The 56,175-nt window shown below is 68.3% G+C and carries 54 protein-coding genes and 2 pseudogenes (2 of these 56 running past the window's edge); 23 read left to right on the forward strand and 33 right to left on the reverse strand.

What is annotated here, in order from left to right; genetic code table 11:
- Together ACZ9GM_RS14130 and ACZ9GM_RS14135 are read right to left on the reverse strand one after the other, a co-directional pair.
- Positions 1-594: pseudogene (locus tag ACZ9GM_RS14130) on the reverse strand (transposase) (its annotated part extends 208 nt beyond the left edge of the window); the annotation flags it as partial.
- A gap of 324 nt (positions 595-918) precedes the next feature.
- A complete protein-coding gene (locus tag ACZ9GM_RS14135) occupies positions 919-2,601 on the reverse strand; it encodes an FAD-dependent oxidoreductase (RefSeq protein WP_476038215.1) in 1,683 nt (560 codons plus the stop codon).
- A gap of 82 nt (positions 2,602-2,683) precedes the next feature.
- On the opposite strand from ACZ9GM_RS14135, the gene ACZ9GM_RS14140 reads away from it, so the two are divergent.
- Positions 2,684-3,235: a helix-turn-helix domain-containing protein gene (locus ACZ9GM_RS14140; protein ID WP_476038216.1), complete on the forward strand. Its 552-nt coding sequence runs from the start codon at positions 2,684-2,686 to the stop codon at positions 3,233-3,235.
- Positions 3,236-3,590: 355 nt separating this feature from the next.
- Positions 3,591-3,842 (forward strand): hypothetical protein, encoded by a 252-nt coding sequence (locus ACZ9GM_RS14145; RefSeq protein ID WP_476038217.1) that lies wholly within the window; start codon positions 3,591-3,593, stop codon positions 3,840-3,842.
- Positions 3,843-4,579: 737 nt separating this feature from the next.
- On the opposite strand, the gene ACZ9GM_RS14150 is transcribed toward ACZ9GM_RS14145, so the two are convergent.
- Entirely contained in the window at positions 4,580-7,243 is a 2,664-nt protein-coding gene (locus ACZ9GM_RS14150) for a hypothetical protein (RefSeq protein WP_476038218.1), read from the reverse strand.
- A gap of 4 nt (positions 7,244-7,247) precedes the next feature.
- Positions 7,248-8,264: a DUF1444 domain-containing protein gene (locus tag ACZ9GM_RS14155; protein WP_476038219.1), complete on the reverse strand. Its 1,017-nt coding sequence runs from the start codon at positions 8,262-8,264 to the stop codon at positions 7,248-7,250.
- 120 nt (positions 8,265-8,384) lie between these two features.
- On the opposite strand from ACZ9GM_RS14155, the gene dnaJ reads away from it, so the two are divergent.
- The gene (gene dnaJ, locus ACZ9GM_RS14160; RefSeq protein ID WP_291473760.1) at positions 8,385-9,539 is read left to right on the forward strand and encodes a molecular chaperone DnaJ; all 1,155 of its coding nucleotides are present in this window, start codon (positions 8,385-8,387) and stop codon (positions 9,537-9,539) included.
- Positions 9,540-9,558: 19 nt separating this feature from the next.
- The gene (locus tag ACZ9GM_RS14165; protein WP_476038220.1) at positions 9,559-9,951 is read left to right on the forward strand and encodes a heat shock protein transcriptional repressor HspR; all 393 of its coding nucleotides are present in this window, start codon (positions 9,559-9,561) and stop codon (positions 9,949-9,951) included.
- Here ACZ9GM_RS14165 and ACZ9GM_RS14170 read toward each other — a convergent pair.
- The 4 genes from ACZ9GM_RS14170 to ACZ9GM_RS14185 all read right to left on the reverse strand — a co-directional run bounded on the left by ACZ9GM_RS14170 (position 9,948) and on the right by ACZ9GM_RS14185 (position 11,621).
- Positions 9,948-10,310 (reverse strand): DoxX family protein, encoded by a 363-nt coding sequence (locus tag ACZ9GM_RS14170; RefSeq protein ID WP_476038221.1) that lies wholly within the window; start codon positions 10,308-10,310, stop codon positions 9,948-9,950. The genes ACZ9GM_RS14165 and ACZ9GM_RS14170 overlap by 4 nt on opposite strands.
- 20 nt (positions 10,311-10,330) lie before the next feature.
- Complete coding sequence (locus ACZ9GM_RS14175) at positions 10,331-10,705, reverse strand: DoxX family protein (protein ID WP_476038222.1); 375 nt, start codon at positions 10,703-10,705, stop codon at positions 10,331-10,333.
- 83 nt (positions 10,706-10,788) lie between these two features.
- Positions 10,789-11,394 carry a TetR/AcrR family transcriptional regulator gene (locus tag ACZ9GM_RS14180; protein ID WP_291473764.1) on the reverse strand — a complete coding sequence of 202 codons (606 nt, stop codon included), beginning with the start codon at positions 11,392-11,394 and terminating at the stop codon, positions 10,789-10,791.
- A complete protein-coding gene (locus tag ACZ9GM_RS14185) occupies positions 11,391-11,621 on the reverse strand; it encodes a TetR/AcrR family transcriptional regulator (RefSeq protein ID WP_476038223.1) in 231 nt (76 codons plus the stop codon). Before ACZ9GM_RS14185 ends, ACZ9GM_RS14180 begins: the two co-directional genes overlap by 4 nt.
- Here ACZ9GM_RS14185 and ACZ9GM_RS14190 point away from each other — a divergent pair.
- The gene (locus tag ACZ9GM_RS14190) at positions 11,614-12,318 is read left to right on the forward strand and encodes a hypothetical protein (protein ID WP_476038224.1); all 705 of its coding nucleotides are present in this window, start codon (positions 11,614-11,616) and stop codon (positions 12,316-12,318) included. The two genes, ACZ9GM_RS14185 and ACZ9GM_RS14190, sit on opposite strands and share 8 nt — an antisense overlap.
- Positions 12,319-12,542: 224 nt before the next feature.
- Here ACZ9GM_RS14190 and ACZ9GM_RS14195 read toward each other — a convergent pair.
- The 7 genes and pseudogenes from ACZ9GM_RS14195 to ACZ9GM_RS14225 all read right to left on the reverse strand — a co-directional run.
- A pseudogene (locus ACZ9GM_RS14195) lies at positions 12,543-12,779 on the reverse strand (lipase family protein); the annotation flags it as partial.
- Between the two features lie 107 nt (positions 12,780-12,886).
- Positions 12,887-14,311, reverse strand: a complete 1,425-nt coding sequence (locus ACZ9GM_RS14200) for an HNH endonuclease signature motif containing protein (protein ID WP_476038225.1) — start codon at positions 14,309-14,311, stop codon at positions 12,887-12,889.
- A 145-nt stretch (positions 14,312-14,456) separates the two neighbouring features.
- On the reverse strand, positions 14,457-15,296 hold the full coding sequence (locus ACZ9GM_RS14205) for a PhzF family phenazine biosynthesis protein (protein ID WP_291475989.1): 840 nt from the start codon (positions 15,294-15,296) through the stop codon (positions 14,457-14,459).
- Positions 15,297-15,306: 10 nt separating this feature from the next.
- Positions 15,307-16,809, reverse strand: a complete 1,503-nt coding sequence (locus tag ACZ9GM_RS14210) for a basic amino acid/polyamine antiporter (RefSeq protein ID WP_476038226.1) — start codon at positions 16,807-16,809, stop codon at positions 15,307-15,309.
- A 14-nt stretch (positions 16,810-16,823) separates the two neighbouring features.
- The gene (locus tag ACZ9GM_RS14215) at positions 16,824-18,113 is read right to left on the reverse strand and encodes an alpha/beta fold hydrolase (RefSeq protein ID WP_476038227.1); all 1,290 of its coding nucleotides are present in this window, start codon (positions 18,111-18,113) and stop codon (positions 16,824-16,826) included.
- 113 nt (positions 18,114-18,226) lie between these two features.
- Entirely contained in the window at positions 18,227-19,246 is a 1,020-nt protein-coding gene (locus ACZ9GM_RS14220; protein WP_476038370.1) for an SRPBCC family protein, read from the reverse strand.
- On the reverse strand, positions 19,168-19,539 hold the full coding sequence (locus ACZ9GM_RS14225; protein ID WP_476038228.1) for an ArsR/SmtB family transcription factor: 372 nt from the start codon (positions 19,537-19,539) through the stop codon (positions 19,168-19,170). The genes ACZ9GM_RS14220 and ACZ9GM_RS14225 overlap by 79 nt, the downstream gene beginning before the upstream one ends.
- A 243-nt stretch (positions 19,540-19,782) precedes the next feature.
- Here ACZ9GM_RS14225 and ACZ9GM_RS14230 point away from each other — a divergent pair, with 243 nt between their 5' ends.
- From ACZ9GM_RS14230 to ACZ9GM_RS14245, 4 genes are all read left to right on the forward strand, one after another.
- Positions 19,783-19,971, forward strand: a complete 189-nt coding sequence (locus ACZ9GM_RS14230; protein ID WP_291475994.1) for a hypothetical protein — start codon at positions 19,783-19,785, stop codon at positions 19,969-19,971.
- A gap of 120 nt (positions 19,972-20,091) precedes the next feature.
- On the forward strand, positions 20,092-20,370 hold the full coding sequence (locus ACZ9GM_RS14235; RefSeq protein WP_476038229.1) for a hypothetical protein: 279 nt from the start codon (positions 20,092-20,094) through the stop codon (positions 20,368-20,370).
- Between the two features lie 179 nt (positions 20,371-20,549).
- A complete protein-coding gene (locus ACZ9GM_RS14240) occupies positions 20,550-21,422 on the forward strand; it encodes an exodeoxyribonuclease III (protein WP_291475997.1) in 873 nt (290 codons plus the stop codon).
- Positions 21,423-21,424: 2 nt separating this feature from the next.
- Complete coding sequence (locus ACZ9GM_RS14245; RefSeq protein ID WP_476038230.1) at positions 21,425-22,096, forward strand: alpha/beta fold hydrolase; 672 nt, start codon at positions 21,425-21,427, stop codon at positions 22,094-22,096.
- On the opposite strand, the gene ACZ9GM_RS14250 is transcribed toward ACZ9GM_RS14245, so the two are convergent.
- Positions 22,081-23,151 carry an LLM class flavin-dependent oxidoreductase gene (locus ACZ9GM_RS14250; protein WP_291476001.1) on the reverse strand — a complete coding sequence of 357 codons (1,071 nt, stop codon included), beginning with the start codon at positions 23,149-23,151 and terminating at the stop codon, positions 22,081-22,083. The two genes, ACZ9GM_RS14245 and ACZ9GM_RS14250, sit on opposite strands and share 16 nt — an antisense overlap.
- Positions 23,152-23,304: 153 nt before the next feature.
- On the opposite strand from ACZ9GM_RS14250, the gene ACZ9GM_RS14255 reads away from it, so the two are divergent.
- Together ACZ9GM_RS14255 and ACZ9GM_RS14260 are read left to right on the forward strand one after the other, a co-directional pair.
- Positions 23,305-23,700: a VOC family protein gene (locus ACZ9GM_RS14255; RefSeq protein ID WP_476038371.1), complete on the forward strand. Its 396-nt coding sequence runs from the start codon at positions 23,305-23,307 to the stop codon at positions 23,698-23,700.
- 78 nt (positions 23,701-23,778) lie between these two features.
- Positions 23,779-24,063, forward strand: coding sequence for a hypothetical protein (locus tag ACZ9GM_RS14260; RefSeq protein ID WP_476038231.1), 285 nt, complete (start codon positions 23,779-23,781; stop codon positions 24,061-24,063).
- Between the two features lie 17 nt (positions 24,064-24,080).
- Here ACZ9GM_RS14260 and ACZ9GM_RS14265 read toward each other — a convergent pair whose 3' ends face one another.
- From ACZ9GM_RS14265 to ACZ9GM_RS14300, 8 genes are all read right to left on the reverse strand, one after another.
- Complete coding sequence (locus ACZ9GM_RS14265; protein WP_476038232.1) at positions 24,081-24,320, reverse strand: hypothetical protein; 240 nt, start codon at positions 24,318-24,320, stop codon at positions 24,081-24,083.
- Positions 24,320-25,393 (reverse strand): DNA polymerase III subunit beta family protein, encoded by a 1,074-nt coding sequence (locus ACZ9GM_RS14270; protein WP_476038233.1) that lies wholly within the window; start codon positions 25,391-25,393, stop codon positions 24,320-24,322. The genes ACZ9GM_RS14265 and ACZ9GM_RS14270 overlap by 1 nt, the downstream gene beginning before the upstream one ends.
- Positions 25,394-25,410: 17 nt before the next feature.
- The gene (locus ACZ9GM_RS14275; protein ID WP_476038234.1) at positions 25,411-26,535 is read right to left on the reverse strand and encodes a YdcF family protein; all 1,125 of its coding nucleotides are present in this window, start codon (positions 26,533-26,535) and stop codon (positions 25,411-25,413) included.
- Positions 26,536-26,593: 58 nt separating this feature from the next.
- Positions 26,594-27,163 carry a hypothetical protein gene (locus ACZ9GM_RS14280; protein WP_476038235.1) on the reverse strand — a complete coding sequence of 190 codons (570 nt, stop codon included), beginning with the start codon at positions 27,161-27,163 and terminating at the stop codon, positions 26,594-26,596.
- Positions 27,164-27,235: 72 nt separating this feature from the next.
- Entirely contained in the window at positions 27,236-28,453 is a 1,218-nt protein-coding gene (locus tag ACZ9GM_RS14285; protein WP_291476010.1) for an NAD(P)-binding domain-containing protein, read from the reverse strand.
- 10 nt (positions 28,454-28,463) lie between these two features.
- Positions 28,464-29,945, reverse strand: a complete 1,482-nt coding sequence (locus tag ACZ9GM_RS14290) for an alpha/beta hydrolase (protein ID WP_476038236.1) — start codon at positions 29,943-29,945, stop codon at positions 28,464-28,466.
- Entirely contained in the window at positions 29,942-30,271 is a 330-nt protein-coding gene (locus ACZ9GM_RS14295; protein WP_291476014.1) for a hypothetical protein, read from the reverse strand. Before ACZ9GM_RS14295 ends, ACZ9GM_RS14290 begins: the two co-directional genes overlap by 4 nt.
- Before the next feature lie 287 nt (positions 30,272-30,558).
- Positions 30,559-32,160, reverse strand: coding sequence for a SulP family inorganic anion transporter (locus tag ACZ9GM_RS14300; protein ID WP_476038237.1), 1,602 nt, complete (start codon positions 32,158-32,160; stop codon positions 30,559-30,561).
- A 7-nt stretch (positions 32,161-32,167) separates the two neighbouring features.
- Between ACZ9GM_RS14300 and ACZ9GM_RS14305 the strand changes: the two genes are divergently transcribed.
- Both ACZ9GM_RS14305 and ACZ9GM_RS14310 read left to right on the forward strand, forming a co-directional pair.
- On the forward strand, positions 32,168-33,610 hold the full coding sequence (locus tag ACZ9GM_RS14305; RefSeq protein WP_291476017.1) for a phosphatase PAP2 family protein: 1,443 nt from the start codon (positions 32,168-32,170) through the stop codon (positions 33,608-33,610).
- A 30-nt stretch (positions 33,611-33,640) separates the two neighbouring features.
- Entirely contained in the window at positions 33,641-34,570 is a 930-nt protein-coding gene (locus tag ACZ9GM_RS14310) for a carbon-nitrogen hydrolase family protein (RefSeq protein WP_476038238.1), read from the forward strand.
- Here ACZ9GM_RS14310 and ACZ9GM_RS14315 read toward each other — a convergent pair.
- From ACZ9GM_RS14315 to ACZ9GM_RS14335, 5 genes are all read right to left on the reverse strand, one after another.
- Positions 34,567-36,609 (reverse strand): iron ABC transporter permease, encoded by a 2,043-nt coding sequence (locus ACZ9GM_RS14315; RefSeq protein ID WP_476038239.1) that lies wholly within the window; start codon positions 36,607-36,609, stop codon positions 34,567-34,569. The genes ACZ9GM_RS14310 and ACZ9GM_RS14315 overlap by 4 nt on opposite strands.
- Positions 36,606-37,685 (reverse strand): ABC transporter substrate-binding protein, encoded by a 1,080-nt coding sequence (locus tag ACZ9GM_RS14320; protein ID WP_476038240.1) that lies wholly within the window; start codon positions 37,683-37,685, stop codon positions 36,606-36,608. The genes ACZ9GM_RS14315 and ACZ9GM_RS14320 overlap by 4 nt, the downstream gene beginning before the upstream one ends.
- On the reverse strand, positions 37,682-38,521 hold the full coding sequence (locus tag ACZ9GM_RS14325) for an ABC transporter ATP-binding protein (RefSeq protein WP_476038241.1): 840 nt from the start codon (positions 38,519-38,521) through the stop codon (positions 37,682-37,684). Before ACZ9GM_RS14325 ends, ACZ9GM_RS14320 begins: the two co-directional genes overlap by 4 nt.
- Before the next feature lie 117 nt (positions 38,522-38,638).
- Positions 38,639-39,403, reverse strand: a complete 765-nt coding sequence (locus tag ACZ9GM_RS14330; protein ID WP_141657091.1) for a helix-turn-helix transcriptional regulator — start codon at positions 39,401-39,403, stop codon at positions 38,639-38,641.
- Entirely contained in the window at positions 39,400-40,731 is a 1,332-nt protein-coding gene (locus ACZ9GM_RS14335) for a ferredoxin reductase domain-containing protein (protein WP_476038242.1), read from the reverse strand. The genes ACZ9GM_RS14330 and ACZ9GM_RS14335 overlap by 4 nt, the downstream gene beginning before the upstream one ends.
- Positions 40,732-40,816: 85 nt before the next feature.
- Between ACZ9GM_RS14335 and ACZ9GM_RS14340 the strand changes: the two genes are divergently transcribed.
- From ACZ9GM_RS14340 to ACZ9GM_RS14370, 7 genes are read left to right on the forward strand one after another with little or no spacing between them, the layout of a single operon-like run.
- Positions 40,817-42,433, forward strand: coding sequence for an ABC transporter substrate-binding protein (locus ACZ9GM_RS14340; RefSeq protein WP_476038243.1), 1,617 nt, complete (start codon positions 40,817-40,819; stop codon positions 42,431-42,433).
- Positions 42,434-43,435, forward strand: a complete 1,002-nt coding sequence (locus ACZ9GM_RS14345; protein WP_476038244.1) for an ABC transporter permease — start codon at positions 42,434-42,436, stop codon at positions 43,433-43,435. It abuts the gene before it with no gap.
- Entirely contained in the window at positions 43,432-44,298 is an 867-nt protein-coding gene (locus tag ACZ9GM_RS14350; protein ID WP_291476034.1) for an ABC transporter permease, read from the forward strand. The genes ACZ9GM_RS14345 and ACZ9GM_RS14350 overlap by 4 nt, the downstream gene beginning before the upstream one ends.
- The gene (locus ACZ9GM_RS14355; RefSeq protein ID WP_476038245.1) at positions 44,295-45,971 is read left to right on the forward strand and encodes an ATP-binding cassette domain-containing protein; all 1,677 of its coding nucleotides are present in this window, start codon (positions 44,295-44,297) and stop codon (positions 45,969-45,971) included. The genes ACZ9GM_RS14350 and ACZ9GM_RS14355 overlap by 4 nt, the downstream gene beginning before the upstream one ends.
- Positions 45,964-47,334: an NtaA/DmoA family FMN-dependent monooxygenase gene (locus ACZ9GM_RS14360; protein WP_476038246.1), complete on the forward strand. Its 1,371-nt coding sequence runs from the start codon at positions 45,964-45,966 to the stop codon at positions 47,332-47,334. Before ACZ9GM_RS14355 ends, ACZ9GM_RS14360 begins: the two co-directional genes overlap by 8 nt.
- The gene (locus ACZ9GM_RS14365) at positions 47,331-48,086 is read left to right on the forward strand and encodes an LLM class flavin-dependent oxidoreductase (RefSeq protein ID WP_476038247.1); all 756 of its coding nucleotides are present in this window, start codon (positions 47,331-47,333) and stop codon (positions 48,084-48,086) included. The genes ACZ9GM_RS14360 and ACZ9GM_RS14365 overlap by 4 nt, the downstream gene beginning before the upstream one ends.
- On the forward strand, positions 48,083-49,801 hold the full coding sequence (locus ACZ9GM_RS14370; protein WP_476038248.1) for an FAD/NAD(P)-binding protein: 1,719 nt from the start codon (positions 48,083-48,085) through the stop codon (positions 49,799-49,801). Before ACZ9GM_RS14365 ends, ACZ9GM_RS14370 begins: the two co-directional genes overlap by 4 nt.
- On the opposite strand, the gene ACZ9GM_RS14375 is transcribed toward ACZ9GM_RS14370, so the two are convergent.
- Together ACZ9GM_RS14375 and ACZ9GM_RS14380 are read right to left on the reverse strand one after the other, a co-directional pair.
- A complete protein-coding gene (locus tag ACZ9GM_RS14375) occupies positions 49,785-50,369 on the reverse strand; it encodes an O-methyltransferase (RefSeq protein WP_476038249.1) in 585 nt (194 codons plus the stop codon). The genes ACZ9GM_RS14370 and ACZ9GM_RS14375 overlap by 17 nt on opposite strands.
- A gap of 67 nt (positions 50,370-50,436) precedes the next feature.
- A complete protein-coding gene (locus ACZ9GM_RS14380) occupies positions 50,437-51,549 on the reverse strand; it encodes an LLM class flavin-dependent oxidoreductase (protein ID WP_476038250.1) in 1,113 nt (370 codons plus the stop codon).
- A 215-nt stretch (positions 51,550-51,764) separates the two neighbouring features.
- Between ACZ9GM_RS14380 and ACZ9GM_RS14385 the strand changes: the two genes are divergently transcribed.
- Both ACZ9GM_RS14385 and ACZ9GM_RS14390 read left to right on the forward strand, forming a co-directional pair.
- Positions 51,765-52,958, forward strand: coding sequence for an MFS transporter (locus tag ACZ9GM_RS14385; RefSeq protein ID WP_476038251.1), 1,194 nt, complete (start codon positions 51,765-51,767; stop codon positions 52,956-52,958).
- Positions 52,959-53,032: 74 nt separating this feature from the next.
- Complete coding sequence (locus ACZ9GM_RS14390; protein WP_414120395.1) at positions 53,033-53,620, forward strand: CGNR zinc finger domain-containing protein; 588 nt, start codon at positions 53,033-53,035, stop codon at positions 53,618-53,620.
- A gap of 154 nt (positions 53,621-53,774) precedes the next feature.
- Here ACZ9GM_RS14390 and ACZ9GM_RS14395 read toward each other — a convergent pair whose 3' ends face one another.
- Together ACZ9GM_RS14395 and ACZ9GM_RS14400 are read right to left on the reverse strand one after the other, a co-directional pair.
- Positions 53,775-53,939 (reverse strand): hypothetical protein, encoded by a 165-nt coding sequence (locus ACZ9GM_RS14395; protein ID WP_476038252.1) that lies wholly within the window; start codon positions 53,937-53,939, stop codon positions 53,775-53,777.
- A complete protein-coding gene (locus ACZ9GM_RS14400) occupies positions 53,936-54,262 on the reverse strand; it encodes a hypothetical protein (RefSeq protein WP_476038253.1) in 327 nt (108 codons plus the stop codon). The genes ACZ9GM_RS14395 and ACZ9GM_RS14400 overlap by 4 nt, the downstream gene beginning before the upstream one ends.
- Positions 54,263-54,436: 174 nt before the next feature.
- On the opposite strand from ACZ9GM_RS14400, the gene clpB reads away from it, so the two are divergent.
- Positions 54,437-56,175 carry the 5' portion of an ATP-dependent chaperone ClpB gene (gene clpB, locus ACZ9GM_RS14405; RefSeq protein ID WP_476038254.1) on the forward strand. It continues 844 nt past the right edge of the window, so only the first 1,739 of its 2,583 coding nucleotides appear in the window; it begins with the start codon at positions 54,437-54,439; its stop codon lies beyond the right edge, outside the window.

Genomic DNA, 56,175 nt, shown 5'->3' on the forward strand with positions numbered 1-56,175 from the left:
GCCCGGTGAACCCGTACCACCGGTCACGACCCCGACCGTGTCCCGGAACTGCGGATCCCGCTGGTTCAGCCAGGTCTTCAGAACGTCTGCGGACCGGCCCGGGCGCATGTCGATCAGACGTGCCGGCCCGCGCCTGTCGACCAGTGGGGTCAGGTCCACCAGTACGGTGACCATCGAAGACGGCTGCCCGGGTCGGTGGGTGTGTTTCCACACGTGTTCATCAACACCCCAGAATCGAAGCACAGCCCCCACCCCCCGGCCAGGTGGATGGGATCGGTGTAGACGAGGTTCCGTCCGGCGGTGACCGCAACCCGATTGACCAGTTCCCAACCCACCCCGAGGGCTTTGGCGGTCGCCGCCACACTCATCGGCGTCGATGGCGAGGCGTCGGAGAATCCGGCGGGTCCCCGCCGGGTCAGCTTCGCTGCGTCGTCGGCGCAGGTGAGGGAGGACCGGATGATTCTCCTGCTGCAGGAGGGGTTGGTGCAGGTGAAACGTGGAACCCTGACGTGCAGGCGGGGCCGCGTCGATGATGGTGATCGTCAATCCGAGTTCCGCGGTGCGGCGTGAAAAGTGTCGGCGACGAGGTCCGGGGCAGAGGTGGCAACAGCGGTAGGGTGAGACATGGATCCTGGAGCGGCTGGATGGATGCTTAAGGCACCATCATCCTGTCACTGCAGGGTCCTTCTACGGTCCCGGCCCAGCCCCTACATGTTGTGGTGGCCCGCTCCAAGGGCTTCACTACCGCTACACACTCCCTATCCGGAAGAGCTAATAAACGGGCCCCGGCGGCAACCGGGACCCGCTCCACGCCGCAAGACCAAGAAACACCGGGAAAGTAGGAGAGGTCTTGCGGCGAGCTCACCCCCAGATGTTTCTGCCTGCACTGCCACAGCGTGCGCCTGGATGCTGGTCAGCTCACCGGTGATCTGACCCGGATGACCTTCGTGCGCGAAGGACGAGATCGTTCGTATGATGAGTGGACGTCGCCCCCGTAGGCCGCTCTCGGCATTCGTTGACTTCAATGACCCACTCCGCCGAAGCGGACAGAATCTTCACGAAATCTTCGGTACTCACGAAGGCGTCATGATCGAAGGGAGAAGTGAACTGCGTATCACCGTGCACGTGAGTTCCAGGGATGCCGCTGACATCGTGGTTGATGATCAGTAGTTGTCCGCCGGGTGCCACCGCGTCAAGGAGGTTCGCGGTCCCATGCCTGTCCGGAGTGCGTGGGATCGAGGCATAGGACGCGGTGACCAGATCGTACCGATGGCCGGCAAAAGGATTCACCGCGTTAGCATCGGCATGCAGGGTTTCTACCGGTAGGTTCCGCCGCTGCGCTTCGGCGCGTACGCGTTCAAGGGCTCTGCCCGAGATGTCGCTGGCAGTGACTTTCCAGCCTCGTTCTGCTAGCCAGAAGGCGTCACCTCCTTCTCCGGAACCGATGTCTAAGGCGCTTCCCGGGGGTATGCCCGAAACTTCGGCTACGACCGACCCGTTGGGGTTGCCGCTCCACTGGAGATTGCCACTGTAACGAGTGTCCCAATCCGCAGCGTGCGCGACAGGTCGGATGCCGGTAGAAAGATCCTCTTTCGCCAGGTCCATGCTGACCATCGCACCAACCTGTGCTCCCGAGGCCGCAGCAGGCAGTACCTGGAGTGCGGGCGCCGTAAGTGTTCCGGTTGCATATAGGCCTGGTACAGCGGTTGAGCCGGTGACGGCGTCTGCCTCGATATAGCTTCCGATGCCGCTAGGATGCTCGCTAGTGGCCAGGCCGAGACGCTTAAAGGGCGCCACCTGAGCATGTAAGCGGGGTCCGACGAAGATAGTGTCGGCACTGATTTCTCTGCCGTCAGAGAGAAGCAGTCCACGCAACTGCCCTTCGTCGTCATTGAGGATACGTTCAGCTGATGACACGATCACCTGAACCCCCACTGTTCTGAAATCAGACAGGAGATCTTCGCCGCCCAGGACGCTTGCGTCAACCACAATGGTGAGCCTCTCGGTGAGCTGACGCAGGAGAGGAAGGGCGTGCAGTCCTGCTGGCGATGTCAGGAGGGCGACGATGCGCCGTCCCCTCGATTCATAGCCGTGGCAGAAAGGGCAGTGGATCACTGAGGCCCCCCAGTGTTCCGCCAGGCCGGGGATCGCAGGAAGCTCATCAGCCACGCCTGTCGCTGCGATGACACGGCGGGCGATGATGACGTGGCCACCTGACAGGCTAACGCGAAAACCATCGGAGTCGCGAGCGACATCAACAGCGGTTCCTTCCAGGATCTCTGCACCATAGGAGCGCACCTCGGTGCGGGCGATTGTCAGGAAATCTGACGGGGAGCGACCTTCGTGGCCGAGATAGCTGTGCATCGCGGAAGCAGGAGCGTTGCGCGGCCTGTACCCGTCGACCACGATGATGGAGCGACCTTGACGGGACAACTGCAGGGCGGCCGCTAGGCCCGCCGCGGATCCACCGATGACGGCGACATCGGCACGCCGGGAAACGCCAGGACCGGTGGCGCTTGAGAGAGAAGCCGGGTCAGCGCTGTGCTGGCGGGTTGGCTCAGAGCTGTACGGGATTCTGGACGACTGAAATGCTGAGGGCATGCGTCGACTGTAGTGCCTCTTGCCGCTATCGCATACAGTGTTGCACTATTAGCAATAGTGGCAGCTCGCAAATGAGGAACCCGTGACCGACTTTGAACTGATCGTGCGCACTCGGCTGCGCAGCCTGCGGCAGTCCCAGTCGCTGTCGTTAGCCGAACTTGCCAGTCTTGCCCACCTCAGCGCTTCGACCATCAGCAGGATCGAGACCGGTAAGCGAACGATCAGCCTGGACATACTTGTCCCGTTGGCCCGAGCCCTCGGTACCAACGTTGACACTCTGCTCACCCATGACATTGACGAAGACGTCGTAATCCGGGCTGAGCCGAGTCACGAAGACTCACGTACTACGTGGATGCTATCTAAGACGACAGGTAGCGTAAGGGCGCTCAAGGTTCGACTCGAGCCCAGCAGGAGGATCCCCGAACAGAAGGTTCACCCCGGCCATGACTGGTTCTTCGTGCTGGAGGGAAGAGTCTGTCTCTACCTCGGAGAGCGTGCGATCATCGTCGAGAAGGGCGAGGCTGCCGAGTTTCAGACGATGACTCCGCACATTTTCGCAGCTGAAGGAGGGCCTGCGGAGATGCTCATGGTGTTCGGTGAAGAAGGCCACATTGTGCATCGCTACGAGGAATGACGAAGCGACGATGAGCAATCCAGATCCGCGAACTCCGGGCCTGGCCCTACGTTCGTTGAGTGGGCACGCGATGTAGCGGGACCCGTCCCGCACGAGAGGAGGTCACCATGGCCGGGAAGATCCCCGGCAAACGACTCCGGAGACGCACCATCGCCGAGGTCGCCCGGGAGCTGGGTGTCGGTTCCCAGTCGTTGGGCAAGTGGGTCGCCGCCGTATGAGCCACCGGGGCCGGCGGACCGACCGGGGAACTGACCCTGGATGAACGCGCCGAGCTCAAGGCCCTGTGCTTTCAGGTCGCCGAGTTGCACAAGGACAACAGGTTCCTGGGAAGAGCAGCAGCCTTGTCGGCGAGCTTTTGCCAACGTCCGACGAGCGCTACGAACCGGGCACCAGGGTCGGGAAGGTCTTCGCCGGGTCCGATGACGTCTACGGGGTTTTCCGGGGCCGTGCGCAGCTCGCCCGGGAGGGCACTGAGGTCACCGTGAAGACCGTGGCGACATTGATGCTGCGCCAGGGCCTGGGGGGGGCATCAGCGAAGGAAAAGTCCACCCCGGTGACCACGATTCCCGGTGTGGGCACCTATGAGATCCGTGACCGGGTCACATGAGGTTGGGGCGCCAGCGGACTCAGCCGCGTCTGGGGTTGTCGACATCACGTATTTTCGCACCGGTGAGGGCTGGTTGTACCTCGCTGGGGTCGCCGATGTGCTGTGGCCCGGAGATGCTGCAGTCGGTCGGGAGGACCGGGGTGTGGCTTAGGACGATGTGATGGCCGAGAATGTGTGGGCGACGTCGAAGACTTCAGTTCTACGACCGGGGGGAAGTGGTCCACCGGGGGTTGGGGCGGGGTTGAAGGTCGGTGACTGCACTGGCGCGTTGGGGTACGTGCCGTCGGTGGAGTTCGAAATGAATCTGCTCAACAAATCTGCTGCTGAGGAACCTGACGCAGCGTAGTTACCTGTCCACGATCTGCGGGCACGGCCAGATGTTCCTGGCCCGGCGTCGATGCAACGTCCTGTTCGTGATGCTGACCGGTGGTGAGTTCTTCCGTGAGGTCCCGCCGCAGTCGGTGGACAGGGCCGTTGCCCAGCTTGTCGAGCTGACCTCCACCGCCGAAGATAAGGCGTTCCACCGTAACGACGGGTGCAACGGCCGCGCCTGCATGTTTGCAGACAGCTCACCGTACCCGCCCGGATGTCCCCATGGGTGAGATCGAAGCAGACCACTGTCACCCCTGGGAAGTGTCACCGATGTCCTGATACTCCACATACGCAGAGTGGGTGCCAGGCGTACCTGAGCAGGTGAGGATTTGAGGACGGAGAGGGGAGGGGAGAGCGGGCACCGTTCACACACAGCGGTAGTACTCCGCCCGCCACACCTGAGGTTGCGCAGCCTCCGGGGTCAGTTTCTCCTTCCGCTCCGCGAGGATCCTCACCTGCGGGGGTTGCCCGGGATTCACACCCACGGCGGAGCTGTCAGAGGGCATCGCCTCTCCGAGATCCACGGACTCCGAGAAGTCACCCTCCGACACCTTCAGCTCCGTCTCGGTCACCTCACCCCCGACCTGGCGTCCGGTGATGCGCAGGGTCAGCGTCCCACCGGTCGCGTTGTCGCCGTCGACGACCAGTGAGGTTCCTTCCTGACGCACGGACACCCCGGTCAGGGCGACGGACGCGTCGCCGTCGACGTTCTCCGGTCCAGCAGGAACGTCCGCAGACAGTCCACGGACCACCACGGGGGAACCGGTCACCGTCACCACTCCGCTGTCGACCGGCACCTCCCGACCGATGACATCGGCGCACTCTACCCCGTCCGGAACCGTGACCTGCAGGGACGCTGCCTCCGGGACCTCCCACGCCTCCGGGAACGGGAAGAAGCTGTCGGCGGTCCGGGTCGCGTTGGTCACGTACCCGTCCTGCCGGCTCCACAGCACCCAGATCGTCTCCCCGTCCCGGGAGAAGCGCAGTCCCCGCAGGTCAGGATGCGGCGACTCGATCCATCCCAGGAAGGACACCCCGTCGAGGACCTCCGCGGCATGGGCGAAGGCCACCGCCGGGGGTTTCGGTGAGCGGTCCACGTGGAACAGTCCGTAGTGGAACTCCGGATCATCCGGACCGACACCGTACCTGTCGTGCCACACCCCGTCGGTGAGTTGGAACCAGTGCGTCCCGGTGACACCGAGTGCCTTGGAGAGCATCAGTGTGAGCAGGACCGAGTCCGCCGCGGTGCGTTCCGTGTCGTACCACCAGCCGTTGGGCTTCGTACAGGCGTAGGCCTCGGTGAGCCACAGCTGCGTCGGCCCGGGGTTCCCGTCGAGGTAGGCGCGGGTACGGCGCAGCTGCCCGAGGAAGTTCCACCGTCCACCGTCGTAGTCGGCGGTGTAGTTGCCGCGTCCGGCATGCTCGGCGATGCCGTCGAGCAGTTCCCAGCCGCCACGGTCGCGGACGGTGTCGAGGAAGGCGGGGTCCCAGCCGGCAAGCGCCATGGCGATGAGCGAAGCATCCGTTCCGTCCCGGTCCATCGCCGCGCGGAACGGTTTCAGCCAGGTGTCGGTGTATTCGGTGGCCAGGGCGGTGATATTGGCGGAATCGTTCCCGTTCCACTCATTGAGCAGTTCGATGTGGTCGACACCTGCCTCGCGTCCCCGGTCGAGGTTTTCGGCGGCCCAGTCGTCGAAACCTGTCGAGTCCGGGTCACTGAACGTGCCCGGACTGCCCGCAGGCTGGACCGCGGTGCGGATCCCCAGGTCGGTGGATTCCTCCGCCGTCAGCCAGGGATTACGCAGGTGACGGATGCCGAGCCGCGCCCAGAGTGCCCGCTCGTCCTCGACGGACTCGAGCCCCTCGCCGGACGAGGAGAACCCGCCCAGACCGATGATCGACCCGTCCGCCGGGCCGAACTCGTGCTCCGGCCACACGGCGACGGAGGTCCGGGCGAAGACCTCCCCGCACTGCACCTCGACGCAGGCCCAGTTCCGGGGGCCGGGCAGTTCGATGTCGACCTGTGCGTCGCCGTGCCGTGCCCCGTCCGGCACCGTGACGTCAACGGTCGACCGGTGGATCTCGTCACCGCCGAAATCCCACGCGGCGACCTCGACCTGCGCGTCACCGGGGAGTCCGACGGCCCCGACGGTGACCGGATGTGGCCCGGCCTCGCTGAGGACGCTGTAGGTTCCGGGAGCCTTCACGTCGACGAAAGGTTCGGTCAGGCCGGGATGTCCGAGGACGCCACCGGCGAGCATCGGGCGTCCTGCCTCGACCAGTTCCCGGGCCTCGGCGACGGTGAGGTCGGCGCGGAAGGTGACGGTGGCCCGCCAGATGCCGTCGTCACCGCGGAGCGCGGGGACCTTGAGCGCGGCGGTGCTCTGGTCGCCGGCACCGTCGGCGGTGAACACGCCGCAGATCCGGGAGTCATCCACCGCCCAGTCGCAGAAGTGGTGTTCGGTGACACGTTCCAGCCAGGGGACGCCGCCCCGGGGATCCCGGTTCCACCGGGACGCCGGGACATGGACCGTGGAGTCGGTGTCGACGAGGGTTCGCCAGATCCGTCCGCCGGAAAGGGTGTCCTCGTCGGCGTCCTCGGGCAGGGTGAATGCCCAGTCGCCGGTGACGGTACCGCCGACCGCCCGCCAGGTCACAGCGGCGGTGTAGCCGTCCTCAGGCACCTCGAAGTCCACGTGGACGGTGCCCGGGGACGGGGTGTCCACTGTGGCGCCGCGGGTGCCGAGGTTGCCGCTGAACCGGTACCCGTCGAAGTGCACCAGTTCGCGACCGTCGGCGGTGGCCACGGTGACGCGACCGGGGTGGGAGGCGTCACCGGTGATCAGCTGCAGGTCGCCGGGGTCGACGGCGGCAGGGGTGTCCGGCGCGTCGGAGTCGTCGGAGTCGTCGGAGCTGTCGGAGAGGAAGTGGAGGGCGGCGAGTCCGCCGACGGCGGCGGTGCCGGTCAGGCCGGCACCGGCGAGGAAGACCCGGCGGTGGATGGAACGTGTGTGAGGGGAGGGGGGCATCGGGTCAGTCTTCGTCTCTTCCTTCGTTGATCCGGTCCATGAGGTAGGCGTCCGGATAGACCTGGATGACGCGTTGACCGTCATCGTTGTCGGTGATGTCCGTGAACGGCAGGACCTCGGCGCCCTCCCGCATCAGGTGCAGTTTGGGGCTGACCGGCCCCGGGTTTTCGGTGAACTGGGCGACCGCCACGGAGGTGACGGTGTTGATCCCGGCGAGCAGGTCCTGACCGGAGGTGACCGCCCGGACCAGGAGCAGGTGCCGGTGCGGTGCGGCGACCATGATCCCGGCCTCCGTGTCCAGGTCGGGGGCCCAGTCGGGCAGCAGTTCGTCGAGGAAGAGCACGGCGGACGCCAGGAAGAACGACCCGGACTCGATGACCCAGAAGTTTGCGCCGGGATCGTCGCCGTGGATCTCGTTGACGTCGATCTCGGCCTCGGTGAGTTCCTGCCAGAGATTCCGGTAGCCGGCGTGCCAGAGGTCCTCGAGGTCGGCCTCCGAGGTCAGTCCGCGGGCCTCGAGGGTCTTGTCCGGCAGCGTCATGACGGTGGTCGGTGTGTCGATGACCAGCGAGACGACGAGATCGTCGGTCCAGGGCCGGGTGGACAGGGAGAACTGCCGGGAGTCCCGCTCGGAGACCGGGGTGAGCATGTCCCCGGCGACGAGGCGGACCTTGAGCTGCCGGAGGAAGTCGGCCTCGGAGAGCTCGGCGGGGTCGATGCGGTGGGACATGGCGTCCAGCAGGTTGTGGACCTGGGCGGCGATCTCCTCGCGGGTGAGGTCCTCGCCGGCCTGGACCGCCTGCGCGGTCTGGAGGGAGAGGTTGTCGAGGCCGATGAGTTCGGTCTCCTCGCCGCGGGTGGCGGAGATGTACCCGTCAGGACGCCAGGTGGTGGTGAACCCGAGTCGGTGGAGTTCGCGGAGGGCCTCGTCGCGGAGCATGTCGGCGGTGATCCGGGACAGGTGCGGGAACATCGTGTCCGGGGTGTCGTCGGGTGGTGTCCGTTGGCCTCTGAAGAACATGCGTATGACCCTACCGGCCGGGAATGTCACCCGCCCCCGGGGCGTTGGAGGAGATAGACCTTAGCGTGTTAGACTCAAGTTTCAATCACAGGCGGGAAGCCGGGAAGGGAGCGCACCACAGTGGCACAGAAGGAGTGGATCGACAAGGACTACTACGGTGTCCTCGGCGTCTCATCCTCGGCCAGCGCTGACGAGATCAAGAAGGCCTACCGGAAGATCGCGCGGGACAACCATCCCGACGCGCACCCCGGGGACGAGGTCGCGGAGGAGAAGTTCAAGTCCGCCTCCGAGGCCTACTCGGTCATCGGTGACAAGGACAAGCGCGCCGAGTACGACGAACTCAAGTCCATGGCCGCCAGCGGTATGGGTGGCATGGGCGGTATGGGCGGCGGCTTCTCCCGCGGCTTCGGTGGCGGCGGCTTCGGCGGCGGTGCCAGCGAGAGTTTCGATCTCGGTGACATCTTCGGTGGCATGTTCGGCGGTGGCGCCGGTGGTGGCAACCGTACCCGCGCTCCGCGACGCACCCGCGGTGCCGACGTCGAGACCGAGATCACCCTCGATTTCCGTGAGGCGACCAAGGGTGTCACCGTCCCGATCCGGCTGACCAGCCCGGCACCCTGCACCACCTGCCGCGGCTCCGGTGCGACCCCGGGCACCTCGGCGACCCGTTGCACGACCTGCCACGGTGAAGGCCTCGTCTCCGAGAACCGCGGAGCCTTCGGTTTCTCCCGGCCCTGCCCGGACTGCAACGGCACCGGCACCCGGATCGACGATCCCTGCACCGACTGTGGCGGATCCGGTCGCGTCACCCGGACGCGCACCATCACGGTCCGCGTCCCCGCCGGCGTCGTCGACGGCCAGAAAGTCCGTCTTGCCGGTCAGGGCGAGGCCGGGGAACGTGGACGCGCCGCCGGTGACCTTTTCGTCACCGTGCACGTCCGCGCCGACGACCTGTTCACCCGCTCCGGCGACGACCTCAAGATCACCGTCCCGGTGAGCTTCTCGGAGCTCGCGCTGGGCGACACGGTCACCGTGCCGACCCTCGACTCGAAGGTCCGGGTGCGCGTCCCGGCGGGCACCGCCGACGGCACGACCCTGCGGGTGCGCGGACGTGGCGTCGCCAAGCGCAACGGCAATTCCGGGGACCTGCTGGTCACGGTGCGGGTCAGCGTCCCGAAGCATCTCGACGAGGGAGCGGCCAGTGCACTGCGCCGCTACGCCGAGGAAGAGAAGAGGTCCGGTATCGACCCGCGGGCGAACTGGGCAGGAAACTGACGGAGTGAGGTGAGCGCACATGGCGGAGAAGCGGAAAGGTGATCCGGGTGACCGTGAGGTCTACGTGATCTCTGTCGCCGCAGAGATCACCGGCATGCACGCGCAGACGCTGCGGACCTACGACCGGATGGGCCTGGTCAGTCCCGAGCGGACCAGCGGTGGCGGACGCCGCTACTCCCGGGAGAACATCCGGCAGCTCATGGAGATCCAGCGTCTCAGTCACGACGAGGGGGTCAACCTCGCCGGCATCAAGGCGATCATCGACCTGCAGCAGCGGGTCGCGGAACTCGAACGCGAGAACGACGGCCTGCGGCAGCAGGTGGGACGCCGCGGCGGGGAGATCGTCCACGTCCCCCGCTCCACCGCGGTGGTGCTGTGGGAGCAGCGCCACCGTCGAGGTGATGACGACTAGAGAGTCGCAAACCCGAGGACGGTGCTGACCAGGGCGAGAATGCCGAGGATCAGTGCCTGGGAGTACTGCTCTTTCCGACGCAGGTGAGTCGCCACTGCGCCGACCATGACGCCCAGCAGGCAGAGGGCGGTGAGCGGGGTCAGCCAGGCGGCGATGCCGAAGGCCTTCGGGAGGATGAGGCCGAGCGCACCGAGGATCTCGGCGGTACCGAGAGCCTTCACCGCGCCCTGGCTGGTGTTCTCCACCCAGTTCATGCCGTTGGCCTGCAAACGGTCCTTGGGCTGGGAGACCTTCATGACGCCAGCGCCGAGGAACGCCACGGCGAGCAGGATATTGATGATCCAGAGAATGACTGTCATGGTCGGTGACTCTACAAGGCTCAGAGTGCGGCGAACCCCAGAACGGCACTGACCGCGGCGAGGACGCCGAGACCGAGGGGCGGGGACCCCTTCGCCCCGGGGAACTCACCGCGCCGGGCATGGGTTATGACGGCGCCGACCATGACGATGGTGAGGCAGACGGCGGCGACCGGGGTGAGGACGGGGGCGATGTCCAGGCCCATCGGGAGGATGAGGCCGAGTGCGCCGAGGAACTCCACGGCGCCGATGAGCTTGACGGTGTTCTCGGAGAAGTTGTCGGCCCATTCCAGGCCGGAATCCACTAGGCTCTCCTTGGCGCGACCGATCTTCATCAGTCCCGAGCCGACGAAAGAGACGGCGAGAACGATGTTGATGATCCAGAGAACGACGGTCATGGCGCCTCCGCCTGATGGGTGTGATGGGGTGTGGTGTTGTTCTGGATACTATCCGTTTTCACCGGCTGTGTGCAGGGGGAGATTCACTCCGGACGCATGCCACGCAGGTAGATGTCGGTCAACCAACCGCGTTGCCGCTGATTCATCGACTCCGGCAGGGTGGGTACCGGCCGGGAGATCATGGCGATCCCCATGAGGAAACTGGGGCCGGTGATGTTGTCGGTGATCAGGCCGTGGTTCCGTGACCGCTTCAGGACAGCCTCGATCTCCCGGTTCATCCGTTGCTGCCGGGGGAGGACGGCGGACCGGAGCTCCGGGCCCAGATCCCGGACCGTCTCCGACGTGATCCGCGCGAAGATGTCCCCGATTCCGAGACTCGAGACATCGTGGACGAAGCTCCGCCAGGTCACCTGTGCCTGCTGCCGCGTGTTCCAGCCGTCGGTGTATCTGAGGCACAGGGCCATCATCCGCGAGTACAGCAGGTCGACGACGCCGAGCGCAAGGTCCGGGCCGGTGGGGAAGTGGTGTCGGAGACGTCCAACAGACACTCCCGCATCGGCAGCGATCTGCTCGATGGTCAGGCTGTCGGAAAGGTCGGTCCCGTGGGCGGCGATATGGCGCCAGGCAGCGTCCACGAGGGATTCGCGTTCCTGGTGTGCGCCGCGTGCGGAGGAGGGGCGGTAGGTCACGGAAGGTACCTCTCGATGACGGGTGTGAGGTCGGCGATCGGGGAGAACTTCAGGATATAGCGCATGACACCGACGCCCATGAGGTGGGCGGCGAGCAGCTGGACCCGACGGTTGTCATCCGGGGAATTCCGCTCACCGGTCGCCGCGAGTCGGTCTGCGACGAGGCGCTGGAGTACCTTCCGGCGGTCCTCGGACTCGAGGGCGGCGCGGAACTGTGCCTTGATCACGTCCGCGGTCGGTTCGGTCTCCCAGCTCCTCACGCAGATGGCGGACGGCATGGGTGCCCAGCCGGACGCGAATGTCGCCACCATCGACGTCGTCCCCGGTGGCAAGAACGCTTCGGCGATCAACTTGGCCGTCATTGCTGCCCTGATTCCGGGTCCTGCCGGCTCCATGGTCGGCTTCATGGCCGTCAAGACCATCCGGATGCGCTTCGCAACGATCATCACCGCGGGCGTGGTCGCCGGTCTGGCGTCCGCACTGGTCCTCGGCCCGCTGTTCAACGTCCTCGAGGGCAACTACTGGACCGAAGCTCTCGCCATTGCCCTGGGCACCATGGCCATCGGTGGGTTCATCTCCGGTCTCGGTGGTCTACTCGGCGGCAAGGGGCTGGCGATCGGTGCGCTGCTCATCATGCTGCGTGACCTCAGCTACTTCCCCTCGGCCTCCACCGCGCCACTGCGGTGGACCCTCATCGGCTGGATCGCCTTCGGCTTCATCTGCCTGGGAAAACATCGGTACCGCGTGGTTGAGTGCGGTCTTCGGCATCATTTCCGGAAAGGTGTCTGTGGCGAACTCCACCTCTCCGCCGAGGGCGCGGTAGTCCTGCGCGAGCTGCTGCGCCAGGTCGTACGGGATGGTGTCGTCATGGGCGGTGTTGAGGATAAGCAAGGGAGCGTCAAGCGCCCGCATACCAGGCTGTAGTGGGGTCCGGTGAGCACATCCCGGAGCCGGGCATCCTGCTCGGCGATCTCCGAGAAGGACCGGCCGTCTTTCGTCAGCGTCCGTGTGTCGGTGTTCTCCCAGCTCTCCACCGGGTCCCCGATGCATTCGTGGCCTTTGTCATTGAGGTACCGGTCCTGCAGCGAAGCGAGTTCCGGGGCGTAGGACGCCGCGTGTTCTGCGGCACCGGCCGCTGCACCGCCACCCCGGGAGTATTCGTAGAAGGCGATGGGCGAATCTGCCGGAGCATCAGCGAACGCGAGCCCGGCCCGGGCGGCGTCCAGGGCGGCGTGCCCCTCCTCGGTGTGGTTGACGTAGGTGTGCTGGCCGGGTGTGCCCAGACCGATGAGACCGGTGACGATGACGCGGACACCCATCGCGGATGCTGCGGCGTAGAAGGGGTCGGTGGCCGGCTGGGAAATCGTCGGATCGGCGTCCGCCATGGGCGGTGAGAGCTGTGAACGAGGCGAGGGACGCTGCGAAAGCAGCGCGGAGGAACGTCATGCGCGCAAATCTCATCAATCTTCTATGGAGAAAGGAGTTATTCGCGTCAGAAGGGTGGTTGTTCGAGTGCGGTGCGGGTGGTCGCTCTCCACTGTTCGCGGGCTTCGTTATGTTCGGCCCGGGCGGCGACTTTGCGGGCCAGGGACTGGTCGAAGGTCGTGATCGCCGTGGCCATCGGCCCGGTCGGCACGGTGGTGACGGTGTGCCCGTCATCGATACTGGTGACCGAGGCGGTGCCGTCGGGATGCCGGGTGAAGTCCAGCAGACCGCGGGTCTTGTCGTTGTGGCAGCCCCGGCACAGTGACTGCATCTTCCCGGTATCGGTGCGGGGCGTGTCCTGGTTGTCGGGGTGCTCACTGTCGTAGCGGTGGACGTGGTCGGCATCGGCGGTGGCTGCGGGGTTCTCACACCCCGGTGCCCGGCAGGTGCCGTCGATACCGGCGAGCAGGGCACGCTGGTTGTCGGTGGCGAACCGGGCATCGTGGGCCGAGTGTGACGGCACGGTCAGGTGGGTGACCCGTCGGATCCACCGGTCGGTAGCGATGCCGGACAGCCACCGGTTCTCCAGGTGGGTGTGGCCGGTGTCGATGTTGCGGTAGCAGTTCAGGGTGACTGTCACGTCGCCGACGGCGCCGTGACACAGTTCGGTGAACGCGGTGGCCCGCGAGCAGTGGTGGGCGTCGGCGACGGCGTCGACGATGCGGGTGACTCCGAGGCCTTCGTCGGCGGGGACGGTGATGTGGAAGACGGTGTAGTCGTCGTTGCGGGTGTCGATGCTGAAGTCTGTCTGCAGTGCCGGTGGTGGCACGTCCTGGTCTTCGGGGTCGACCGGTAGGGCGGTGGGCTGACAGGTGCCGACAATGGCGGTGACACTCCGGCGCAGGATCACGGGTCCGGGGATGACCTGGTCGGGTCGGGTGGGGGTGAGCAGGGCGGCGATGCCGGTGTCGACGGCATCCAGGTAGGTGGTGGCGACACAGCAGGTCACGTCGGCGATGATGCGCAGCAGGTCGAGGCTGAACGCGCCGCAGGCCACGGCGGAACAGGTGGCGGGCAGGCGGGTGAGCATCGTGCCGACTTCGCAGTAGGCCAGGGCTCTGCCGCGGGTGACACCGAGGCGGCGGGCGATGGTGGCGGTGGTGCGGCGGATCTCGTCGGTCCCGTCGGGGGTCACGGCCGCGGCCAGGGACAGGTCGATGAGGTTCGCTGCGGTTTTCGCTGTCGACAGCAGGTCGGGGTTGGTCAGGATCGCCCAGCCGGCGGGTGCGTCAGGGTCCCGGCGGTGGTCGGGGGTGGGTCGTCGGGTGGTCAGTGTGCCGTCCGGGTCGTTGATGCAGTCGCGGGTCAGGGCGAGCAGTGCGCCGTCGCCGGTGGTGATGTCGTCGGTGATCTTGTCGAACAGGGCGTTGAATGCCATCTCGTGGACGGCGTGTCGTTTGGTGGTGGTGATAGTAGTGGTGACGGTGGTCATGGTGTCCCCCTGGGGATCATGAGCAGAGTGTGGGCGGGGTGGTGGAGAGCGGTGTGGTGAGGTGTCGGGCGTCTGTCGCCGATGATACATCTTGACCGAAAACAATACAAGTGTTCGAACAATAGTATTGTCGCCCGGCCGCAGATCAGGCGTCGATACTTCCCCGGACCAGCGTCGTCACCGCGCCGCCGACGAGAACATTCCCACAGTCCCCGGTGGGCGTCACCCGTACGCGACCGGCACGCCCCAGTGCCGTTCCCTGGGATGCCGTGTACGGCCCCGCCATCCGGTCCGTACGCAGCAGCCATTGGCCGACCGAGGCATTGAGCGAACCGGTGACCGGATCCTCGCCGATGTCCGAGATGAAGGCACGCAGTTCCCACGAGCACTCCGACCCTGCCGGATACGGTCCCACTACGCCGACCTCCAACTCGCCCAGCGCAGAGAGGTTCGGACGCAACTCCAGGACCCTGTCCGCCGACGACAGCATCACCGCAACCCACTGCGGCCCGTTCGCCACCCACTGGTGATCCACGATCTCAGAACGTTCCACCCCCAACGCCGCGCAGATCCGCCCGAGATCCCCCTCGGAGACCGGCCCCGAGCGCGTGGTCTCCGGCGCCTCGAACGCGAGCTCGCCGGCCGATGAGCGGTGTATCCGCACCAGGCCGGCGGCGCACTCCTGGACGATGGGGTCAGGACGCCGCGGCGTCCCTCCGTTCTCCGACCAGGCGTGCGCGGTGCCGAGGGTAGGGTGCCCGGCGAAGGGCAGCTCACCGTCCGGGGTGAAGATGCGGACGCGGTAGTCGGCGTCCTCAACTGTCGGAGGCAGGACGAAGGTCGTCTCCGAGAGATTCGTCCAGCGGGCGATACGCTGCAGGTCAGCGTCGGTGAGGTCGGAGGCGTCGAGGACAACGGCCAGGGGATTCCCCAGGTATGGGACCGGAGAGAAGACATCGACCTGGGTGAAGGGGCGGGTGCGCATGTCAGCCACCCTAGGACAGGTCGATCGTCCCCTGCGCCAGGAGGACCAGGGCGACGACCGCGGCGACAGTCACCACGGTGGCGACGAACCACTCGAAGTAGTTGAAGACGCGGCGTCCGGCCTTGCGTTGGGTGATGACGTAGGTGATCATGCCCGGGATGACCAGCACCATGCCCAGCAGTACGTACTTCGGGTCGGCGGCGTAGAAGAGCCAGACAGAGTAGATGAACGCCGCCACGGAGATGACCAGGTGCATCCGATTCGTCCGGGTGTCCACCGTGGGGCCGTCGAGATTGATGGAGCGTCCCGCTTCGGGGTGCTGCAGGCCGCGTCCACGGGTGGAGAGGAAGACCAGGTAGAGCGCGCCGAAGAGGTAGGGGATGAGGTACAGGGAGGTCGCGAGCTGCACCATCGTCGTGTACGCGGACTCCGCGGCGAAGAAGACCACGATGAACAGCTGGATGACGATCGCGGACAGCAGCTGGGCGGCGACCGGGGCACCGGACGGGTTGACGTGACCCAGCTTCTTCGGCAGCAGGTTGTCCTGCGCCATCATCGTGATCGGTTCGGCGCAGAGCATCTGCCAGGAGACGTACGCACCGAGCACGGAGATGCACAGGCCTGCCGAGATCAGACCGCCACCCCACGGGCCGACGACGATCTCCAGCACCTCGGCCAGGGAGTTGTCGCCCATGCCGGCGAGTTCCTCGCGGGACGCCACACCGTAGGACAGGAAACTCACCAGCAGCAGCAGGACGAAGACGGCGAGGAACCCGAGCAGAGTCGCCAGGGACACATCGCGACGGGTCTTCGCCCGGCGGGAGTAGGCCGAGGCACCCTCGACACCGATGAACGCCCACACCGTGAAGAGCATCATCCCCTTGACCTGGGTTGAGAGGCTTGCGCCCTCGTCGCCGTCGTCGCCGAAGGTCAGGGCGTCTCCCCAGAAGTCAGCGGTGAAGATCTCGGTGTGGAAGCCGAGGAAGGTCACGAGGATGAGGAAGGCCGCGATCGGCAGCAGCTTGGCGACCGTGGTGATGAGGTTCATCACCGCCGCCTGGCGGATGCCTCGGGCCAGGACCGCGAAGATCACCCAGTTCATCACGGAGACGCAGACCGCGTTGAGCAGCAGATTGCGTCCGTCGAAGACGGGCACGAAGTAGGACAGTGAGCTGAAGAACAGGGTCGCGTAGCCGACCTGGGCGATGATGGACGCCAGCCAGTAACCCCAACCGGACGTGAAGCCGACGAAGTCGCCGAGACCGGCGCGGACATAGCTGTACACGCCGGAGTCGAGATGCGGTTTGCGTTGTGCGAGGGACTGGAAGACGAACGCGATGCAGAGCATGCCCACACCTGTGATCGCCCAGCCGATCATCGCCGCACCCGGGGACGCCACGTTCGCCACGTTCTGGGGTAGCGCGAAGATCCCGGAGCCGATGCAGGCGCCGAGGATCAGGGAGATCAGGACGGGGAGGCGGACGGTGTCTTTACTGTCCCGGGTTTCATTCACAGGGTGACAGAATATCAGTGGTCCAGGGCGAGATCGCGCAGCGTCCGGAAGAGGGTGGCGCCGTCGACGCCGAGACCGTTGTGCTCCCACCGGTTCGTGACGTGCGGACGCAGCCCGCCGATGTGGGACGCCGTCTCCATCGACAGCTCGAAGGGGACGAAGATGTCGTCGAGGTAGACCGCGGCGGCGGTACGGATGCCGTTGTCCGCGGTGGAGGCCAGGGCGTCCGCGTCGTAGAGCGGGGTCCAGTCGTCCTTCGCGGCGAGCTCGGACGCGGCGTCCTTCCAGGGGCGCAGGGCCGGATCCTCGTCGAAGAGCCAGGGGCGGATGTGCTCGCCGGTGAGGTACACGGGGTCGGCGTCCTCGATGGTCTCGGTGAAGCCGGGGGTCTGTTCACCGATGCGGGACGCCGCCCAGTTGGTCGCGGTGTCCGTGCCGTAGATCGACTCGTGGACGACGGCGTAGAGCGGGGCGTCGGCGAAGCGGACCTCGTCGGCGACGTGGAGGAGGAAGGGGGTGCGCAGCCGCTTCTCGCCACCGACCGTGTGGAACGGGTCCTCGAGGAGGTAGTTCAGGGTGTCGAAGCCGCCGGTCCGGCCGAGGTTCATGCCGACCATGCGGAAGCGGCGGGAGGAGAGCCGGGAGCCGTCGGCGAGGAACTCCTCGTGGGTGTCGAGGTGCCGGCAGATGTCCCGGATGAGTTGAGCGGACCCGGGGAACTGCGTGTGGAAGCGGTGATTGCGCACCGCGGTCTTCGCGTAGGTGGCGCGGTAGACGTCGTCGATCGGGACCAGACCGGGCAGACCACCGGTGAAGAAGGCCTCGGCCACACCCTCGGGGTGCTGCGAGAGGTAGGTGGTGATGCAGAAGCCGCCGAAGGACTGGCCGAGCAACGACCACGGCTTCTCCTCGAGGGCCTCGCGGAGCAGCTCGGTGTCCGCCACTATGCTGTCGGCGCGCAGGTGGGTGAGGTACTCGGCAGGGAGGGGGACGGCGGCATCCACCGGGGTGGACCGGCCGGTGCCTCGCTGGTCGAGCAGGATGACCCGGTAGTTCTTCAGGGCCTCGCCGAGCCAGCCGCCGATCTCGCGGGTGGGGGAGGTGGGACGCAGTGCGCCGTGACCGGGCCCGCCCTGGAGGAAGAGGAGGGCGGGCAGGTCCTCGCCGCCGAGGGGGACGTACTCGCGGGCGAAGACGTCGATGGTGCGGTCGTCGGCCGTGTCGCCGTGGACGAGTGGTGCGGTGAGCACGTGTTCTGTCACGGTGTGGCCGTGGCGGCGGGTCGAGGTCGAGGTGAGGTTCATGACCTCGGTTCTACCTCACCGCCTGTCGATTTGACTGCGTGCGGACGGGCTGCAATTATAAAGGTGGAAAGAGGTAGCCTCGCAGACGCTGATACAGCGGTGCGGGGCTTTTTTCATGCCAGGACCTCCTGCTCCAGCCGCGCGTAGCTGGACTCCATGCCGTCGACCATGCCGGTGGCGAGGACCTGCTCACGGATGTCGGCGTCCGGATAGGTGATGAGGTAGCTGAGGAGCGTCCCGTCCCCGACGGGGGTGAGCGTCATCTCGTTGAGGGTCCGGGGACTCTTCGCGCCGGTGAGGGCGAACTGTTCGCCGGTGGCATCGTTGCGCCACTCGGAGCGGTAGATGTCGCCGACGGAGGTGCCGGCCTGGCAGACCGGCATGCTCCAGCCGTCAGGGCCGAGCTGCCAGCGCTGCAGGAGTTCGGCCTCGGTGTGCGCCCGCCAGACCTGGTCGACGCTGCCGCAGATGACCCGGGAGACGCGGGCCTGCGTCTCACCGATGCGCTGCAGTCCGGTGCCGTTGCCCGCCGCGAAGGACGCCGGATCGGCGAGGACCGCCTCGATCTGGCCCATGGCGGCGCGGGTGCCCTCGATCATGCCCATGGCGGTGAGTTTCTCGAGCTCTTCGAGGGAGTTGAACGAGGTGACGGTGGTGACGCGGGAACCCGGGGCGTCCTCCGTGCCGGTGTCCGTGAACTCGAAGTCCATGGTCATGGTCGGCATGATGGCGCTCGCGGTGCCGTTGTCGTCCTCGGCGAAGCCGTCGCGGACGGTGAATCGGTGCGGGGCCTCGACGGAGACCCACTCCCAGAACCCCGGGCTGTGGTCACCGTCCGGGCCGGTCATGAAGTAGTTGCTGCGTCCACCGGGGTAGGCGTCGTGCCTGGTGAAGGTGGCCGGGTACTCAGGCGGCCCCCAGAAGCGCTCGATCTGACGGGGTAGGTGTAGGAGTCCCAGAGACGTCGGGCGGGGACGGGGAAGTCGGCGACGATGGTGAGGGTGAGGGCTTGTTCGTCGGTGGTGACAGAGGTGACAGGCATGATGTCTGCCTTTCAGGTGGTGGTGTCCTCGGCGTCTTCGGCGAGGAAGGCGTCGAGGCGGTCGATGCGTGCGCGCCAGAGGTGTTCGAATCGGGCGAGGAGTTCCTGTGCCCGTCGGATCGTGGCCGGGTTGCCCCGGATGATGCGTTCGCGTCCGCGAGGGATACGTTCGACGAGGTCGGCGGTCTCCAGGACACGGACGTGTTTCTGGACGGCAGCGAAGGACATGTCGTAGTCGTGGGCGAGGGTCGTCAGTGAGGCCTCCTCGGTGAACGTGCGACGCATGATGTCCCGACGGGTCCGGTCCGCGAGTGCCCGGAAGATCCGGTCGACGTCATCGTCGGTGAGCGCGGCGGTGGTACCGTCGGAAGTATGCGAAACCATATGGTTGTATGTTAGTGGCAGGAGAGTGCTCTGGCAAGGGGTGGTGGCTGCCTGGCTCGAAATATCCGAGCAGGGATCCCGCGAACCCGGCAGTTCGGCGGATCTGTGCTCGCAGATTTCGTTGCGCCCGGTGCGCCAGCTGGAACATGCACAACTCACGTTCCTTCTGCAGTGATGGCCGATGCGTTCTCTGGATCGAGCCTCACGGTGGATCGCAGCCGTCAAGAACTCACTGACGGCCTCGTGTCACGTCTGGAGTACTCCGGATTCCCCGTTGATGCTGCAGGTGACACCGACCCCGACGAGACCATGGACCACAATGTGCCGGCCTCGTTGGCGTTCATGGCCAATGAGACCGGAGTTGAGGTCATGTCGGATTGGATCCGGTCCCTGGCTTTCGCCGTGACGGCGGTGGACGCTTCGGGGCAGTAGTCCCTGAACGTTGTCCACAGGATCCTGGGGTTTTGTCTGTGGCCGACCGCTTGCGTGCTCGCAGGTGACGTACCGTTCTGACATCTCGCCGAGGGGGCTGGGAAAGAACGGAGGGGAAGTGTGACCGCGGATGAATGGATCAGACTCGTCCAGGTGATCGTTGCCGCGCTGCCCGCCGTCGGGCAGAAGCTGAGATCGGACAACCGGGCCGAATGGTACCGGCGGCACGCGCAGGCGACAGAGTGGTCGTTGTGGCAGGAGTTTGAAGCGAAGACGATCGGGTGGCTCAATCTCCCGGAACCTGGGGACAGTGCACTGGTCACGCATACCGAGGTGCCGCTGGTGAGGGCACTGGCACTGGACTGTGTGAAGCGCAGGAAGCGCGCATCCTCCACCTGAAGGCACAGGCCGCGTACAACGCGGACAAGCACACCAACGACATCCTGCCCCGGTGGGTCCGCGAGGAACTGGGAAAAGGGTTCCCGCCCAACGCCACCGACGAGCTGCAGATCATGCCGAAGAAGCGGTGGTGGCAGCGGATGAAGGCGTCGTGAAGGCCACCCGGTAACCTCACCGGCATGCTCCGCATCGCCACCGTCAATGTCAACGGGATCCGCGCCGCACAACGTCGAGGGTTCGGTGACTGGCTGGAGATGCGCGACTGCGACGTCATCGCGGTCCAGGAGGTCCGGGCACAGGCCGACAAGATTCCCGAGGACGCCTTCGGGAACTACCACGTCGCCCTGGAGACCGGGAATATCCCGGGACGCAACGGGGTCGCGGTGCTCACGAGGACGCCTCCGGTCGAGGTACGCACCTGGAGCGACGGATCAGACCGCGTCCCGCTGCCCCGGAAGCTACGTCCGTTCATCCCGCAGGGACGCTATATCGAGGTCGACCTCGCGGATGCTCCCGTGACCATCGCCTGCCTCTACCTGCCCAAAGGCGGGCTGCCCATCGAGATGCAGCGTCCGGAACGGATGCGTGAGGCACCCGACGGCGGCGCACGGTACGAGCGGAAGATGGGGTTCCTCGCCGGCTTCGGGCGCTATCTCACGGCCACGCGCCGGGCGGCCGCCGCCGACGGTCGGGAGTTCCTGCTCATGGGTGACATGAACATCGCCCACACCCGCCACGACCTCACCCATTGGCGGCGCAACCAGAACCACGACGGCTTCCTTCCCGAGGAACGCGAGTGGTTCGACCGGCAGCTCTCGCCGCGCACGCTCGTCGATGTCGTCCGGTCCCTGCACCCGGACGAGGACGGGCCCTATTCGTGGTGGTCGTGGGCTGGGCAGTCTTTCGTGAAGGACGCAGGGTGGCGCATCGACTACCACCTCGCCACACCCGGTCTGGCGCGGAGCGCAGTCGCAGCGGGGGTGGACCGGGACTTCCGCGGTGTGAGACTCTCGGATCACTCGCCGGTGATCGTCGACTACGACCTGGAGTGATCATGCCGAACCCGGATGTGCACGCCGTCCTCGTCCCCGGCGCCTGGATGGGCGCCTGGATCTGGGAGCCGACCGTGGAACGGTTGCGGGCCCGCGGGATAGACGCCGGGACGCTCACTCTGAGGGGGCTGGAACCTGGTCTTGATGACGCGGCGATCGCCGCCGTCACACTCGAGGACCATGTGCAGCAGCTTGTCGACCATGTCCGGGAGCTGCCGGGACCGGTGGTCTTCGTCTCCCACTCCTATTCAGGGACGGTCACCGCGTGTGCCGCCGACCGGCTCGGTGGCGCGGTGGCGGGGTTGGTCCATGTCGGTGCTTTTCTGCCGGAGGACGGGCGCAGCCTGCTGGACGGGTGGGGTGGGTCGGATGCCGAGAGGGCTCAGGAGCGTGCGGACATCGACGCCGCCGGTGGACTGTGGGCGGCGCCGACCCGGGAGATGCTCGACCATGAGCCCGGACTGAATCCTGGGGACCGGGACTTTCTGACCGCGCGTTTCACACCCCATCCGGGACGTACCGTCACTGACCACGCTCGACTGTCGGTGCCGGTCAGTGATCAGTCGTCGACATCCGTGGAGCTGCCTGAGGCAGGCCACTGGCCGATGCTCGCGGCGCCGGAGGCCACCACTGACCTGTTGGAGAAGGAGATACGGCGCTACACCAACGGGTAACCGGTGACTGTGCCGGCGGTGTTCGGTTCCCAGCCGAGTTCCGGGGCGACATGCTCGGCGAAGTTCTGCAGGATGCGCAGGTTAGCGTCCACGCCCAGCTGGCTGGGGATGGTGATCATGAGGGTGTCTGCCTCCGTCAGGGCGGCGTCCTTCTTCAGCTGTTCGACGAGCTTGTCCGGCTCGTCGGTGTAGGTGCGTCCGAAGGTGGCCTGGCCGTCGTCGATGTAGCCGATGCCGCCCTCGTCACCGCCGATACCGAACATCCGCATGTCCTCCTCGGAGGTCACCGGGATGATGGAGCGGGAGACGGAGACGCGCGGCGTCCACTGGTGGCCGGCCTCCTTCCAGGCGGCGCGGTAGGCGCGGATCTGCTCGGCCTGGAGGTCCTCGAAGCGGTCGCCGTTGGCCTCCGTGAGCAGGGTGGAGCTCATGAGGTTCACACCGTCGTGGGCGGCGCGGACGGCGGTGTCGCGGGAGCCGGCGCCCCACCAGACGTGCTTGCGTAGGGACATCGAGTGCGGCATCACCGGCACCGGGACGTTCGGGTGGTACATCCGCGGGTACTGCTCCTCGAGCGGCAGGGAGGTCGCCATGCCTTCACCGTCGACGGCGGCCATGAAGCGCTCGAACTTCTCACGGGCCATCGCCGCACCCTTGGGGTCGTCAGCGGCGGGGTGGTAGCCGAAGGCCTCGTAGCCGCGGTCGACAGGCTCGGGCGATCCCCGGGAGACGCCGAGGGCGACCCTGCCGTCGGACAGCAGGTCGAGTTGTGCGGCCTCCTCGGCGAGCTGCAGCGGGTTCTCGTAGCGGATGTCGATGACGCCGGTGCCGACCTCGATATTGCTGGTCCGCGCCGCGATGGCGGAGAGCAGCGGCATCGGTGCAGAGTGCTGGGGTGCGAAGTGGTGGACGCGGAAATACGCGCCGTTGACGCCGAGTTCGTCGGCACCGACGGCGATCTCCAGTGCGTTCTTCAGGTTCTCCTTCGCACCGGGCATGCGGCCGGACGTGCTGAGGTCGTAGTGTCCGAAGCTGAGGAAGCCGAAGGCCTTCACGGGTACTCCTTTTCACAGTCAAGTAGTTGATGTGTCAACTATATGTTGTGCGGAGGGCAGATGCAAGGGGTCCGGGGGCATTCGTGGCGGGATGTCCGCATCACGCCGCCGGAGGTCGCTCGGGAGGGCGTCCGAACAGCCTCAGGTCGCGTGATGCGGACACTCCACGCCGGTACGGTCGGGGCCATGGGTATCGACCGCACCATCCCGAACATCACCGTCCCGGACCGGGCGGCGCTCGAAACCAGCGTGCGGGAGCATGCGGCCGTCCTCGGGGTGGAGGTCCTCATGGACCACGGTTGGATCGTCACTCTCGGTGACCGGGACGGCCACCAGCTCAGCATCATGACGCAGGACGCCACAGCGTCCGTGAACCCCGCCGTCTCCTGCTTCCTCACCACGGTGGACGAGGTGCAGACGGTGCTGGGCCGCGTGGTGGAGCAGGGTCTTGAGGTGGTGCACCTGCTGAGTGAGGAACCCTGGGGTGTGACCCGGTTCTTCTACCGGGACTCCGCGGGGACGGTCATCAACGTCGGGACGCATACCTGAGCGCCACCGCGCCGTTGGTTGGCGTGCGTGAGGAGAGCCGGTCGAGACCGGCGGCGAGGTCACCGGTGAGGTGAGCAGGTGACTGCCGGTCCAGGGGCCCCGGTCCGGGTCGAGGAGACGACGTACTTCGGCACCGTCTCCAGGGTGCGCACCCAGCCGACCTCCGCCGGGGAGGCGTCGACCTCCCCCGCGAGTTACCCACGCCCAGTAGTTCTCCATCATCTCGTAGATGACGCGTCCTCACAGTATGCCCTCGGATTCCTCCAGCAGGCGGGTGTACCAGACGTGCGTCTCCTCGTCGGTGATGCCCTCGCGGTGGTCGAGGGTGACGTTGATCCTGTACGTGAGTGTGTCCAGGAGTGATTTTCACACCGAAGTCTTCACACCGAAGTCTTCACACCGAAGTCATTGTCAGGGAGCGTGCCTGCGGAATTGACCGCATCCCGGAGGTACCCCTGTGCAACGTCCACGGCACCCGGTCGGTGGCAAGCGTCCGCGAGATTGAGGTGCAGGGATGTGGCGAAGCCACGGACGGTCGGCCACAGTGCGAACAGCTGTGTACTCGCCGACTCCACCTCGCCGGTGAGAGCTTCCATGAACGCTGTATCTGGGGCGCGCATCAGTTCTCCTCCATCTGGACCGGCATGAGCACGGACGTGAGATCGCCGCACTGCGCCGACCGGACTGTCAGCGGCAGGTCCGGGCCGCGGAGTTCCAGTAGGATATCGGGCCCGAGCGCACCGGTCAGTGCCGGATACAGCGTGGTCAGGGAGAAGATCGCACGGGTCGGGGAGCCGGTGACGCCTGCATCCGGTACGGCGTGCCCAACCTGCACCTCACCCTCACTCGCGGAGACGGCGACGCGGGGTCCGGCGGCCTCCACTGCCCGTCGGAAAGCGGTGGAGTCGACGGAGATGCGGGAGACCGGCTCGGTGAGGGCATCGAGCATGAGCCGGTAGTCGGGGAAATCCCCGGGGAGAAGAGGAAGCGCGGTGGTATCACCCGCGACCACCGCGTGCAGATGCTCCGGGGCGCAGTGGAGCGTCACCTGGTCGGCACGGCGCCACACCGGAAGCGCGGCGGTCAGGGCACCAGCCGATACCGCCCCGGACCAGTCTCCACCGGTGACGCCGGGGAGCGTGAACGTCCGGACGGCCAGCCGGTACCGGTCAGTGGCGACCAGCCGCATCTCACCGTCCGTGACCTCCACGAGCACAGTGCCGAGAACCGGAAGTTCCGGTTCATTCACGGTGGTGGGCAGCACAGAGTCCAGCCCGGCTGCGAGAACCGGGCCGGCCAGTGTGAAGGTGGGGGATGATGCCGCGGGCGGAGCAGCGGGTTGACGATCGCCGGTGAGTTCGTCGGTGATTTGTTCCGCGGCGGCGATCGCGTCTCCGGTGGATGCGCGGAGATCCGTGATGTGCCGTCGGATGACCTCCGCGGCGTCCTCCGGAGAGGAACTGAGGACGTCGCGGACACCCGACAACGGCATGCTTGCGGCACGCAGCCGCCGGATGCGGATCCCTGCAGAAATCTGGGACGGAGCGTAGAGCCGGTAGCCGGAGAAGGGGTCGGTGTCGGCGGGTTCGAGGACTCCGGTGTCGGCGTAGAACCGCAGTGCGCTGGTGGTGAGCCCGGTGGCCCGGGCGAATTCGCCGATGGACAGGAGTTGCCTGTCGTTGTCGTAGGTCATGGTGTCAGCGTGGGCCTTCAGGCAGGGTGAAGGTCAAGCCCGGTGTGCCGGGCCGAGGTCGCCGCGTCCACGACCTCCTGCTGCATGTTCGAGAGGATGAACAGCACGCCGATGAACACCAGCCAGAGCGCCGCGAGGACCACCCACACCCGGAGATTCCACCGCCGGCGCATGGCGATCACGGCGACGAACTCGCGGAGGAAGCCTGCCGGCACGAAGTAGGACGCCGTCCTCGCACCCACCACCCGGGCGTCCAGTCCCAGATGCTCGGTCAGCTCCGCGGCACGCAGGGCATGGTAGTTGCTGGTCACCACGACGAGGCGGGCATCCTTCCCGAGCAGGTCGCGCGTGTTCCTCAGATTCTCCTCCGTGGTGGTCGAGCGATCCTCCAGCACCATCTGTTCCCGCGGCACACCCGCCTTCTCCGCGTAGCGGGCCATCGCCTCGGCCTCGGCGATCTCCTCGTCCGCGCCCTGCCCACCGGGGAGTACGAGCGTCACCTCCTCCCCGGCGTCCTGCAGTTCCCGCAGCATCGCGATACCGCGGTCCACCCGGGCGGCGAGCAGCGGCGTCGGCTCAGTGCCGTTGAGCCCGGCGCCGAGGACGACCACGGCGTCCGCGTGACGGGGGCGGGTGATCCGCCCGTAGAGCACGGCGTAGACGGTGAACGCGACGAGCTGCACGAGGATCATGCCGACGGTCAGCGCACCCAGCGGTGTGACGACGAACAGGAGGATTTCGGCGGCCGCCCGGTTCTCGGCCGGTCCGCGGCCGAGCAGGTACAGGCCGAAGAACAGTCCGACGATGGTGCCCAGCAGGGCGAGGCCGAAGACCGCGGGGACGAGGGTCGCCGTCCCGAAGCCCTCCCGCCGGACCACCACCGCACCGTTGATGAGCAGGTAGATGCCGGTCGCCAGGACCGCGAGCACACCGAGGACCAGGACGCCGGCGACGAGCAGTGTGGCGGTCTCTCCGTCGGGGTCACTCTGCAGTTCACTGACGACAGCGGTGACCCAGACGAGGAAGACGGTGGCGACGATGAGCAGCCCGTTGCGGGAGTGCCGGGGTTCCCGGATGATCGACCAGACGGTCCAGACGGCGAGCAGTGCGGTGACGCCGCCGAGGATCCAGGTTGCGGTCACGGGTGTTCCTTTCGTCAGGAGGTGGCCGGTCGGGGACCGGGCGCACGGTGGGGCGGAGTCAGACTGCCAGGTTACGTGCCTGGATGTTGACCGACAGCCCGTCCTCGCCGACAAAGGGGCGGACGGTCTCTGCCGTGGTCACGCCGGGCAGGGGGACGGTGGCGACCGGGGTACCGTCGGCAGTGACGGTGAGGACGCCGTCCTCCAGGGTGGCGGCGTAGGTGCTCTCCGCGCCGTCGACGCTGCCGTGGTCGGTGAAGCTGCCGTCGGCGGCGGGCAGCGGATCCGGCTGGGCGGTCGGGCCACCGGGGAGGGTGACGGGGACGTAGATGTCGAGCAGGCCGACGGTGTTGTCCCGGTAGTCCTGGACGATCCACTGGGCCTTCTCCTGCCCGCTGGTGACATCGACGTAAGCGGTGGAGACGGTTCCCTTGTCGGCGAGGAACAGCGGGCGGCCGTGGATGTCGATGGCGGAGGCGGTGGCGTCCGGGGCTACTCGGGCGACGATGGACCGGACAGTGCTCTCCGCCTCGTGCTGGGCGCTGAACTCGGCGGAGACACCGGCGACGGCAAGTCCGCCGACAAGGACGACAGAGGCGGACAGGGCGAGGATGTGGGTTGTTCTCATGGGAGCTCACGCTACGGTCCGGGTAGTGGGTCACGGATCAACCCGTGGTCTGAACCTGCAGGCCAGGCGGGGTCATACCGGGGGATGACGTGGTGGCTTCCCCACCAGCACCCGCGCCGCAGCCCTCCCGGCCAGGCGTCCCGCACGGTTCGCCCCGACCGTCGAGGCGGTGGAACCGTAGCCGACGAGCAGGACGCGCGGATCCTCCGCCACGGTCACCTCGTCGGCCATCCGGATGCCACCGTCCGGCCCGCGCAGGTGCAGCGGGGCCAGGTGGGTCAGGGCAGGCCGGAAGCCGGTGTTCCAGAAGAGCACGTCGACGTCCTCGGTGTGGCCGGGTTCGAAGGGGGACCAGCTGGCGGGCTGTTCCAGCGGGCTGGTGCCGTCGGGGCCGGGGGCGGCGTCCTGCAACGCCCGGGCGGAGGGTTCGCCCCACACCACGCCGTGGGGCGTGATGTGTCCGATCATTCCGCGGGAGACCAGCACGCCGGACGCCACGGCGTCGAGGTACTCCGGCCACGGCGGGATGCCGGTGTTGCGCACCACCGAGTCCGGACGCCGCCCCTGCGTCGTCGCCTCACGGACGCGTTCCTCGGCCTTGTAGCCCCAGCGCTGGTCGAACTGATCCGGGGAGAAGTTCGGCGGACGCCGTGTCGCCCAGAGAGTCTGTGCCGCAGATCCCGGCTGGTTGAGCTCCAGGAGAAACTGGACGGCGGAGAGTCCGCCACCGATGACGAGGACGCGATCGCCCGCGAAATCCTCCTTGCTCACGTAGTCGACGGTGTGGAGCTGGCGTCCGGTGAAGTCGGCGATGCCCGGTGTGTACGGGATGTACGGATGGGTCCAGGTCCCGGTGGCGTTGAGCAGCAGTCCGGTGCGCAGGGTGGTGCAGGTGTCACCATGCAGGACGGTGAGTTCAAGGTCGGTGTCCTGTTCCTCGCCGGTGCTGTGGACGGCGACGACCTTCACCGGGCGGACGACCTGCAGCCCGAAAGTCTCCTCGTAGCGACGGTAGTAGTCGGCGACCAGCCGGGACGCCGGGACGGACGGGTCCGGGCGGTCCATCGGCAGCCCCGGCAGGTCGGCGATTCCGTGGGCTCTGCCGAGCGTCAGCGAGTCCCACCGGTGGCGCCATGCCCCGCCGGGGCCGTCGTCGGCGTCGAGGGCCAGGAAGTCCGTGCCCGGGACGAGGCCACGGTGGACGAGTTCATGGGCGGCGGCGAGCCCGGCCTGGCCGGCGCCGATGATGACGGCCGGGATGCGATCGGGAATGCCGGTGGATGCGGTCATGGCGCCGAGGCTAGTCGTCCGGCTTCTTCCTCAGCGCTTCCAGCACTTTCCCGTCGGTCTTGTAGCTGCTGTGCTCGTCGCCGAGATCCCGGTCAAGCAGACCCCAGAGGCTGCCGAGTGTGTCCTTGCGGGCATCGACGGAATCACCGACCGGGCCGAGCAGATCCATTGCGCGGTCCCACAGACCTCGGTCTTCGGGGACCCTGCCGTTGATGTCGTCTGCTCCCCAACTCCAGTCTCCGGGATCGTTGCCGTGGATCCACGGAATGTCAGCGACCCCGCCGATGAAGTCCCGGGAGTCCTTGTACACGTGGACCTCGGCATCCCCGTCCAGGGCCCGGAGGTTGAGGTCGGAGGTGGAGTCGGCCTTCATGCCGGGACTGCCCAGGAGGTGGATCTCGTCAGCGTCCAGAGTGGCGGTGTCGTCCCGGGCTGCTTCGTCGATGACCCGGGTGCCGTAACTGTGCCCCACGATGCTGAGTCGGGCGTCCGGGTTCCGTTCGCGCAGCATCGCCTGATGCTTGCGCAGTGTCGGCCCGGCAGCTTCAGCACGACCGTTGAACATCGCACCCACCAGATTCCCCGGAGGGGACCACTCGCGCCATACGACGGTCGCCTGTCCGGGACCGGTGAACCGGCCGGCGAACTCCGAGGCGCCCCGGAGGGCCGACAGACTTCCGGAGCCGGTACCGGATACAAGTGTGGTGACCTTGTCCGCGGTATCGATGTTGCCGATGATCGTGGCCGGGTTCCCACCGTCCGTGATGACCTCGACACCGATGTCCGCCGGGTCATGCCCCTGCTCCTGCAGCATCGCCACTGCCGCGTCAGCGGCCCTGAGCATCTCCTCCCGGAGCTCCGGAGTGACCGACGGATCATACAGTCCGTCGATGCGTACCCCGGGTGGGATGCAGTCAGGGGATCCCGCCGCCGCCCCACGTGCGCCAGGGGAGAGGGAATTCTCCTGCACCCGGCAGGTCGCATCGACCCCGGCGGCCGAGGTGATGGCGTCGGCCGCTGCACGGTCGGCCTCGGTCACCGATTCCATCGCGTCCCGGAGGACCAGAGTGAATGCGGCTGCCGCGGGGTCGGCACCTGCCGCGGCCATCTGCCCGAGAACCGCTGTCCCGAGTCCGTGGAATCCCGGGGCCCCGGAGGTCACCAGCCCGCTGTCGTGGACGGTCATGCCTGCGGACTCAGCGGCGATGATGGTGGTGGCCACCTCGTCCCGGATGCCGGTGAGCAGATGACAGTGACTGTCCAGCAGCTCAGCTACCTGAGCTGCCGCTTCGCCAGCGGTACGGATCTGTCCGGAGACCGACGTCAGTTGTTCCGACCTGTTGTCCGCGGCGGTGCCCTCCCACTCCGGAAAAGCCGATACCAGGTCGATACCGGATGCCACTTCTTCCAGCTCGGTGCGGGTATCCGACCAACTGCCCGTGGCGAGCGAAGCCGCAGCGACGGGGGCATCGGCGATCTCCCTGATGTTCATGAACCCGACCCCTCCAGATCCGCGGCGGCCTCGGTTTCCGCGGTACGGACGGCGGCGACGAAAGCACGTACCCTCTCGGCGGCCGACCCGGTCGTCGTACCCTGTGTCGACACGTCCCGGGCGATCGCGTGAGTGGCGAGGGACAACGCCTGCACCACTCTTCCCCCGGGGAGCGCGGCCACCGGTGGGTTCCCCGTGTGCGGCAGGCGCCGTGCAGTTTCGTTCAGCCGTTCCCCGAGTGCCGCCAGTTCTCCTGCCGCCTGCTCCACAGCCTGCGGCTCGATGCCGAAGACCCCTGATCCTGCCTGCCCTGCCCCGTGCGTCATGACCCCTCCCGGTGTCCGGTTGTCCGTCCGGTCCGCCCCGTCGGCGGCTCCGGTGGGTCAGGACAGTATCGGCGTCCCCGGAAAAGCGTCAATGTTCGCCACCGAACCTGTGGACAATTCTCCTCCGGTTCGTGCCACCCTCTGTGGACAACGCGGTCCGGAGGGGCAGTTGTCCTCATCGGTCAGGAGGCCGGTGATGAGGCACGAGGTCCAGCCGACGGTGACTCCGGACAGGACGGACATGGTGTCCGTGGCACCTGACCCTGCGCGTCTGCACCACCCTGAGGCTACCCCAGGCGTCCCTCCAGCCGGTCGATGTAGCCCTGGCTCGTGGCGTCCAGCCCGATGAACGTGACCTGTTTGCCGCGTCGGGCGTACTGTTCGCGCACTCCCTGCAGTGCGGCGACGGTGGAGGAGTCCCACACGGTGGTCGCCGAGAAGTCGACGGTGACCTCATCCGGGTCGCCGGCGTAGTCGAACTGGTACACCAGGTCATTCGAGGACGCGAAGAACAGCTGTCCTTCCACCCGGTAGGTGCCCTCACCGGTGCGCTGGACGTGGGTGAGATGGGCGACGCGCCGGGCGAAGCCGACCATCGCGGTGAGGACGCCGAGGATGACACCCACCGCCAGGTTGTCGGTGACGACCGTGGCGATGACGGTGACCAGCAGGACACAGGTCTCCGACAGTGGCATGACCCGCAGCGTGCGCACCGAGTTCCAGTCGAAGGTGGTGAAGGCGACCACGATCATCACCGCGACCAGGGCGGCCATCGGGATCTTCCCGACGATGTCCGAGAGGCTCACCGACAGGATGATGAGGAACGCCCCGGCGAGGAAGGAACTGATCCGGGTGCGCGCTCCGGCCTGTTTGACATTGATCATCGTCTGGCCGATCATCGCGCAGCCGCCCATGCCGCCGAAGAAGCCGGTGACGATGTTGGCGATGCCCTGGCCGAAGGTCTCACGCGTCTTGTCGGAGTGGGTGTCGGTGAGGTCGTCGACGAGCTTCGCGGTGAGCAGGGACTCCATCAGGCCGACGAGTGCCAGTGCCACGGCGTAGGGGGCGATGATGCCGAGGGTGTCGAGGTTCCAGGGGATGTCGGGGATCCCGGGACCGGGGAAGGAGTCGGGCAGTTCACCCTGGTCGCCGACGGTCGGGACGTCGATCGACAGGGTGACGACGGCGAGGGTGATCAGCAGGATGGACGCCAGTGGTGCGGGGATGCGGGTGGTGACCTTCGGGAAGACCACCATGACCAGCAGTCCGGCGACGACCAGCGGGTAGACGGCCCGGGGGACGTCGATGAGGTTGTCGAGCTGGGCGGTGAAGATGAGGATCGCCAGGGCGTCCACGAAGCCGGTCATCACCGACCGTGGGATGAAACGCATCAGTTTCGCCACGCCCAGTCCGCCCATGATGACCTGGAGGACGCCGCCGAGGATGACGGTGGCGACGAGGTACTCCACCCCGTGGTCGCGGGCCACAGGGAAGATGACCAGGGCGATCGAGCCGGCGGCGCCGGAGACCATGCCGGGGCGTCCACCCAGGAGAGCGGTGACGCATGCCATGGTGAAGGCGGCGTAGAGGCCCATCTTCGGGTCGAGGCCGGCGACGATGGCGAAGCTGAGGGACTCGGGGATCAGGGCGAACGCGGTGACCAGCCCGCCGAGGATCTCCACGGTGAGCAGTTTCGGGCTCTTGAGTGCGGCGAGGACGGTCGCGGGCTTCGGCTGGGCTTGCGGATCTGACGGTTCGGGCACAGCGTGATGGTATCCCGTGCGGACGTGGGGGACTGCGTCGTCGCTTTGCGCCACCCACTGTTCACGGTCAGTTCGGTTCTTCGCCGCTGCGGCGGTCACCGGGTGTTCACCCCTGGGGTGCACCATGCGGTGCATGCGCACCCGCCCCCTCACTCTCTCCCTGCTCGCCTCCGTCACCGTGAGTGCCATCGTGCTCGCCGCCGCTCCCGCTGTCGCTGATGACACCCCGCCCGGCCCGGACCGCACCGGTCTCGTCAGCGAGTTCTACGACTGGTGGACTCCCGGTGCCTACGACGACACAGATGAGGCCACCATGCTCGCCACCGCCTTCACCGGCGATGTCACCGAGGCCGGCGCCGCTGTTCTCGCCCGCAACGACGAGGGGGTGCAGGCGATCAACCACGCCGGCGCCGTCGACCCCGACCAGGCACTGCGTGCCCTGGAGGACGCCGACGAGGTCTGGACCGAGACCCTCGGAGACTCCCTCGGCCCCGTGCTCTCCGGGTACCTTCTCGACGGCGTGGAACAGGGCGACCTCCCGCTCACCACCTCAGTCATCGAGTCCGGAGAGGACAACGCCACCACCGGCACCGCCAAGACGGACGTCAACTTCCCTCGCCCGTTCCTGCAGACCGCGGACAAGGACCGGGGCGGGTTCGGGGACCGGTCCCGCAACGGGGAGAACGACCTCAAGGGTCTCGATCCGCAGCTCGACATCGAGCGTATCCCGGACCAGGGCACCCGTCCGGACAACGGGGAGCCGCACTCTGCCGGCTACGACGGCTTCGCCGGTGTCGGTGAGGACGGCGTGAGCGGTCTCAACCAGGCCTTCCCCTCCGGCCACACGACCTACGCCTACGGCATCAGCCTGCAGCTCGCCGAGCTGCTGCCCGAACTCGCCCCCGAGATCATCACCCGTGGTTCCGAGGCGGGCAACAACCGTATCGTCCTCGGCGTCCACTACCCGCTGGACATCATCGGTGGACGCATCGAGGGTCACGTCAACACGGCCACCCAGCTCGCCGACGGTGACTACATCGACTCCACTCTCACACCCGCCCGCGAGGAACTCGTCGCCTACCTGGAGCAGCGCTGCGACGCCGACGGCCACGGCGCGCCCCTGACCGACTGCATCGAGGACACGGACGCCAACGACGCCGGCGGCTACGTCAACGCCTTCACCGATCCGGTCTCCACCTCGCCGGTGACCGACCGTGCGTCCGCCCTGACCGCCTACGAAGCACGGATGACCTACGGTTTCGAGCGGACCAGCGACGGTGGCCGGGCGCCCCGCGTCCCCGAGAACGCCGAGAAGCTGCTGGTCACCGCCTTCCCCGATCTCACCGATGAACAGCGACGCGAGGTGCTCGCCGCCACAGAGATCGACTCCGGCTATCCGCTGGACGCCTCCTCCGACGGCTGGGCGCGGATCAACCTTCCCGCCGCGCTGAGCTCGAAGGTCACCGTCGACTCCACCGGCGCGGTCGTCAAGGTCGAGCCGGGACAGGATGCACCGGGTGTCGTCACCTCTGACGTCCCGGGCTCGCCGGCAGGCTCTCTCGTCGGCAGCCTGTGACCCCCGCCGTCCTCACGTACCCTCGGACCCATGCGCATCGCAGCGATCCAGATGAGTTCCGAACCGGATGTGGCGACGAACCTGACGACCATCCGCACTTACATCACCGAGGCCGCGCGCCTGGGCGCTGACCTCGTGGTCTTCCCCGAGGCGGCGATGTTCCCCTTCGATGCGGGACGCCTCGACATCGTCGCGCAGCCGCTGTCGGGACCCTTCGCCACCGCGGTGACGAAGGCCGCCGTCGAGCACGACGTGACCGTGGTGGTCGGCATGTTCACCCCGGCCGACACCGTCTACCGGTATCCGGACGGACGACGCACCACCGAGCCGATCGCCGGGGCGGGGGAGACCAACCGGTTCCGCCGGGTCTACAACACGCTGCTGGTCACCGGCCCGCACGGCACCGACCACTACAACAAGATCCACACCTTCGACGCCTTCGGCTACCGCGAGTCCGACACGGTCAAGCCCGGTGACCGGAGAGTGGTCTACGAGATCGACGGTGTCACCATCGGTCTGGCGACCTGCTACGACATCCGTTTCCCGGCGCACTTCTACGCGCTGGCGAAGGCGGGGGCGACGGTGATGGTCGTGCCGACGTCCTGGACTGACGGGCCGGGCAAGCTCAGCCAGTGGCGCACCCTGACCTCGGCCCGGGCCCTGGACACCACCAGTTACCTCGTCGCCGCCGGCCAGTCGCGCCCCGGATCCCCGGACCGCTACGGGGTCAATGACGGGCCGACGGGTATCGGCCACTCGATGGTCATCGGACCGGACGGGGCGCGGCTCGCCGAGACCGGGTATGTCTCCCAGGTGCTCCTCGTCGACATCGACCCGAACCGGGTGGACAAGGTCCGTAAGGGCCTGCCGGTCCTCGCCGGGCACGACCGCGACCTGAAGGTCAGCGGCGTCGACATCCACGCCAAGGGTGTGCGGGCCCTCGGCGAGCAGGAGGACTAACTCTTCCGCAGCAGCCACACGAAGTACGGCGCGCCGATCAGGGCGGTCATCAGCCCCACCGGGATCTGCGACGGGGCGATGAGGGTACGGCCGAGGATGTCGGCGACTCCGACCAGCACCGCACCGAGCAGCATGGACACCGGGATGACGCGGACATGCCGGGCCCCGACCAGTGAGCGCGCCAGGTGCGGGGCGACGAGCCCGACGAAGCCGACGGTGCCCACCGCCACGACCGCCATCGCGGCGAGGAGCGCGGCGACCGACAGCAGCACAAGGCGGGTGCGACCGGGACGCAGCCCGAGGATGCGTGGGGTGTCGTCGTCGACTGACATGAGATCCAGGTCACGGTGCATCGACCACAGCACCGGCAGTGCCACGACCAGCACCACGACCACCGGCAGTACGTCGGAGAAACCACGCCCGTAGGTCGTGCCGGACAGCCAGGTGAAGATCCGCGGGGTGTTCCACGGGTCCGAGCGCAGCAGAAGATACGTGGTCAACGACGACAGTGCGTACCCGGTACCGATGCCCACCAGAACGAACCGGTCCGGGGAGAGACCGCCCCGACCGGACAGGGCGGCGATGACCGCGAAAGTCAGCAGCCCGGTGGCCACCGCGGCGATGACCAGTGCGGGACGCCCCTGGTCCGGGGCCAGTGTCACCACGGCCACCGCACCGAGTCCGGCTCCGGCGGTGATGCCCAGCAGGCCAGGATCAGCCAGCGGATTACGGACCGTTCCCTGTACCGCGCAGCCGGACAGGCCGAGGGCGGCACCCGCGGTCACGGCGGCCAGCACCCGTGGCACCCGGTCATCGAGGGCACCGTCGACCAGTCGCGGGGCGGCGCCCTGCAGCCAGAGCATGATGTCGCCGGTCTTCAGCCACAGGGAGCCGGCGAGCATGCCGACAATCACCGTTGCGACCAGCAGCACCACCGAGGCCACCACGACGACGAGGTACCTGCGCCGCGACCGTACCTGCGCGCCGGTGCGTCCGGAACCGGAGGTCGCACCGCGTGACGACCCGGCGTCCCGTAGCCGCAGCGCGAGCACCACGATGAGGATGCCGCCCAGTATCCCGGTGGGGATCCCGGTCGGTACCGCGGTAGCACCGGCCGCGCCGAGCAGTGCCCGCAGGCCGGCGTCCGACAGCAGCACCAGCAGGGCACCGATGAGTCCGGAGACCGGCAGGGAGACCAGGTGGTTGTGCAGTGCCGGAACCTTGGAGGCGAGGAGCCGGGTGAGCACCGGGGCACCCAGTCCGACGAAGGCGAGCGGCCCGGCCAGCGTCACCGCGGTCGAGGTCAGCAGTACCGCGCCGAGCAGGGCGAACAGACGGGTCGAGCGCACCGGGACGCCCAGGGTGGTGGCCGTGTCATCGTCGGACAGGGCCAGGGCGTCCAGTCGACGGGACATCAGCAGCATGAGCACGATCACTGCGACGATCGCAGGGACGGCACGCTGCGAGGCATCGATACTCAGCTGCGCCAGTGAACCGGAACCCCACGCGAACAGGCCGGTGGTGCCCTCCTTGAACAGGATGAGCAGCATGCCGGAGACGGCGTCGAGCGCCATGGCGATGGCCGAGCCGGCGAGGATCAGCCGGGTCGTGGCCGTCGACGAGTTACCGCCCCAGGCCCCGGCCAGGCCGAGGACCACGGCGGCGGCGACGAGCCCACCGGCGAAGGCGACGAGCGAGGACGCCCACAGCGGCACCGAGAGGCCGAAAGCGGCGACCGCGCACAGGGCCACATAGGACCCGGCGGTCACCGCGAGGGTATCGGGGGAGGCCAGCGGGTTGCGGGTCACCGACTGCAGCAGCATGCCGGCGACACCGAGGGCCACACCCACGGCGACACCGGCGAACAGTCGTGGCAGTCGGGAGCCGGTGATGATGTCACCGTGGTCCCCGCTGAGCAGGTCGGTCAGGCTGAGCCCCGAGGTGCCCTGGGTGATGTGCCACGCGCCGACGAGGACGAGCGCGGCGGCGAGACCGCCGATCAGGCCGGCGGCACTCAGGGCGGTACGGGGACGGATCACCTGCTGATCTGGTCCAGGGCCTCGACGTAGGCGTCGAGCAGGGCGATGCAGGAGCGCGGGCCACCGGCGGTCCACAGGCTGGAGGAGAACTGGGCGGTCCGGCCGTCCTTCACGGCGGGCAGGTTGTTCCAGATCGGGTTCTTCTCCATGGCGGCGACGTAGTTCTCCGGGTCATCGGCGGCCTGCGTCGCGCCGGAGAAGAAGAGGTTGGCGTCCCCGACGGCGGTGAGGCCCTCGATGTCGGTCTGCGCGAGACCGTACTGCTCGTCGACACCGCCGGAACCGTAGGACTCGTTGACCTCGTCGGTCCAGGCGGAGGTCAGGCCGAGCTGCTCGCCCATCTGGGTCATCAGCGCGCCGGAGGTGTACGGACGGATGGTGAGGTTGCCGGACTCCACCCAGCCGTCCATGTACAGGAACTTGTTCGTCGGCAGGGCGGCGACGGTGTCGGCGACCTTCTCCTTCGTCGCGGCGATGGCGTCGTCGAACTCCTGGTTGAGCTCATCGGCACGCTCGGAGCGGCCGGTGGCCTCACCGATCATGGACATGACGTCCTTGACGTTGCCGATCTGGTCGTCGGTGTCCGCGCCCGTGGTGACGAGCACGGGCACGTCACGCTCCTCGAGCTTCTTGAGGGTCTCGTCGTCCGGGTCGAAGGTCTCGAGGATGATGAGGTCCGGGTCGGCACCGTAGAGGGCGTCGAAGTCCGGCTCGCCGCGCTCGCCGGCGTTGACCGCGTCCTCCGGCAGCTTCTCAGCGGAGACGTACCGGGAGTAGGAGTCCGGGGAGGCGACGGCCACCGGGTCGACGCACAGGCTGATGGCGTCCTCCATCTCCTGCCACTCCAGCACGGCGACGCGCTTCGCCGGCTGGTCGAGCTCGACGGTGCGGCCGAGACCGTCGGTCAGGGAGACCGGGTCGGTGGAGGTGGCGATGTCGCCGTCGCAGCCCTCGGCGTTCGAGGTGGGGACGTCGGAGGAGGACGCCTCGTCGTCGGAATCGGTGGTGCCGCAGGACGCGGCAGTCAGGGCAAGGGTCATGACGCCGGTGGCGGCGAGGACTCGGGTGAGCTTCATGAGTTCTCTTTCAGTTCCAGGGAAGGGTAGGGACGGTGTCCGACCGGGTCGATGCGCAGACGCCCGGTGCGGGGATCCACGCCGACATCGACGGGGACGCCGTAGGCGAGACTGATGTTCTCCGCGGTGAAGACCTCCACCGGGGGGCCGGCGGCGTGGACGCGGCCCTCGTGGAGCAGCAGCACCTCATCGGCGACGCGCACCGCGTGATCGAGGTCGTGGAGTACCACGCCGACGGTGGTCTGCCGGTCCTCGGCGAGGTCGCGCAGCAGATCAAGGATCTCGGTCTGGAACCGCAGGTCCAGGTGGTTGGTGGGCTCGTCGAGGAGGAGGACGCCGGTGTCCTGCGCCAGGCAGGCGGCCAGCCACACCCGCTGCATCTCACCGCCGGACAGGGCGGACGCCGGGCGTTCCCGCCTGCCGGTCAACCCGGTGATCTCCAGGGCGTGGTCGATCGCGGCCTGGTCGGCGTCGGTGAGACCGGCGAACCGCTTCCGGTGCGGGTGACGTCCGAAGGCGACGACCTCGGTGACAGTGAGCCCGTCGGGGGTCGGTCGGGACTGGGCGAACAGGGTGACGCGGCGGGCGAAGGCCTTCGGTGAGAGCAGGGTCGTGTCGTGACCGTCGAGGGTGACGGCGCCGGCGGTGACCGGGTGTAGCCGGGCCAGGGACCGCAGCAGGGTGGACTTGCCGGAACCGTTGGGGCCGACGAGGGCGGTGACGGTACCGGGGGAGAAGGAGACGGACACACCGTCGATGACGGTGCTGGTGGCGTTGCCGCTGCCGTAGCCGAGCACCAGGTCGGTGCCCTGCAGGGGCTCTCCGCCACCGGTCATGTCCTCTTCCTTCCTGTCAGGTACGCGTTACCTAACCCGGAAAGTATATGGACCGCCGAACGGTGTCTGCAATCATGACTTTCGGACATCTGACATGGAAATCCGGACACGCCCCGACTAGGCGACGGCACCGGGGGTCTTCCCTGTCACCTTGTGGAAGGCGGCGATGAAGGTGCTGGGCTGGGTGTATCCGAGCTGGTCGGAGACCTCGTGGACGCGGTGGCCCGCTGACAGCAGCGTCACCGCATGACGGATCCGTAGCGACTGCCGCCACTGACCGTAGGTCAGGCCGGTGGACTCGCGGAAGGCACGCGTCACGGTCCGCTCACTGATACCGAGGTCCCGGGCCCACCCGTCGAGGGCCCGCGGACAGGCGGGATCGGCGAGCAGGGTGTCGACGATCCGGGTGATCCGCGGGTCGTCGGGGACCGGCAGGGAGAACTGGTCCGCTGCCGGCTCCAGGACATCGAAGACCACCGCCTCGGCACGGGCTCGGGCGGCGTCCGCCAGATCGGGGCGGGCCAGGTGGGTGAGCAGTGATTCCAGGACAGGCGTCATCTCCACGACGGTCGGACGGAGGAAGGCGACCGGGGTGCGCTCGGGGGAGAAGAAGGCGTCGCACAGGATGACATTCGCCGTGACCTGCCCGGAGTGTGGGGTACCCGCGGGCAACCAGACGGCGCGTCCCTCCTGGACGGTGAACAGCTGCTCCCCGTCGTCGGTGCGGACCCGGGAGGTCATGGTGCCGTGGCGGACCCACACCAGCTCGTGGACGGAGTGGCTGTGCCACGGCCAGTCGGTCGGCACGTCCGGCCACTGTCCCTCGGAGAGGATGACGAAGGGGGCGGTGATCTCCGCCGGTTCGAGGGCCAGGTCGGTCACATCGACTCCGCGGTGATCATCGCGGGGTCGACGCCGGCAGCGGTGAGGACGCTGACCGCCTCGTTGACTGCCGTGGCGTCCTCCGGTCCACCGGCGACAAGGACGCGGCGTCCTGCCCAGGTGTTGCCGGCATTGTCGGCGACCGCAACATCGGCAGCGGTGCCGTGGCGCAGTTCCTCGCCGTTGACCAGCTGCTCGGGGCCGGGGCGGGAGTAGATGGTGAAGCGTTCGCGCTCCGGGGTGTCGAACCAGGCGGCGTCCCCGGTGGCAGTGGCGTCGGTGACGACCGGGGTGAAGGTCAGCCAGCCGAAAACCCCTGCCAACCCCAGCATGCCGGTGTACTCGTGCAGGTCATCGGGGTTGTCGACCTGCCAGTAGAGGTGCACCGGCGGGACCGTGTCGCGGGTCGAGGCGTCCAGGATGAGGGCACGCAGCGGGGCGAGGCCGGCGCCGAGGGCGATCATCAGCGTCGGGGTGTCCGCGGACAGTTCCAGTCCGCCGGTCGGGTTGGCGACCACCCAGTGCTCGCCGACGCTGACCTCCGGGGGAGTGTCGGCCGGGTGGAAGAACGGGAACTCCAGCAGGCCACCGTGGTTCGGCGGGATGGAGGACGCCACCACCTGCCACCGGTCGGGGTCGCCCGGGGAGCGGGCCTCGAGGAACTGTCCGGCCCAGCCGGTCTGCGGCGGGGTGGCGGTCAGTCGGACCACCGTGATGCGCGGGGAACGCTGCTGGATCTCGAGGACCTCGGCGTCGGAGGCGGCGGGGATGCCGGCGTCCTCGTCTTCGACCGCGCCGAGAGCGGCGATGCGGACGCCGAGATCCACGGTCTGCAGTAGTTCGGTGAGGCCGACGGGGATGCCCGCTTCTTCGGCGGCCTGGTAGGTGAGGTCGGTGCCGGGGTAGGGGAAGTTGTAGAGGCCGCACAGGGCGCGGCCGAGGGATTCTGCGGCGGCGGCGACATGCTCGATGGTGATGCCGTTCTTGCGCAGGTCGCGCCCGAGGTCGGCGAGGAACGCGGTGCTGCTGTCGTCGAAGTTCGCGAATCCGGAGGCGGTGACGGTCAGGCCGTCGGCGGCGGTGAGCGCGGCGCGGCGGACCCAGGCCACGTCCGGGACATGGGGTGGGAGGGAGGTGCCGTCGACGGTGGTCGGCTGCGGCACATCGCCGAGCGGAGGCGCGAGGCGCCGGTAGTGCCCGTGCGCGGTGGCGACGAGGTCGTCGAGCCGGTCATAGGTCGCGTTCACGGCGCCGGAGAGGGTGGACAGGTCCGGTGCGCTGACGGCACGGAAATGTCGGGACCCGGGGTGGGACGGCTCGTGACTCATGGGTTCATTCTGTCACAGCACGTTTTCTGTTCGTGGTGATCATAAGGGTGTGGGCCGGGGCAGGCCCGGACTAGCGTTGCCCTCCATGCAGACAGCTCGGTCTATTGCAGTGGCGGCGGCGGCCGGCCTCACGGTCTCACTCGGCCTCGGCGTCCTCACCTCCTGCGGCACCGCCGCCGGTCAGGGTGACGACGACTACACCGGCCCGCCGGTGACCGGAGGGACGCTGCGCGTCGCCTTCGACGCGGACATCACCTGCGCCGACGGCCAACAGGTCGGCAACAACACCGCCCTCAACGTCTCCCGGCAGATCACCGACTCACTGACCGACCAGGACCCGGAGACCGGGGAGATCGTCCCCTGGCTCGCCGAGAGCTGGGATATCAGCGACGACTCGACCACCTTCACCTTCCACCTGCGTGACGGCGTCACCTTCACCGACGGCACCCCGTTCACCGCACAGTCGGTCAAGGACAACTTCGAGGGCATCGTCGACCTCGGTGCGAAATCCTCGCTCGGCTCCACCTACCTCGCCGGGCTGGCGGGCATCGACACCCCTGACTCCCGTACCGTCACCGTCCGGTTCACAGATCCCAACGCGCAGTTCCTCCAGGCCAGCTCCACGATGACCCTCGGCTTCTACGCCCCGTCGACGCTGGCGGAGACCCCGGAACAACGCTGCACCGGTGACCTCGTCGGCACCGGCCCGTTCCGGCTCACCGACTTCAGTTCCTCCGGCGGTGCCTCGCTGGTCCGCAATGAGAACTACCGGTGGGCGTCCTCCCTCGCAGAGCACGAGGGCCCCGCCTACCTCGACGGCATCGACTTCACCGTGGTCCCCGAGTCCGGCGTCCGCAACGGCAGCCTCGCCTCCGGCCAGATCGACGTGGACACCGCCGTCCAACCCCAGGACGAGGAACTCCTCGACCAGTCCGGCTTCCCGGTCATCGACCGGCCCAACCCCGGCGTGAACTACTCCCTGTTCCCCAACTGGAAGAAGGGCCCGTTCACCGACACCCGCGTCCGGCAGGCGGTGAATGCCGCGATCAACCGGGAGGAACTCACCGCGGTCCTCTCCACACGGCAGAAGGCTGCGACCTCCGTTCTCGGATCCACCACTCCCGGCTACGCCGACCAGTCTGATCTTCTCCGGTACGACCCGGACACGGCGAACCGGCTGCTTGACGAGGCCGGGTGGACCGGCCGTGACGATGACGGCTTCCGCACGAAGGACGGGACACGTCTGGTGATCCCGGTCGGCTATTGGCAGACCGCCCCGTTCCTCGAACTCGTCCAGCAGCAGCTCCGTGCCGTCGGCGTGGACCTGCAACTGAAGAAGCAGACCATGGCCGAGACCTCCGCTGCCCAGCAGGCCCGCACCAACGACGTGGAGTTCTACAATCTCACCCGTTCCGACCCCGACGTGCTGCGCACCGTCTTCGACGCGGACGGACGCAACGTCAACAACCGCCCCGCCGGCCCCGTCGATGACCTGTTGCGCGACAGTCTCGCCACCACCGACACCGCTGCCCGGGCAGCCACCGTCTCCGACATCACCACCCGACTCGTCACCGACGGCAACGTCATCCCCCTCGTCGAACTCTCCGGAATCTCCGCGACCGCCCCCGACGTGCACGGATACCGCTACGAGGCCTCCAGCCGCCTCCAGCTGGTCGACACCTGGCTGAGCGAAGGAGCATAGATGTACATCCTGCAACGCGTCCTCTACGGGGTGATCATAGTGTGGGCCGCCTGGACCCTCACCTTCCTCATCCTCTACGCCCTGCCCGGTGACCCGGTCGCCACCATGCTCTCCGGCTCCGGACAGTCGGACGCCACCCCGGAACAGATCGATGAGCTGCGCCGACAGTACGGCCTCGACCGGTCCCTGCCCGGCCAGTACCTCGCCGCCCTCGGTGGCCTGCTCACCGGTGACCTCGGCTCCTCGTACCTCACCGGGGACGCCGTCGCCACCTCTCTCGCGGAAACCCTGTCCACCACCCTCGGACTGGCGGTCGCCGCACTCGTCCTCGGTGGGGTCGTCGGCACGGTGACCGCCCTCGTCGCCGTCGCCGCGACCACCGCACGGTCACCGTGGTTGCGCCGGGTCGGTGACGCGCTCTCCGGGCTCCCGGTGCTGGGCGTCTCCCTCCCCACTTTCTGGGTCGGGCTGCTCCTGCTGCAGATCTTCTCCTTCCGCCTCGGCTGGGTACCGGCGCTGGGCGGCACCGGGCCCGCCGGACTCGTCCTGCCCACCGTGACACTCGCCGTTCCGGTCGCCGCGACCGTCGGCCAGGTCCTCCAGCGCAGTCTCGCCTCCAGCTGGCGGCAGCAGTTCACCACCACTTTCCGCGCCGCCGGTTACACAACCCCACGCCTGCTCACCACACACGCACTACGGGCGTCCCTGGGTCCGCTGCTCGCGGTGGGCGGTGTCCTCACCGGCCAACTCCTCGGCGGCGCGGTCGTCGTGGAGACCGTCTTCACCCGCAACGGACTGGGCCGCCTCCTCGTCACGTCCGTGACCTCGCAGGACATCCCGGTGGTGCTGGGCGTGGTGACCGTTTCCGCGGTGATCTTCGTGGTCGTCAACATCATCACCGACCTGCTGCTGCCGGTGGTGGACGCCCGCACCCGGACCACCCGCCCCGCCGCCGCTGAGCCCGGGGCCCCCGACGAAACGAAGGAGACGGTGTCCGCATGACTGTCATCACCGCGACCGCCGGAACCCGGCCCGCACCCGCCACCCGCACCCGCCCCAGCCGCATCGGACCCGGCACTGTCCTCGCCGTACTCGTCCTCGTCGTCGTCCTGGCCTGGGCCGTGGCGCCCGGCCTGTTCACCTCCGCGGACCCCCTCGTCGGAAAGCCACTGGACCGGCTGCAGTCTCCGGGTTTCAGCCACCTCTTCGGCACCGACCACCTGGGTCGGGACGTGTGGACCCGGGTCATCCACGGTACCCGTGAATCCGTCGTCACCGCCGCGCTGGCCGTCGCGGTCGCCGTCGTCGCCGGCAGCCTTATCGGCACCGTCGCCGGCTATGTCGGTGGCGCCCTCGACCCGTTCCTCTCCCGCCTCACCGACGTCCTGCAGTCCGTGCCCAGTCTGCTGCTGTCCATCGCCGTCGTCGCCGGACTCGGTTTCGGCCCCGGCAAGGTCGCCGTCGCCGTCGGTGTCGCCTCCGTGCCGACCTTCGTCCGGGTGGCGCGCACCGAGGTGCTGCGCTGGCGCACCAGCGCCTTCGTCGAGGCTGCCCGGCTCTCAGGTGTCGGCACCGGACGCATCCTCGCCCGCCATATCCTGCCGCACGCCGTGAGCCCGCTCGCCGGACTGGCGGTACTGGAGTTCGGCACCGCTCTCCTGTCGGTCTCCGCCCTGAGCTTCCTCGGCCTCGGCGCACCCCCGCCGACACCCGAATGGGGTCTGCTCGTCGCCGACGGGCGCAGCTACCTCGCCAGCGCCTGGTGGCTGACCACCCTCCCGGGCCTCGTCATCGCCGCGACCGTCATCTCCGTCAACCACCTCTCCCGCACCCTCACCACCACAACCACCAGGAGCACATCATGACCACCACAGCAACCACGACCCGTGCGGACGCGGCCAGTCCGCGCCCGCCCTACCCGGCGCACGGCGGCAGCGTCCTCGATCTCGTCGGCCTGACTGTCGCCTACGGCGACCGGACCGTCGTCCACGGCCTCGGCCTCTCCCTGGCGGCCGGGGAGATCGTCGCCCTGGTGGGCGAATCCGGCTCCGGCAAGTCCACCACTGCCCGCGCGGCCGTCGGACTCTGCGGCGCAGGCCCCACCGTCACCGCCGGGGAGCACCGGATTCTCGGGACGGACACGACAGCAGCCGGTCCCGCGACCTGGCGCCGCCTGTACCGCGGCGGCGTCGGCTACATCCCGCAGGACACCGGCGATGGCCTCAACCCGGTGCGCACCATCGGCAGTCAGCTCGCCGAGGCCGTGCGGCAGAACGGTGCCACCGGTCGTGCCGCGGTACACCGCGGCGTCGCCGACGCACTCACCGCCGTCGGACTGGACGCCGCCCTCCATGCCGGTCGGCATCCCCGTGAACTCTCCGGCGGCCAACGCCAGCGCGTCCTCATCGCCCTGGCTCTCATCGGAGAACCGGAGCTCGTCATCGCCGACGAACCGACCTCGTCCCTCGACGTCACCGTGCAGAAACAGGTACTCGACCTGCTTGAACAGCGCGTCAGGGAGACCGGGGCAGCACTGTTGCTGATCACCCACGACCTCGGCGTTGCCTACGCCCGTGCCGACCGCATCGTGGTGCTCAAGGACGGTCGGATCGTGGAACAGGGCACGGCGCAGGCCGTGCTCACCGATCCGCAGGAGGGCTACACCCGCGACCTCGTCGCCGCCGTCCCCGGCCGGGCGGCGCAGCGGGCGATCCGGGCGGTGGAGGGCGCGGAGCCGGTCATCGCCGCCCGTGGACTGACCCGGGTCTTCCGGCGGGGCACCGCGCCCGCCGTCGATCGCGTCGACCTCACCCTCGCCCCCGGCCGCACCCTCGGCATCGTCGGCGAGTCCGGCTCCGGCAAGTCCACCACCGCCCGCATCCTGCTGGGCATTGAACCCTTCGACGCCGGCGAGGCCACGGTCCTCGGCCGTCGACTCGACGGTCGGGGTATCCGTGGCCGACGGGGCGGGGACGCCGTCGCCCTGTCCCGTCGTGCCCGACTGATCCACCAGGACCCCACCGGCTCCCTCGACCCCCGGTTCACCGTCGCCGAGACGGTCTCCGAACCCCTCGTCGGCTTCGGTATCGGCGACCGCTCCTCCCGTGCAGCACGCGTCGCCGACCTCCTCGACCAGGTCGCCCTGCCGTCGGATGCCGCCGACCGCCGCCCCGCCGAACTGTCCGGCGGGCAACGCCAGCGCGTCGCCATCGCCCGGGCACTGGCCGTCGAACCGGAGCTGCTCGTCCTCGACGAACCCGTCTCCGCCCTCGATGTCTCGGTGCAGGCCCGGATCCTCGACCTGCTGACCGACCTGCAGGACGAGCTCGGCCTGACCTACCTCTTCATCAGCCATGATCTCGCCGTGGTGCGCGACATCGCCGATGAGGTCGCGGTCATGGCGTCCGGACAGGTCGTCGACCACGGGCCTGCCGAGGAACTGTTTATCCGGCCCGGCAGCGATGTCACCACCGGCCTCCTCGCCGCCGTCCCCACCCTCCCTACCGTCTCTTCCCTGATCGGAGCACACCATGAGTAACGACAAACGACAGGTCCACCTCGCCGCCCACTTCCCGGGCGTCAACAACACCACCGTGTGGGCCGACCCCGACTCCGGCTCCCATATCGAGTTCGCCGGTTTCGAGCACTTCGCCCGGACCGCCGAACGCGGGCTGTTCGACTTCCTCTTCCTCGCCGAGGGCCTGCGGCTGCGCGAACACAAGGGACAGATCTTCGACCAGGACGTCGTCGGACGCCCCGAGACCGCCACCGTCCTCTCCGCCCTCGCCGCCGTCACCACCCACATCGGACTGACCGGTACCTTCAACTCGACCTTCAACGAGCCCTACGATCTCGCCCGCACCCTCGCCACGCTCGACCGCGTCTCCGCCGGCCGTGCCGCGTGGAATGTCGTCACCAGTCACAACGCCTTCACCGGGGCGAACTTCCGGCGCGGTGGCTACCTCGACGGTGCCGACCGCTACCGGCGCGCCGCCGACGTCGTCTCCCTCGCCCGCACCCTGTGGGAGTCCCACAGCGGCAGTGAAGGGCATACCGGCGACGGTTCCTTCGACTGGCACAGCGACTTTGTCGACGTCCACGGCATCTTCCCTGTGCCGGAGTCTCCGCAGATTTCGCCGGTCATCTTCCAGGCCGGGGACTCCGAGGAGGGTCGCGACTTCGCGGCCCGTCACGCCGAGGTCATCTTCTCCGCCCACTCCGAGGCGGAGGACGGGAAGGCCTTCCGCACCGACATCGACCGGCGACTCGCGGCCGTGGGGCGGCATCCCGATTCCCTGAGGATCTACCCCGGCATCTCCGTCATCCTGGGGGACACCGAGGCCGAGGCACAGGAACGGTACCGGGAGGTCCGGCACGCCCAGGTCCACGGGCCTGGCGCGATCGCCTTCCTCGAACAGGTGTGGGGCCGGGACCTCTCCGACTACGATCCCGACGGCCCGCTGCCGGAGGTCGGTCCCGACCTCGACAACGCCGACATCACCCGCGGCCGCGTCCGCCACGAGAAGGACTACGGTGCGGTCGCCCGGCGCTGGCGGGCGCTGGCGGAGGAGAAGAACCTCTCCATCCGTGAACTCGTCACCGAGGTCTCCGGCCGCGGCGGCACCCTCATCGGCACACCGGCCCAGGTCGCCGCCCGGTTCGACGAGCTGACGCAGCAGCGTGCCGCCGACGGCTTCATCGTCGTCCCGCACATCACCCCCGGCGGTCTCGACGAGATCGTCGACCGGGTCGTCCCCGAACTGCAGGACCGTGGTGTGTACCGGACCGGCTATCCCGGCAGCCACGGACGCACCACATTGCGCGACAACCTCGATCTGCCCGCGTACGTCCCGGGTGCTTTCCCGACCGCCGTTCCCACCAGCCAGGAGGTTTCCGCATGACCACCGCCATCCACGTCTCCCCGACTGCAGCGCTCGACCTTGACGCGCTGTCCGCCACCGCCCGCGCGCTTGACGCGGCGTCCGGCAGGGGTGCCGACGATTACCTTCTCGTTCTCGGCGACGACTACACCTCCGGCCAGAACGCCGTCACCCTCGCTGCCTGGCTCGCCCCGCAGACCACCCGGCTGCGCATCGTGCCGGAGGTGCCCGTGACCCACACCGAGCCGTTCCACGCCGCCACCTCGACCGCCACCCTGGACTACGCCGCCACCGGGCGCGCCGGCTGGTCGCCCGTCGCCCAGACCTCGGACGCCGCCGCCGACGTCATCGGACGCCGCCCCGCCGCCTCCGCCGACGCGGCCTGGGGCGAGGTCCCCGATGTCGTCGCCGCCGTCCGCGCCCTCTGGACCTCCTGGGAACCCGACGCCGAAATCCGCGACGAGGCCACCCACCGCTTCATCGACCGGGACAAGGTCCACTACGTCGACGCCACCGGCACCGACTCGGTCGGACAACCGTGGTCGGTCAAGGGGCCGTCCATCGTGCCGCGGCCCCCGCAGGGCGAACTGCCGACCGTGATCACCGTGGACACCCCCGAAGCCGTGCCGGTCGCCGCCGCGGTGACGACCGGCCCCGGTGACATCGTCATCACCGGTGACCGGTTCGTGTCCCGCGACGGGTCGACCGGGGAGGTCCGCCACATCACCGACGTCGCCGGACTGCTCACCCTCGCAGCGCAGGTCAGCGCATGAGCCGCACACTGGTCATCGTCGGCGCCGGCCCGCGCACCACCGGCATCCTCCTGGCGCTGGCGGCCCTGCCGCCCCGGGCCGTTCCGGAGGTCGACATCCACGTCGTCGACCCGTACCCCGCCGGGCCGGGCCGCATCTGGCGCGCCGGGCAGCCGGCCGAGGTGTGGATGAACAACACCTCCGACGAGATCACCGTCTACGCCGACGGCGACCCCGGCGTCCCGGCGGCGGTACCCGGGCCCGGCCTCGCCGACTGGGCGGGGGAGCGGCGCTTCGTTCCCCGCCGGGAGACCGCCGCCTACCTGCGGGACGCCTTCGACCGTGCCGTCGCAGCTCTCACCGACCCGGGGACGCACTCCGGCGTCACCGTCACCGAGCACCGCACCCGGGCGGAGCATGTCACCCCGGCCGACGGTGGCGTCCGGCAGGTACGGCTGGCGGACGGCACGGCGCTCCGGGCCGATGTGGTGCTGCTGGCCCAGGGGCACCTCGACGTCGACCCGGGCGATCCCGGAGATACAGGCGCGGTCGACACCGGCCACATCCCGCCCGGCTACACCGTCGACCAGGACTTCTCCGGGCTCCCGGCGGGTCAGGACGTCCTCGTCCGCGGCTTCGGACTCGCCTTCATCGACCTCATGGAGCTGCTCACCGAAGGCCGCGGCGGCCGGTTCGAGCGCGGTGCCGGCGACGGCACCGGCGAGGCTGCCGGCGAACTCGTCCCGACCTACGTCCCCTCCGGCCGGGAACCGGTGCTGTGGGTCGGATCGCGACGCGGGGTGCCCTACCGCTCCAAGCCGGTCGACGGGCCGCCGACCGTGGAGCTGCAGCAGCTGGTCCCGGCGACCCTCGACCGGGTACCACGGACGTCCGACGGTCAGCTGGCCCCCGGTCACCTGCGACGCCTGCTGACCGCCGAACTGCACGGTCAGTGGGCCGCGGTCACCGACGACCCGCTGGACCTGCACCGCATCGACCGGCCGCTCGACGGCCTCGCCTTCCCCGGCCGTCACGCCGTGGAACGCGAGGTGGAGCAGGTCGTGCTGACGAATCTCATCCGGGCGACCGACCGGCGGCACCCGCAGGACGGCGTCCTGTACAGCACCCTCGTGGCGTCCTGCTTTGTCCTGCACGCACTGCTCGCGGAGGGGCTGCTCGACGAGGAGGACCGGGCGCTGGTCGCACGGGTGGAGGGGTCGTTGTCCTACGTGTGCTCCGGGCCGCCGCCGCAGCGGCTCGGCAATCTGCTGGCGCTGCACCGCGCCGGGCTGGTCCGGTTCCTCGGGCCGGATACCCGGTTCCGCCGGAACACCGGTGCCGGACCACGGTTCCTCGCCGACAGTCCCGTCGTCGCCGGCGCCCCGGTCGCCGCCGACCACCTGGTGGACGCCCGGTTGGCGCAGGTCACGGTGCCGTCGGTGGCGGACCCGCTGCTGCGTGGGCTGCTGGCGGACGGCGACCTCGTTGCCGGGACCGGGGCGTCCGGTGCGGTGGATTCGGTGTTCGTCGTCGACGGGGACAACCGCGCGGTCGGGGCGGACGGCACGGCGCGCGACGGGCTGTTCCTGGTGGGGCCGTCGACCTCCGACCCGGTGCGGGAGGGCTTCGGACGCCCCGGGCAGCGGACCCGGGTCTTCCCGGCGAACCGGCGGGTCGCGGCGGCGGTGGCCGGTGCGTTGGTGGGGCGGACCAGGCGTCTCAGCCCTGCTTCGTGATGACCAGCAGGCCGGCGCCGACGGGGAGGACGAGTGACCGGTAGCCGTCGGCAGCATCGACGAGGGCGCGAAAATCGGTGACCTGGTCGGCGTGGGAGAGGACGTTGTCCACTACGAGCAGGCCGCCGGCGGCGAGGATCCGCTGCAGCTGCGGCCACCAGTCGACGTACAGCGTGCGTTCGGCATCGAGGAAGATGAACGGGAATGCGCCGTCTCCTGCATCCTCCATGACCCGCATGCCGTCGCTGGTGACCTGGGTGACCACGTCGCTGAATCCTGCGGTGGCGATGTTCCCCGTGGCCTCGCCGGCCCGGCCCGGATCATTGTCGACCGTGGTGAACCGGGCGCCGTCGGCGAGGGCGTCCGCAATCCAGAGGGTGGAGTAACCGTTGGACGTGCCGAGCTCCAGCACCGCGGACGGCTGTATGCCGGCGACCAGCGAGTGGAGGATGCGGGCGCTCTCCGGTTCGAGGTTGCGGCGGCGGTCGGTCCGGTCCGGTTGCGTGGCGTCGAAGGACCGCCCCTCGGTGGAGAGGCGGTCCAGGAAAGCGCTGAGCTCGGGGGTCATGGGCAGAGATTAGGTGACCGGCAGCTCATGATGGCATGGGTGTGAGGTAATTCACCGTCCGTGGTGGTCAGGCGGGGACGTTCTCCTGCTGCTCCGGGGCGGGGGACCACCCCAGCTCAGGGAGGACGAGGTTTCGTATGTCGGTGATGATCTGAAGGTAGTCGTCGATGTCGAGGGCGTAGGGAAGTGCGACTCTCAGGCCTGTGGAGCCGTCGAAGACGGGGTCGGCGCGCAGACGCTCAATGATCTCGGAGGCGTCTCCGACGAGGTCGCGCTGGAAAAGTACGCCGGAGTCCTGCCCGGGACGGCGTTGGACGCTCCTGGTGCGGTCTTCGCGTGAGGCGGCGAAGCGCAGGTGCCGCTCGCGCTGCTGCGGGGTGGCCGAGTCCAGCGGAACGATGACGCGCTCGACGGCCACCCGGGGGCCGGGACTGTCGGGACTGTCGGGGGAGGCCGGGGTGAACGCTGCACGGTAGCGGTCGACCGTGGCGCGCTGGGCCGCGGTGAAGGTCGCGTCGGTGGGGGCGTCGGCCCCGTCACCCGCCCCGTCAGCGGGGAGCGGCACCGGGATGATGTTGCCGAGGAAGATCCCGAGTCCGCGTGCTGCGGCCCGGTCGACGGAGCGCTCCGACCCGGCGCCGAGCCACACCCGGGAAACGGCGTCCGCGATCCTGGGATGGACGGCGGGTTCATGGGTCGCCCCGTAGGGGGTGGGGAGCGGATCCTCGGCGAGGTTCTCGCTGCGCAGGGCGGTGAGGAAACGGTCGAGCAGCTCATAGAGGTCGGTCCGCGGGTCGAAGTCCGGGCGGTTGAGGTCACCCAGCAGGTCACTGTGGGGGGACGAGGTGCTCACCCCGACGGTGAGGCGACCGCCGGAGAGCGCGTCGACGGTGGCGACATCCTCGGCGAGCCGGAACGGGACCTCGAAGCCGAGGGGGATGACGGACGTCTCCAACCTGATCCGGGATGTCCGCTGGCCGGCGGCGGCGAGGATGGTGAGGGCGGAGGAGGAGCCGTGTTCCAGCTGGCGCTGGCGGATGCCGGCGGTGTCGAAACCGAGGTCCTCCGCCGCACTGATGAGCTTCAGGGTCGCCTCGAGACCGTGGCTGCGGTCGCCGGGGGAGTCGCCCGGGAAGTTCGCGGCGGTGATGATTCCGGCGTCGGGGATGCGAGTGGACACGGTGGTGGACCTCCGGGGTGGGGTGCCGGGCGGGGCTGTCGTGGACGGCGTCCTGTGTCCGGCAGTCCTGGACAGCTCTGTCTGTCCTGTGGCGTATAGGTACCGTAACGCCGGAGGTCGGACGGTTTCGCGTGCTCGCCTCACTGTGAACTGAAGGAGTCTCGACCGACTAACCTGTTTGACAGGTTAGTCGGTCATCGGGCACTCTCACCCCCATGAACAACGCGCATCCCGCCTCGCCGCCACGCAGCTCCGCGTCGCTCGTCGCCACCGTCCTCGGCCTCATGGTCGTCGTCATGGCGCACTCGAACATGCCGACGCCGCTGTACTACATCTACGGCCGTGACTTCGAGGTCACCACCGGCTCCATCACCGTGATCTACGTGATGTACGCCGTCGGCATCGCCGTGGGACTCGTCCTGGTCAACGCCGTCACCGCCCGCGTCGGACAGCGGTACACCCTCGTCCTCGCCGCCGCTGCGGGGATCGTCAGCAACCTGCTGTTCCTGGCCGCCGACGGCATCGGCTGGCTGCTGGCCGCCCGGATCTTCACCGGCATCGCCTGCGGCTTCGTCATGAGCGTGGGCACCACCCTGGCGGTGGAGCTCACCGCCCCGGAACACCGGCAGCGCACCGCTGTCGCCGCCACCGCCTGCAACGTCTCCGGCATGGGACTCGGCCCGGTGCTCGGCGGCATCGCCGCGGACCACGCCGCGTCCCCGGTGACGGTGGTGTTCACGGTGCACCTCGCACTCCTGGTGCTCCTCGTGATCCAGCTGGTCCTGCTCCGCCGGGCGGACACCACCGGACCCGTGCCCTGGACCGGGTGGTTCCGCCCGCCGAGTGCCGCAGGTTTCCGGCCGGCGTTCCACGGGCTCGCCCTGATCGGCCTGGCCGGCGTGGGGGTCTTCGGCCTCATCGCCGCGCTCACCCCGGCGTTCCTCACGGAGATCGGGGTGGACGCCTCCTTCACCGTCAGCGGTCTGGTCGTCGCCTGCACGTTCGCCGGCTCCGCGGTTGCCCAGTTCGCGCTGAAACGGGTCGGACTGCGCTCCGGCGTCCTGACCGGGGCGTCCGCCGTCATCCTGGGTCTGGTGCTGCTGGCGGTCGCCGTCGGCACCGGACAGATGTGGCTCTACATTCTCGCCGCTGTGGTCAGCGGCATCGGGCAGGGGATGACGCTCTCCCGCTCGGTCGCCGCGGTCTCCGCCGCCGCGCAGGACGTCGCCGAACGTGTCTCCGCGGTATCGCTGTTCTACTTCCTCGTCTACCTGCTGGCGTCCGTCCCCGTCGTCCTCGTGGGCGTCGTCCAACGCAGTGCCGGGCTGGGGACCGCCGCCGTCGCGTTCTCCGCACTGTCCGCCGTCGTCGTCGCCGTCGGGGTGGCCCTCGCCGGACGCCGCCTCTGACCCTGCCTGTGATGCCGCAGCAGGGACGGTGCAGTCGGAAGCGCACAGGAGCACACAGGAGCACAATGGTGGGCATGAGTGAGATCCTCTTTCTCGGCGGACGACCCAGCCTCGACCTCGTGAACACCCTGCGCGGACGCAACGACGACGTCCTCGGTCGCCGCGACCTGCTCGCGGACGCCGAGGGGCTGCGGGACTGGATCAGCCGTGCCGGCGACGAGGCCGACTGGTTCACGCTCGATGCACCGGCCGGTATGCCGACCGACACTGAACTGGCGGATGCCGTCCACCTGCGGGAGGCCGTCCATGACCTGGCACTGGGGAACGTGGAACCGGCGGATCTCGATACCGTGAACCGGCTGGCACTGTCTCAGCCGGTGCCCGCGCTGACCTGGGACGGCACGTCGTTTGCAGTGACCGGGGAAGGCGGGCCGGCAACGGTCTCCCAGGTTCTCGGCCTGCTGGCGGCGGATGCGGTGAATCTCTTCGCCACGACTGCGCCCGAGCGCATCAAGGAGTGCGCGCAGCCGCGGTGCGGCATGGTCTTTCTCGACACGTCACGGGGCAACCGGCGGCGGTGGTGCTCCATGTCCACCTGCGGGAACCGTGCGAAGGTGAAGCGTTTCGATGACCGGGCCCGGGAGGCCGCGGCCGGCGCCTAGGCCCACGTCCCGGGGAGGTGGTGGACGCCGCCTGCGGGTGTCGGGTTCACGAACCGAGGGGTCGATCGTGCCCCGGGGCGGTCGGGTTCACGAGCCGAGGTGCGGTCCGGAGACCGGAAATTCGACCTATCGGTTCGTTCCGCGGGCACCGGGGTCAGTGTCGGTGCTTCGCCCGCCACGCGGCCTTTTCGCGTTCGCGGCGCTCGAGTTCCTTGATCGCCCACGGATGCTTGCGCTGAATGGTCTCAAGTACCCGGGTGGCGCCTTCCTGGCGGGTGCGCTCGGTAAGTTCGTCATCGGTGGGCCGCTGCGTGCTCATGGCATGTCCTCCTCGGTGGATGATGTCGAGCCTAGTGTGGATCCCGGGTGTTCTCCATCGGCTGTCACCTCGGTGATCAGTGCCAGCAGACCCACGACGATGTGTCTGTCCTCGCGGCTCCGTAACGGCGATGCCGCGAGTTCGTCGAGGAACAGCCAACCTACCTCCTGTCTGAGATGGTCATCGGAGGCGGTGAGCTCCAGGGCGTCCATCATCCGGCTCCACCAGGAGGCGCTGTTGGTCGATGTCCGTTGATGCACAGCGACGATGACGGACACGATCAGGGCGCCCACCGACACGACGACCGGCAGAAAGTGACGCACATCACCACGAAATTGAAACTTGAGTGGAACATACTCAACCACCACGCCGTTATACCCTGTGTAACCGATAGAGTTGACAGCGGTAGGCTAAAGCCAAGCGGCAGGGACGCGGCAGCGTCCACAGTGTGTGGCACAGCGACCGTCCGTCCACACACCAGCACGAAAGGGAGATACATGAGCGGTTTCACCCCCACCACCCGCACCCAGGAGGCCATGCAGGCTGCGCTGCAGTCCGCCAGTGCCAAGGGCAACCCGGACATCCGGCCCGCCCACCTCCTGGTCGCCATCCTCGACCAGGAGGATTCCATCGCCCGGCCGGTCCTTCAGGCCGCCGGGGTCGACCCCCAGGGCGTCCTGTCCGACGCCCGCGACCTCGTCGACGGCTACCCGTCGGCGCAGGGCTCCGGCATGGCAAACCCGAACTTCAACCGGGACGCCCTCAACGCCCTCACCGCCGCGCAGGAACTCGCCGAGGAACTCGGCGACACCTACGTCTCCACCGAGGTCCTGCTCGCCGGCATCGCCAAGGGCAGCTCGGACGCCGCCCAGGCCCTCCAGAACCGCGGCGGCACCTTTGAGGCGATCCGCGGCGCCTTCGAGTCCGTCCGCGGCAACCGCAAGGTCACCACCGAGGAGCCCGAAGGGCAGTTCCAGGCGCTGGAGAAGTACTCCACCGACCTCACCGCCCGGGCCCGCGAAGGCAAGATCGACCCGGTCATCGGTCGTGACCAGGAGATCCGCCGTGTCGTCCAGGTGCTGAGCCGCCGCACGAAGAACAACCCGGTGCTCATCGGTGAGCCCGGCGTGGGCAAGACCGCCATCGTCGAGGGCCTCGCCCGGCGCATCGTCGCCGGCGACGTGCCCGAGTCGCTGCGCGGCAAGAAGCTGATCAGCCTGGACCTCGGCTCCATGGTCGCCGGCGCGAAGTACCGCGGCGAGTTCGAGGAACGCCTCAAGGCGGTCCTCGACGAGATCAAGGAGGCCGAGGGCGAGATCATCACCTTCATCGACGAGCTGCACACCATCGTCGGTGCCGGTGCCACCGGTGAGTCCGCCATGGACGCCGGCAACATGATCAAGCCGCTGCTCGCCCGTGGTGAGCTGCGCCTGGTCGGCGCGACCACCCTCGACGAGTACCGCAAGTACATCGAGAAGGACGCCGCCCTGGAGCGCCGCTTCCAGCAGGTCTACGTCGGTGAACCGACGGTGGAGGACACCATCGGCATCCTGCGTGGCCTCAAGGAGCGCTACGAGGTCCACCACGGCGTCCGGATCCAGGATTCCGCGCTGGTCAGTGCCGCGACCCTGTCGGACCGCTACATCACCAGCCGGTTCCTGCCGGACAAGGCCATCGACCTCGTCGACGAGGCCGGGTCCCGGCTGCGCATGGAGATCGACTCGCGCCCCGAGGAGATCGACGATGCCGAGCGTGTCGTCCGCCGCCTCGAGATCGAGGAGATGGCGCTGAGCCAGGAGACCGATGAGGCCTCCAAGGAACGCCTGGTCAAGCTGCGTGCCGAACTCGCCGACGAGCGGGAGAAGCTGTCGGGCCTCACCGCCCGGTGGGAGAACGAGAAGGGTTCCATCGACGCGGTCCGCTCCCTCAAGGAGGAACTGGACTCGCTGAAGACCGAGTCCGAGATCGCCGAGCGCGACGGGGACTATGCCCGGGTCGCCGAACTGCGCTACGGCCGCATCCCGGAGCTGGAGAAGGAGCTCGCCGAGGCTGAGGCGTCCGCCGCCAAGGCCGAGGAGGAGCGCATGCTCACCGAGGAGGTCACCCCGGACACCATCGCCGAGGTCGTCGCCGCCTGGACCGGCATCCCTGCCGGCAAGATGCTGCAGGGTGAGACCGAGAAGCTGCTCGCCATGGAGCAGGTGCTCGGTGGTCGTGTCGTCGGTCAGACGGACGC

The organism is Corynebacterium sp. UD i78 (assembly GCF_056280545.1).

What these genes read in the sequence shown, in the direction of transcription:
- ACZ9GM_RS14170 (WP_476038221.1), bottom strand. Translation starts at nt 10,310, where the DNA reads ATGACAGTCATTCTCTGGATCATCAATATCCTGCTCGCCGTGGCGTTC.
- ACZ9GM_RS14335 (WP_476038242.1), bottom strand. Translation starts at nt 40,731, where the DNA reads ATGAGTCACGAGCCGTCCCACCCCGGGTCCCGACATTTCCGTGCCGTC.
- ACZ9GM_RS14295 (WP_291476014.1), bottom strand. Translation starts at nt 30,271, where the DNA reads ATGACGCACGGGGCAGGGCAGGCAGGATCAGGGGTCTTCGGCATCGAG.
- ACZ9GM_RS14165 (WP_476038220.1), top strand. Translation starts at nt 9,559, where the DNA reads ATGGCGGAGAAGCGGAAAGGTGATCCGGGTGACCGTGAGGTCTACGTG.
- ACZ9GM_RS14375 (WP_476038249.1), bottom strand. Translation starts at nt 50,369, where the DNA reads ATGACCCCCGAGCTCAGCGCTTTCCTGGACCGCCTCTCCACCGAGGGG.
- ACZ9GM_RS14390 (WP_414120395.1), top strand. Translation starts at nt 53,033, where the DNA reads ATGAGTGAGATCCTCTTTCTCGGCGGACGACCCAGCCTCGACCTCGTG.
- ACZ9GM_RS14205 (WP_291475989.1), bottom strand. Translation starts at nt 15,296, where the DNA reads ATGCGCACCCGCCCCTTCACCCAGGTCGATGTCTTCTCTCCGGTCCCA.
- ACZ9GM_RS14255 (WP_476038371.1), top strand. Translation starts at nt 23,305, where the DNA reads ATGCGGACACTCCACGCCGGTACGGTCGGGGCCATGGGTATCGACCGC.
- ACZ9GM_RS14370 (WP_476038248.1), top strand. Translation starts at nt 48,083, where the DNA reads ATGAGCCGCACACTGGTCATCGTCGGCGCCGGCCCGCGCACCACCGGC.
- ACZ9GM_RS14305 (WP_291476017.1), top strand. Translation starts at nt 32,168, where the DNA reads ATGCGCACCCGCCCCCTCACTCTCTCCCTGCTCGCCTCCGTCACCGTG.
- ACZ9GM_RS14200 (WP_476038225.1), bottom strand. Translation starts at nt 14,311, where the DNA reads ATGACCACCGTCACCACTACTATCACCACCACCAAACGACACGCCGTC.
- ACZ9GM_RS14340 (WP_476038243.1), top strand. Translation starts at nt 40,817, where the DNA reads ATGCAGACAGCTCGGTCTATTGCAGTGGCGGCGGCGGCCGGCCTCACG.
- ACZ9GM_RS14280 (WP_476038235.1), bottom strand. Translation starts at nt 27,163, where the DNA reads ATGAGAACAACCCACATCCTCGCCCTGTCCGCCTCTGTCGTCCTTGTC.
- ACZ9GM_RS14300 (WP_476038237.1), bottom strand. Translation starts at nt 32,160, where the DNA reads ATGGTGCACCCCAGGGGTGAACACCCGGTGACCGCCGCAGCGGCGAAG.
- ACZ9GM_RS14350 (WP_291476034.1), top strand. Translation starts at nt 43,432, where the DNA reads ATGACTGTCATCACCGCGACCGCCGGAACCCGGCCCGCACCCGCCACC.
- ACZ9GM_RS14215 (WP_476038227.1), bottom strand. Translation starts at nt 18,113, where the DNA reads ATGAACCTCACCTCGACCTCGACCCGCCGCCACGGCCACACCGTGACA.
- ACZ9GM_RS14325 (WP_476038241.1), bottom strand. Translation starts at nt 38,521, where the DNA reads ATGACCGGTGGCGGAGAGCCCCTGCAGGGCACCGACCTGGTGCTCGGC.
- ACZ9GM_RS14290 (WP_476038236.1), bottom strand. Translation starts at nt 29,945, where the DNA reads ATGAACATCAGGGAGATCGCCGATGCCCCCGTCGCTGCGGCTTCGCTC.
- ACZ9GM_RS14175 (WP_476038222.1), bottom strand. Translation starts at nt 10,705, where the DNA reads ATGACCGTCGTTCTCTGGATCATCAACATCGTTCTCGCCGTCTCTTTC.
- ACZ9GM_RS14135 (WP_476038215.1), bottom strand. Translation starts at nt 2,601, where the DNA reads ATGCCCTCAGCATTTCAGTCGTCCAGAATCCCGTACAGCTCTGAGCCA.
- ACZ9GM_RS14360 (WP_476038246.1), top strand. Translation starts at nt 45,964, where the DNA reads ATGAGTAACGACAAACGACAGGTCCACCTCGCCGCCCACTTCCCGGGC.
- ACZ9GM_RS14225 (WP_476038228.1), bottom strand. Translation starts at nt 19,539, where the DNA reads ATGGTTTCGCATACTTCCGACGGTACCACCGCCGCGCTCACCGACGAT.
- ACZ9GM_RS14365 (WP_476038247.1), top strand. Translation starts at nt 47,331, where the DNA reads ATGACCACCGCCATCCACGTCTCCCCGACTGCAGCGCTCGACCTTGAC.
- ACZ9GM_RS14320 (WP_476038240.1), bottom strand. Translation starts at nt 37,685, where the DNA reads ATGAAGCTCACCCGAGTCCTCGCCGCCACCGGCGTCATGACCCTTGCC.
- ACZ9GM_RS14355 (WP_476038245.1), top strand. Translation starts at nt 44,295, where the DNA reads ATGACCACCACAGCAACCACGACCCGTGCGGACGCGGCCAGTCCGCGC.
- ACZ9GM_RS14385 (WP_476038251.1), top strand. Translation starts at nt 51,765, where the DNA reads ATGAACAACGCGCATCCCGCCTCGCCGCCACGCAGCTCCGCGTCGCTC.
- ACZ9GM_RS14240 (WP_291475997.1), top strand. Translation starts at nt 20,550, where the DNA reads ATGCTCCGCATCGCCACCGTCAATGTCAACGGGATCCGCGCCGCACAA.
- ACZ9GM_RS14155 (WP_476038219.1), bottom strand. Translation starts at nt 8,264, where the DNA reads ATGTTCTTCAGAGGCCAACGGACACCACCCGACGACACCCCGGACACG.
- ACZ9GM_RS14285 (WP_291476010.1), bottom strand. Translation starts at nt 28,453, where the DNA reads ATGACCGCATCCACCGGCATTCCCGATCGCATCCCGGCCGTCATCATC.
- ACZ9GM_RS14270 (WP_476038233.1), bottom strand. Translation starts at nt 25,393, where the DNA reads ATGACCTACGACAACGACAGGCAACTCCTGTCCATCGGCGAATTCGCC.
- ACZ9GM_RS14150 (WP_476038218.1), bottom strand. Translation starts at nt 7,243, where the DNA reads ATGCCCCCCTCCCCTCACACACGTTCCATCCACCGCCGGGTCTTCCTC.
- ACZ9GM_RS14310 (WP_476038238.1), top strand. Translation starts at nt 33,641, where the DNA reads ATGCGCATCGCAGCGATCCAGATGAGTTCCGAACCGGATGTGGCGACG.
- ACZ9GM_RS14345 (WP_476038244.1), top strand. Translation starts at nt 42,434, where the DNA reads ATGTACATCCTGCAACGCGTCCTCTACGGGGTGATCATAGTGTGGGCC.
- ACZ9GM_RS14265 (WP_476038232.1), bottom strand. Translation starts at nt 24,320, where the DNA reads ATGCGCGCCCCAGATACAGCGTTCATGGAAGCTCTCACCGGCGAGGTG.
- ACZ9GM_RS14245 (WP_476038230.1), top strand. Translation starts at nt 21,425, where the DNA reads ATGCCGAACCCGGATGTGCACGCCGTCCTCGTCCCCGGCGCCTGGATG.
- ACZ9GM_RS14395 (WP_476038252.1), bottom strand. Translation starts at nt 53,939, where the DNA reads ATGAGCACGCAGCGGCCCACCGATGACGAACTTACCGAGCGCACCCGC.